This window comes from Hungatella sp. SL.1.14 (assembly GCF_024460495.1).
GTDB lineage: Bacteria > Bacillota > Clostridia > Lachnospirales > Lachnospiraceae > Hungatella > Hungatella hathewayi.
The window spans coordinates 1-57,671 of record NZ_JANFYJ010000005.1 but is presented as its reverse complement, the minus strand read 5'-3'; the positions used below and the strand labels follow the sequence as shown (position 1 = coordinate 57,671).

55 protein-coding genes, 2 tRNA genes and 1 rRNA gene (1 of these 58 running past the window's edge) are annotated in these 57,671 nt (G+C 49.3%); 49 read left to right on the top strand and 9 right to left on the bottom strand.

Annotated features, from left to right (window positions below):
• Positions 1-1,436, bottom strand: partial view of a S8 family peptidase gene (locus NE473_RS07105; RefSeq protein ID WP_055651170.1) — the 5' portion only. 322 nt of this gene lie to the left of the window's left edge; 1,436 of the gene's 1,758 nt are visible here — the first part of the coding sequence; it begins with the start codon at positions 1,434-1,436; its stop codon lies beyond the left edge, outside the window.
• Between the two features lie 116 nt (positions 1,437-1,552).
• Between NE473_RS07105 and NE473_RS07100 the strand changes: the two genes are divergently transcribed.
• The 3 genes from NE473_RS07100 (at position 1,553) to NE473_RS07090 (ending at position 3,744) form a co-directional block, all read left to right on the top strand.
• Positions 1,553-2,020 carry a signal peptidase II gene (locus NE473_RS07100; protein ID WP_022032350.1) on the top strand — a complete coding sequence of 156 codons (468 nt, stop codon included), beginning with the start codon at positions 1,553-1,555 and terminating at the stop codon, positions 2,018-2,020.
• A gap of 101 nt (positions 2,021-2,121) precedes the next feature.
• Entirely contained in the window at positions 2,122-3,390 is a 1,269-nt protein-coding gene (locus NE473_RS07095) for an HlyC/CorC family transporter (protein ID WP_039891649.1), read from the top strand.
• A 12-nt stretch (positions 3,391-3,402) separates the two neighbouring features.
• The gene (locus NE473_RS07090; protein WP_006773660.1) at positions 3,403-3,744 is read left to right on the top strand and encodes a DsrE family protein; all 342 of its coding nucleotides are present in this window, start codon (positions 3,403-3,405) and stop codon (positions 3,742-3,744) included.
• A gap of 143 nt (positions 3,745-3,887) precedes the next feature.
• On the opposite strand, the gene NE473_RS07085 is transcribed toward NE473_RS07090, so the two are convergent.
• From NE473_RS07085 to NE473_RS07075, 3 genes are all read right to left on the bottom strand, one after another.
• Positions 3,888-4,247 (bottom strand): TIGR04086 family membrane protein, encoded by a 360-nt coding sequence (locus NE473_RS07085; RefSeq protein ID WP_006773659.1) that lies wholly within the window; start codon positions 4,245-4,247, stop codon positions 3,888-3,890.
• Between the two features lie 68 nt (positions 4,248-4,315).
• Positions 4,316-5,899: a response regulator gene (locus tag NE473_RS07080; protein WP_055651169.1), complete on the bottom strand. Its 1,584-nt coding sequence runs from the start codon at positions 5,897-5,899 to the stop codon at positions 4,316-4,318.
• A gap of 4 nt (positions 5,900-5,903) precedes the next feature.
• Positions 5,904-7,673, bottom strand: a complete 1,770-nt coding sequence (locus tag NE473_RS07075) for a cache domain-containing sensor histidine kinase (RefSeq protein ID WP_242866194.1) — start codon at positions 7,671-7,673, stop codon at positions 5,904-5,906.
• Between the two features lie 313 nt (positions 7,674-7,986).
• Between NE473_RS07075 and NE473_RS07070 the strand changes: the two genes are divergently transcribed.
• The 26 genes from NE473_RS07070 to NE473_RS06945 all read left to right on the top strand — a co-directional run bounded on the left by NE473_RS07070 (position 7,987) and on the right by NE473_RS06945 (position 35,423).
• Positions 7,987-9,381, top strand: a complete 1,395-nt coding sequence (locus NE473_RS07070) for an ABC transporter substrate-binding protein (protein WP_022032354.1) — start codon at positions 7,987-7,989, stop codon at positions 9,379-9,381.
• 18 nt (positions 9,382-9,399) lie between these two features.
• On the top strand, positions 9,400-10,290 hold the full coding sequence (locus NE473_RS07065) for a carbohydrate ABC transporter permease (RefSeq protein WP_022032355.1): 891 nt from the start codon (positions 9,400-9,402) through the stop codon (positions 10,288-10,290).
• A gap of 10 nt (positions 10,291-10,300) precedes the next feature.
• Positions 10,301-11,134, top strand: a complete 834-nt coding sequence (locus NE473_RS07060; protein ID WP_022032356.1) for a carbohydrate ABC transporter permease — start codon at positions 10,301-10,303, stop codon at positions 11,132-11,134.
• 61 nt (positions 11,135-11,195) lie between these two features.
• The gene (locus NE473_RS07055; protein WP_055651168.1) at positions 11,196-12,191 is read left to right on the top strand and encodes a hypothetical protein; all 996 of its coding nucleotides are present in this window, start codon (positions 11,196-11,198) and stop codon (positions 12,189-12,191) included.
• A complete protein-coding gene (gene deoC, locus NE473_RS07050; RefSeq protein ID WP_055651167.1) occupies positions 12,188-12,829 on the top strand; it encodes a deoxyribose-phosphate aldolase in 642 nt (213 codons plus the stop codon). Before NE473_RS07055 ends, deoC begins: the two co-directional genes overlap by 4 nt.
• 13 nt (positions 12,830-12,842) lie before the next feature.
• Positions 12,843-13,787: a ribokinase gene (gene rbsK, locus NE473_RS07045; RefSeq protein ID WP_055651166.1), complete on the top strand. Its 945-nt coding sequence runs from the start codon at positions 12,843-12,845 to the stop codon at positions 13,785-13,787.
• Between the two features lie 262 nt (positions 13,788-14,049).
• Positions 14,050-16,212: a hypothetical protein gene (locus NE473_RS07040; protein ID WP_242866192.1), complete on the top strand. Its 2,163-nt coding sequence runs from the start codon at positions 14,050-14,052 to the stop codon at positions 16,210-16,212.
• Between the two features lie 144 nt (positions 16,213-16,356).
• The gene (gene scfA / locus NE473_RS07035) at positions 16,357-16,503 is read left to right on the top strand and encodes a six-cysteine ranthipeptide SCIFF (RefSeq protein ID WP_002601553.1); all 147 of its coding nucleotides are present in this window, start codon (positions 16,357-16,359) and stop codon (positions 16,501-16,503) included.
• Positions 16,504-16,633: 130 nt separating this feature from the next.
• Complete coding sequence (scfB, locus tag NE473_RS07030) at positions 16,634-18,028, top strand: thioether cross-link-forming SCIFF peptide maturase (protein WP_055651165.1); 1,395 nt, start codon at positions 16,634-16,636, stop codon at positions 18,026-18,028.
• An 18-nt stretch (positions 18,029-18,046) separates the two neighbouring features.
• On the top strand, positions 18,047-20,221 hold the full coding sequence (locus tag NE473_RS07025) for a protein translocase subunit SecDF (RefSeq protein ID WP_022030651.1): 2,175 nt from the start codon (positions 18,047-18,049) through the stop codon (positions 20,219-20,221).
• A gap of 43 nt (positions 20,222-20,264) precedes the next feature.
• On the top strand, positions 20,265-21,407 hold the full coding sequence (gene tgt / locus NE473_RS07020) for a tRNA guanosine(34) transglycosylase Tgt (protein ID WP_006773646.1): 1,143 nt from the start codon (positions 20,265-20,267) through the stop codon (positions 21,405-21,407).
• A 53-nt stretch (positions 21,408-21,460) separates the two neighbouring features.
• Positions 21,461-21,757 carry a preprotein translocase subunit YajC gene (yajC, locus tag NE473_RS07015; RefSeq protein ID WP_006773645.1) on the top strand — a complete coding sequence of 99 codons (297 nt, stop codon included), beginning with the start codon at positions 21,461-21,463 and terminating at the stop codon, positions 21,755-21,757.
• A 325-nt stretch (positions 21,758-22,082) separates the two neighbouring features.
• Positions 22,083-23,132, top strand: a complete 1,050-nt coding sequence (mtnA, locus tag NE473_RS07010) for an S-methyl-5-thioribose-1-phosphate isomerase (RefSeq protein WP_039891652.1) — start codon at positions 22,083-22,085, stop codon at positions 23,130-23,132.
• A 78-nt stretch (positions 23,133-23,210) separates the two neighbouring features.
• Entirely contained in the window at positions 23,211-23,984 is a 774-nt protein-coding gene (locus tag NE473_RS07005; RefSeq protein WP_006773643.1) for a DeoR/GlpR family DNA-binding transcription regulator, read from the top strand.
• Positions 23,985-24,018: 34 nt separating this feature from the next.
• Positions 24,019-25,140 carry a BMP family lipoprotein gene (locus tag NE473_RS07000; RefSeq protein WP_055651164.1) on the top strand — a complete coding sequence of 374 codons (1,122 nt, stop codon included), beginning with the start codon at positions 24,019-24,021 and terminating at the stop codon, positions 25,138-25,140.
• 19 nt (positions 25,141-25,159) lie between these two features.
• Complete coding sequence (locus NE473_RS06995) at positions 25,160-26,728, top strand: ABC transporter ATP-binding protein (protein WP_055651163.1); 1,569 nt, start codon at positions 25,160-25,162, stop codon at positions 26,726-26,728.
• Positions 26,718-27,779, top strand: coding sequence for an ABC transporter permease (locus NE473_RS06990; RefSeq protein ID WP_055651162.1), 1,062 nt, complete (start codon positions 26,718-26,720; stop codon positions 27,777-27,779). The genes NE473_RS06995 and NE473_RS06990 overlap by 11 nt, the downstream gene beginning before the upstream one ends.
• Positions 27,780-27,791: 12 nt before the next feature.
• Positions 27,792-28,724: an ABC transporter permease gene (locus NE473_RS06985; RefSeq protein ID WP_006777334.1), complete on the top strand. Its 933-nt coding sequence runs from the start codon at positions 27,792-27,794 to the stop codon at positions 28,722-28,724.
• 21 nt (positions 28,725-28,745) lie between these two features.
• Entirely contained in the window at positions 28,746-29,477 is a 732-nt protein-coding gene (locus NE473_RS06980; RefSeq protein ID WP_039893873.1) for a nucleoside phosphorylase, read from the top strand.
• A gap of 13 nt (positions 29,478-29,490) precedes the next feature.
• Complete coding sequence (locus NE473_RS06975) at positions 29,491-30,570, top strand: Gfo/Idh/MocA family protein (RefSeq protein WP_055651161.1); 1,080 nt, start codon at positions 29,491-29,493, stop codon at positions 30,568-30,570.
• Positions 30,567-31,049 carry a cupin domain-containing protein gene (locus tag NE473_RS06970; RefSeq protein ID WP_055651160.1) on the top strand — a complete coding sequence of 161 codons (483 nt, stop codon included), beginning with the start codon at positions 30,567-30,569 and terminating at the stop codon, positions 31,047-31,049. The genes NE473_RS06975 and NE473_RS06970 overlap by 4 nt, the downstream gene beginning before the upstream one ends.
• A 9-nt stretch (positions 31,050-31,058) precedes the next feature.
• Positions 31,059-31,682: a YczE/YyaS/YitT family protein gene (locus NE473_RS06965; RefSeq protein ID WP_055651159.1), complete on the top strand. Its 624-nt coding sequence runs from the start codon at positions 31,059-31,061 to the stop codon at positions 31,680-31,682.
• A gap of 2 nt (positions 31,683-31,684) precedes the next feature.
• Positions 31,685-32,368, top strand: coding sequence for a class II aldolase/adducin family protein (locus NE473_RS06960; protein ID WP_039891922.1), 684 nt, complete (start codon positions 31,685-31,687; stop codon positions 32,366-32,368).
• Positions 32,369-32,532: 164 nt separating this feature from the next.
• On the top strand, positions 32,533-32,979 hold the full coding sequence (locus NE473_RS06955; protein ID WP_006774435.1) for a MarR family winged helix-turn-helix transcriptional regulator: 447 nt from the start codon (positions 32,533-32,535) through the stop codon (positions 32,977-32,979).
• Positions 32,980-34,359, top strand: coding sequence for an MATE family efflux transporter (locus NE473_RS06950; RefSeq protein ID WP_006774434.1), 1,380 nt, complete (start codon positions 32,980-32,982; stop codon positions 34,357-34,359).
• Positions 34,359-35,423: a 1-aminocyclopropane-1-carboxylate deaminase/D-cysteine desulfhydrase gene (locus NE473_RS06945; protein WP_081034956.1), complete on the top strand. Its 1,065-nt coding sequence runs from the start codon at positions 34,359-34,361 to the stop codon at positions 35,421-35,423. Before NE473_RS06950 ends, NE473_RS06945 begins: the two co-directional genes overlap by 1 nt.
• A 54-nt stretch (positions 35,424-35,477) precedes the next feature.
• Here NE473_RS06945 and ymfI read toward each other — a convergent pair whose 3' ends face one another.
• Complete coding sequence (ymfI, locus tag NE473_RS06940; RefSeq protein WP_055651158.1) at positions 35,478-36,209, bottom strand: elongation factor P 5-aminopentanone reductase; 732 nt, start codon at positions 36,207-36,209, stop codon at positions 35,478-35,480.
• A gap of 268 nt (positions 36,210-36,477) precedes the next feature.
• Between ymfI and trxB the strand changes: the two genes are divergently transcribed.
• Complete coding sequence (trxB, locus tag NE473_RS06935; protein WP_055651157.1) at positions 36,478-37,398, top strand: thioredoxin-disulfide reductase; 921 nt, start codon at positions 36,478-36,480, stop codon at positions 37,396-37,398.
• Between the two features lie 85 nt (positions 37,399-37,483).
• Here trxB and hpf read toward each other — a convergent pair whose 3' ends face one another.
• Positions 37,484-38,011 carry a ribosome hibernation-promoting factor, HPF/YfiA family gene (gene hpf / locus NE473_RS06930; protein ID WP_002601527.1) on the bottom strand — a complete coding sequence of 176 codons (528 nt, stop codon included), beginning with the start codon at positions 38,009-38,011 and terminating at the stop codon, positions 37,484-37,486.
• A 653-nt stretch (positions 38,012-38,664) separates the two neighbouring features.
• Here hpf and secA point away from each other — a divergent pair.
• From secA to NE473_RS06900, 6 genes are all read left to right on the top strand, one after another.
• On the top strand, positions 38,665-41,235 hold the full coding sequence (secA, locus tag NE473_RS06925) for a preprotein translocase subunit SecA (RefSeq protein WP_006774428.1): 2,571 nt from the start codon (positions 38,665-38,667) through the stop codon (positions 41,233-41,235).
• Positions 41,236-41,338: 103 nt separating this feature from the next.
• A protein-coding gene (gene prfB / locus NE473_RS06920; protein ID WP_138314537.1) for a peptide chain release factor 2 occupies positions 41,339-42,476 on the top strand; the annotation gives its coding sequence in 2 pieces (ribosomal slippage) (positions 41,339-41,413 and positions 41,415-42,476; 1,137 coding nt in all).
• 128 nt (positions 42,477-42,604) lie between these two features.
• On the top strand, positions 42,605-43,048 hold the full coding sequence (locus tag NE473_RS06915; protein WP_002601524.1) for an ACT domain-containing protein: 444 nt from the start codon (positions 42,605-42,607) through the stop codon (positions 43,046-43,048).
• 5 nt (positions 43,049-43,053) lie between these two features.
• Entirely contained in the window at positions 43,054-44,268 is a 1,215-nt protein-coding gene (locus NE473_RS06910) for a homoserine dehydrogenase (protein WP_055651156.1), read from the top strand.
• Positions 44,269-44,336: 68 nt separating this feature from the next.
• The gene (locus NE473_RS06905; RefSeq protein ID WP_022030633.1) at positions 44,337-45,545 is read left to right on the top strand and encodes an aspartate kinase; all 1,209 of its coding nucleotides are present in this window, start codon (positions 44,337-44,339) and stop codon (positions 45,543-45,545) included.
• The gene (locus NE473_RS06900; protein WP_341465618.1) at positions 45,520-45,924 is read left to right on the top strand and encodes a DUF2752 domain-containing protein; all 405 of its coding nucleotides are present in this window, start codon (positions 45,520-45,522) and stop codon (positions 45,922-45,924) included. Before NE473_RS06905 ends, NE473_RS06900 begins: the two co-directional genes overlap by 26 nt.
• A gap of 100 nt (positions 45,925-46,024) precedes the next feature.
• Here the strand turns inward: NE473_RS06900 and NE473_RS06895 are convergent, their stop codons facing one another.
• Positions 46,025-46,411, bottom strand: coding sequence for a hypothetical protein (locus NE473_RS06895; protein ID WP_006774420.1), 387 nt, complete (start codon positions 46,409-46,411; stop codon positions 46,025-46,027).
• Between the two features lie 140 nt (positions 46,412-46,551).
• Positions 46,552-47,514: an Rpn family recombination-promoting nuclease/putative transposase gene (locus NE473_RS06890; RefSeq protein ID WP_055651155.1), complete on the bottom strand. Its 963-nt coding sequence runs from the start codon at positions 47,512-47,514 to the stop codon at positions 46,552-46,554.
• A 250-nt stretch (positions 47,515-47,764) separates the two neighbouring features.
• Here NE473_RS06890 and NE473_RS06885 point away from each other — a divergent pair, with 250 nt between their 5' ends.
• The 9 genes from NE473_RS06885 to ispD all read left to right on the top strand — a co-directional run bounded on the left by NE473_RS06885 (position 47,765) and on the right by ispD (position 55,679).
• Positions 47,765-49,906: a Tex family protein gene (locus tag NE473_RS06885; protein ID WP_055651154.1), complete on the top strand. Its 2,142-nt coding sequence runs from the start codon at positions 47,765-47,767 to the stop codon at positions 49,904-49,906.
• A 9-nt stretch (positions 49,907-49,915) separates the two neighbouring features.
• Positions 49,916-50,527: a YcxB family protein gene (locus NE473_RS06880; RefSeq protein WP_022030392.1), complete on the top strand. Its 612-nt coding sequence runs from the start codon at positions 49,916-49,918 to the stop codon at positions 50,525-50,527.
• 41 nt (positions 50,528-50,568) lie between these two features.
• On the top strand, positions 50,569-50,997 hold the full coding sequence (gene tsaE, locus NE473_RS06875; protein ID WP_006774415.1) for a tRNA (adenosine(37)-N6)-threonylcarbamoyltransferase complex ATPase subunit type 1 TsaE: 429 nt from the start codon (positions 50,569-50,571) through the stop codon (positions 50,995-50,997).
• Positions 50,994-51,692, top strand: coding sequence for a tRNA (adenosine(37)-N6)-threonylcarbamoyltransferase complex dimerization subunit type 1 TsaB (gene tsaB, locus NE473_RS06870; RefSeq protein WP_022030391.1), 699 nt, complete (start codon positions 50,994-50,996; stop codon positions 51,690-51,692). The genes tsaE and tsaB overlap by 4 nt, the downstream gene beginning before the upstream one ends.
• Positions 51,693-51,720: 28 nt before the next feature.
• Positions 51,721-52,173, top strand: a complete 453-nt coding sequence (rimI, locus tag NE473_RS06865; protein ID WP_022030390.1) for a ribosomal protein S18-alanine N-acetyltransferase — start codon at positions 51,721-51,723, stop codon at positions 52,171-52,173.
• Between the two features lie 127 nt (positions 52,174-52,300).
• Positions 52,301-52,543, top strand: a complete 243-nt coding sequence (locus NE473_RS06860) for a hypothetical protein (protein WP_022030389.1) — start codon at positions 52,301-52,303, stop codon at positions 52,541-52,543.
• Positions 52,544-52,956: 413 nt separating this feature from the next.
• Positions 52,957-53,868, top strand: a complete 912-nt coding sequence (locus NE473_RS06855) for a ribonuclease Z (protein WP_022030388.1) — start codon at positions 52,957-52,959, stop codon at positions 53,866-53,868.
• Positions 53,869-53,881: 13 nt separating this feature from the next.
• Entirely contained in the window at positions 53,882-54,919 is a 1,038-nt protein-coding gene (gene tsaD / locus NE473_RS06850) for a tRNA (adenosine(37)-N6)-threonylcarbamoyltransferase complex transferase subunit TsaD (RefSeq protein WP_022030387.1), read from the top strand.
• Positions 54,920-54,962: 43 nt separating this feature from the next.
• Positions 54,963-55,679: a 2-C-methyl-D-erythritol 4-phosphate cytidylyltransferase gene (gene ispD, locus NE473_RS06845; protein ID WP_055651152.1), complete on the top strand. Its 717-nt coding sequence runs from the start codon at positions 54,963-54,965 to the stop codon at positions 55,677-55,679.
• A 143-nt stretch (positions 55,680-55,822) separates the two neighbouring features.
• On the opposite strand, the gene NE473_RS06840 is transcribed toward ispD, so the two are convergent.
• Positions 55,823-56,146 carry a helix-turn-helix domain-containing protein gene (locus NE473_RS06840; protein ID WP_022030385.1) on the bottom strand — a complete coding sequence of 108 codons (324 nt, stop codon included), beginning with the start codon at positions 56,144-56,146 and terminating at the stop codon, positions 55,823-55,825.
• Between the two features lie 183 nt (positions 56,147-56,329).
• Between NE473_RS06840 and NE473_RS06835 the strand changes: the two genes are divergently transcribed.
• The 4 genes from NE473_RS06835 to NE473_RS06820 form a co-directional block, all read left to right on the top strand.
• Positions 56,330-56,584: a hypothetical protein gene (locus NE473_RS06835; protein WP_138314542.1), complete on the top strand. Its 255-nt coding sequence runs from the start codon at positions 56,330-56,332 to the stop codon at positions 56,582-56,584.
• 288 nt (positions 56,585-56,872) lie between these two features.
• Positions 56,873-56,958: transfer RNA gene (locus NE473_RS06830), tRNA-Ser, on the top strand.
• A 48-nt stretch (positions 56,959-57,006) separates the two neighbouring features.
• Positions 57,007-57,095: transfer RNA gene (locus tag NE473_RS06825), tRNA-Ser, on the top strand.
• A 236-nt stretch (positions 57,096-57,331) separates the two neighbouring features.
• Positions 57,332-57,671: ribosomal RNA gene (locus NE473_RS06820) — 16S ribosomal RNA — on the top strand; the annotation flags it as partial.

The window sequence follows — 57,671 nt, the reverse complement described above, 5'->3', positions numbered from 1 at the left end:
CGGGTGTAGCCCCTGCTGGAGTGGATATAGATACTGTTATTGATGTGGTTATAGGTGCTGACCGTTATGGGGACTGCCGCATTGGCAGGCTCCGTGATGGTGGTGTTCGGATCGGAACGCAAAAAAAAGGTATCTTCACTGATGAAGCCCTCCACAGGGAGCCACATGTGAAAGATTCCGGTGATGAACAGGGAGTTGTAGACACGGATGTGCCAGATTCCGGCGGTGGGCGCTTCAAAGCGCATCAGGACGAACTGGCTTCCGGAACCAATCTCCGTGGTTCGGTAATTGACGGTAATGACTGTTTGTTCCAGAGTAAAGGGAACGGTAATCTCTGCTCCGAGACCGATAGGAAGCCTTGGAATCACCTCTCCTGTCGGGGAGACGAAGCCCACGGTATAGAGCTCCGGCTCCGTGGCCCATAGCTCGATGAAGAAGCCCCGTTCCCCGTTTGCCACCCGTATTTCTACATCATCGTATTCCTGGTCGTTTAACAGCCGTCCCATGTAATGGTGGCGGAGCCCGGCTTCATTGCCGGCCGGAAGGACTGCAGAGACGCCTACAAAGCGGACCAGGTTGTTTAAAACCAGTCCAAGAGGAGAGGTACCGTCATGACTTCCGTAATTTGTGCCAAGACCGATGTAGATGACAAGAGGAAGGTTCTGCCGGAGCGCTAACAGCTTTAAATATTTTATTCCCATCATGATATCATTTTCCTGATAGGCGATGGCATTTTCAGGGATTAAGTAGAAGTCCCGGAGATACTGCTTCGCCGGTTTCAGCTTGACGACTCCGATGGAACAGTTAGGAGCGGCGCCTGTAAAATCTTCATTCGGTGTTGCGCCTCCGGCCGCAATGCCGGCCATAAAGGTGCCGTGCCCGGAGGTGTCCATGGAGGGGACCACGGAGAGCGGATCGGAAGAACGAAGCGCTTCATCGATCTGGGGCTTAAGAAATTCCTGTCCATAGGAGAAGCTCATGGCAGGCGTGGAGGCCGGTATCCCGAAGGAAGCATCCATGGTTCCTGTCGGCTCGGGCAGGGTCTGGTCCCAGATGCCTGTAATCCTGGAACTGCCGTCCGGAAGGCGGAACAATGGGTTGCGGTAGTCGATTCCCGTGTCTATGAATCCAATCATGGTGCCTTCTCCCCGCAAATTGAGGGAGGGCTGCTGAGCGGTCTGGATGATTCCGGAGGATTCCATGCTGGTGGTATCGAGCAGGGTATAGAGCGTGGGAATGGCAAAATACGTATATGTTTTTGTGGTAATAGGGAGAAGCGGCTCCAGCTGACTGTAAACGACGGCAAACTCCTGGTCCACATAATCGATGCAGCCCGCCTTCTGCTGCAGCAGGATATCTTCCGGGGAACTGTTGTTGTGGCGGATGATAAAGTCGGCGTACTCTTCCGAGGCGGGATTAAAATCACAGACTGGCATGAAAAAACTCCCACATTCTTTTTAGTAATGTATGCAGCTTTCAGGGCGGGAATTACTGGACTATGGATAAAAAACATAGTAAAATGGAGATAATAAAGACGGAAGGAGTGTGCGTCATGGTATTTATCGGTATCATCGTGCTGCTGGCGGCAGTGGATCTCTGTATAAAAAAGGCGATTGAAGAGCAGGAGGAATCCTCATTTCCCAAAGAACTGAACGGGACGGGAGGCAGGATCGTACTGCATAAGAACCACAATCCCGGATTTTCCTTTGGCTTTTTAAAAGAGAAGCCGGAATACGTGAAGATGGTTCCCCTGGCGGTGGCTTCGTTCATTGGCGGCGGACTCGTGTGGATGCTGCCCAAGAAGGGGAATATCGCTGATAAGCTTGCCTTATCGGTGACTCTCGGCGGAGCTGTCAGCAATTTATATGACCGTCTCGTGAGAGACTATGTGGTGGATTATTTCAGCATTCAGTTCGGCAGATTAAAACGGGTTGTATTTAATCTGGGGGATATGTTTATTTTCTTCGGAGCCGGAATGATGCTGGTTCTGGAACTGATCAGAGCCTGGAAAGAACGCTGAATTACTGCGTGAATTGAGGGATAAAGCGGCCGCCTTATTGACACGGCCGCTTTTCTATTGTAGAATCAATAGCAAAATATGAAAAATAGGAGTTGATTTTTTTGGATTCAAGTGACTATATACAGTTGCTTATTTTGATTCTATTGATTGGATTGTCTGCATTTTTCTCTTCCGCGGAGACTGCACTTACCACGGTGAATAAAATTCGGATCAGAAACCTGGCAGAGGCGGGCGACAAAAGTGCTGTTACGCTGACGAAGGTTCTGGAGGACCAGGGTAAGATGCTGAGCGCGATTCTTGTGGGAAACAACGTAGTGAACTTAACGGCTTCCTCCATGTCCACCACACTGGCCATGAATATCTGGAGCAATAAGGCGGTTGGCGTTGCTACCGGCGTTCTGACGCTGGTAATTCTGGTATTCGGTGAGATTTCCCCGAAGACGATTTCTACCCTGTATTCTGAGAAAATTTCATTAAAATATGCAAAATTCATCTACCTGTTCATGACGGTCATGACACCGGTGATTTATGCGGTCAATGTGCTGTCCTCCGGTTTTCTGCGCCTTGTCCATGTGGATCCCAACCGGAAGCAGGAGGCCATCACCGAGGATGAGCTGCGCACCATCGTGGAGGTAAGCCACGAAGAGGGCGTAATCGAATCGGAAGAGAAGAAGATTATTAATAATGTATTCGATTTCGGTGATTCTGTGGCAAAGGATATTATGGTTCCTAGAATCGATATGGCGATGGTTGAGGTAGACGCTACCTACGATGAGCTGATCGATATCTTCCGCGAGGAAAAATATACCCGTATGCCCGTATACGAAGAGACGACGGACAACGTAATCGGTATCATTAACATGAAGGATGTCCTCCTCATCGACCGGAATGAAGAGTTTCATATCCGTGATCTGCTCCGTGAGCCGCTCTATACATATGAGTATAAGAACACGGCGGAGCTGATGGTGGAGATGCGCCAGACCAGCAATAACATGATTATTGTGCTGGATGAGTACGGGGCTACGGCCGGAATGATTACTCTGGAGGACTTACTGGAGGAGATTGTCGGCGAGATTCGGGATGAGTATGATGAGGATGAGGAACAGGAGCTGGTTAAAGTTGGCCCCGGTGAATATGTGGTGGAAGGTTCCATGAAGCTGGATGATTTGAATGATCAGCTGGAACTGGAACTGGAATCAGAGGATTACGATTCGATTGGCGGCCTGATTATCGGACAGCTGGACCGCCTTCCGGAAGAAGGCGAGAGCGTCGTCTGTGACGGAATCCGCCTGGTAGTGGACAGGCTGGATAAGAACCGGATCGACCGGGTGCACATGTATCTTCCAAATGAACAGAACGTTGACGCGTAAGGAGGCGGCAGTATGAAGGTGATTTATCATATCGATGAAACGGACCGGTGGCCACTGGTTCTTGGGAATGTGAAGAATATGAACGCTTATTATAAAGAGGCGAAGGAGAGCTGCATGATCGAAGTGCTGGCGAATTCGGCAGCGGTGGAGGGATATGCGTTATCATCACCGGAACATGAAACAGCGATGAAAACCCTGTCCGAAGAAGGGATAAGATTCGCCGCCTGCGGGAATGCCCTGAAGGGAACCGGCTTGACGAAGGACGATATCTTTGACTTCGTAACGGTGGTTCCGGCCGGGGTGGTGGAACTGGCGGAGCGGCAGGCGGAAGGCTATGCCTATATAAGACCGTAATAATGTGCAAATGATAAGGAAAATGCCGGAGACACCGGACTGTGGATCAGAAGTAAGCTCCACAGAGCCGGTGTCTCCGGCACTTGTTTTTATATCATAAGTTGGTGCAGCTTGCCTTCAGGCGACCCGCCGCAGGCGGAGAATCAGCTGATCATCCCGCCGATGGTGCCGCTGGCGGCACAGATAGCCATGGTTGTAAGAATCTGGTTCATCGTTCCGTTCAGCCCTTTGTTCAGCAAAAAGGAGACCGCCAGAAGCACCAGGAAATAGACGAGTCCCAGGGTCAGTCCCCAGAAAAAACGCCGCTGTCTGATGCTTTTTCCCATGATGAGTCCGCCGATCAGACACGTGATGATGTAGACCGCGTTGACTCCGATGCGGATCTGTCCCTCTTTTAACCGGAATTTATAGAGGGCAAAGGCCAGAACAACCAGGAGAATTCCGGTCAGTATGTACGAGATGAGCAGGGTTTTTAGGGTCGCCTGCAGCTTTGATTTTTCCATTTGTTTCTCCCCCAATCTTGTCTTCTGGTTCAGTATATTCCGGGGAGGATGGGGTTATTCATAGAAATTTACCGGTCGACCTGCGATGGCGATATTCCAAAATACCGTTTAAAGCACTTGGAAAAGTAAAAAGCGTCCTGATAGCCAGTCTTTTCAGCTGCTGCCGCGATAGAAAGCCTGCTCCCGCTCAGTAAGTCCCAGGCGTGCTCCATGCGGCATTTTGTGATGTACTGCATGACGGAATACTGTTTGATCCGCTTAAAATTGCGGCTTAAATAGGCGGGGCTGATCAGCAGGACAGATGCAATATACTGAAGCCCCATGTCGGTGCGGCTGTATTCCTGCTCGATCAGTTCGGCGGCCTGGAGCACAATCCGCTGGATCATGGGAACCTCGTCCATCTCCCGGCTCCCGGGGAGCGAGAGAAAGAGATTCGTAAATTTTTCTTCGATTTCACCCAAGCTGCATCCGTGATAGATGATTCCGGCCGCGGTATAGGCGGAGCCGCCGCTGCCTGAGAAGAGTTCGATTCCGCTGTGGACTGCGTATTCGATGGCGGCAGAGAGCAGGGAGGAGAGCGCGGATTCCAGGGCAGGAAGCGAAAACTGTTCCTGCCCGATGATCTGAAAAACGGAATGAAGGCTGTTTAAGATAACCTGGTGGTCTTTTTTCAGCAGGCCGCCCGCGATTCCCCGTATGGAAGTATTTAGCTGTTCCAGCGCCTGCTTTTCCGGCAGACGGGTGTGGAAGGCGCCGCTCTCTGTTCCGTAGACGGTGCGGAAGGTGAAAAACTGCAGGGCAGTCTGGTAGGCGGAACTGATGGCTGCGGCAAGGCCGTCCTCCCCATTTCCATATCCGCAGACGATATCCTTTGAAAAATTTTCCAAGGCAGCGGCGGAGAGGCGTCCCAGAAAATGATCCGGTCCGAAAGGCAGCTGTGTTTGCGGAATGATCAGAACCTGGTGGTTATAGATATCCGTTACCTGGACACAGCCTGATTTTCCGGACAGCAGGCAGCCGGAGAGATTACCGAGGGCCTGCTGAAAGGAGGAGCGTTCCTGAAAGGAGAGGCTGTGCGTAATCTTTGGCTGGCCGTCGAAGATCACAACGGTACACGGTGTATCGGGAATTACGCCGAACTCCGCCAGACCGGTACTTTCAGAGCCCAGGGCGTGGCCGGAGAAAATATTCTGGAAGAAGGTATTTTTTTCCACATGCTCGGCGATGAGGCGGGCTTCCTGCCAGGCCAGGCGCTCCTGTTTTAAATGGTTGTTTTTATCGAGGGTTTCCCGGATTCCTGTTATGGCCTGGATCAGTTCCTCCGTGTTAATGGGTTTTAATAAGTAATTGGTCACGTTGTATGCGATGGCCTGCCTGGCGTATTCAAAGGTGGCAAATCCGGACAGGATAATGAATTTCGCCTGACTGTTCTTTTCCTTCATCATGCGGAGAAGCTCCAGTCCGTTGGGACCTGGCATGGAGATGTCCAGAAGGACGAGATCGATGGGGACCGTCTGCAGAAAATGAAGGGCCTGCTCCACATTAGCTGCCTCTCCCGCACACTCGAAGCCGTACTCTTTCCACGGAATACAGAGCCGGATTCTCTGCCTTACAAAATATTCGTCGTCAACAATTAAGAATTGATAGGTCATAGGGCTAATCCTTTCTGTCAGGGTTTTCCTGCTGTCTGGAAATTCGGATCGTAATGACGGTTCCTTCTGCAATTTTGGAGGTCACCACAATATCGGCTACAGCAAAATACAGCTTCAGCCGTTTTTTTATGCTGTGAATTCCGAACGAACTCCGTTCCTCTGAAAAAATCTGACTGTTTAAGCGGGCTACCGTCTCGTCATCCATTCCGCTTCCATTATCCGTGATTTTCAGACAGATTAAGGAATCCTCCGTGTATCCCGTGATAGTGATCAATCCGGCTCTGTCGGAGGTAAAAAGCTGCAGGCCGTGGATAATGGAGTTCTCTACCAGTGGCTGCAGGGTGAGCTTGGGAATACAGCAGGACAGTACTTCCGGTTCCATGGAGGTCTCGAAATAAAAGCAGCCCGGATACCGTTTCTGCATAATCTTCAAGTAGTCACGGGTGATCTTCAGTTCCTGTTCCAGCGTGATGATTTCCTTTCCTTTGCCCAATGCCCCTCGGTAAAAGCCGGAAATGAGGTTTACCAGGCCGATGGCTTCGCTCTTATTGTTCATCTCGATCATGCCGCAAAGTGTTTCCAACGTATTGTACAGGAAATGAGGCTGCATCTGAAGCTGAATACAGGAGAGCTCATAACGGCGTTTTAATTCATTTTCACGGTGAACGCGGGCTAGTAAGTCCTGAGTGTTTTTTGCCATCCGGTTGATCTGGCCGGCCAGCAGGCTGATTTCATCTGTCTGACCTTCCCGGACTGAGATTCTCACTCCGTAGTCGCCATCCGACATGGCGCGGACATTCGAAATGATCTGGTTGACGGGAAGCATGATCTTTCTGGTGGAATAGCGGAACAGAAAGAAGGTAAAGATGCTGGAGATGATCCCGATGGCAAGAATTACGGACACAAGGGAACGGGAATCGTGATAAACCTGCGATTCCGGAGTGAGGGCGAATAAATTCAGATCTTTTTCCGGCTGGAAGGTGCAGAGATACTTTGTGGAATCAAGGGTGATCGTATTCCCTGTCTGGAGGGAGGCACCGTCGGAGAAAACCTCTTTCACACTTTTTCCGGAAAGTGCCTCCTTCGTGCTGGCACAGATGAGACCGTTTTTATCCGTAATCATGAAAATCTCATTTTCTGAGAAAAAACCGCTGTAGATTTCACGAATCTGTGACGGCGATACGGTCAGTGCAAAAAATCCCAGGGGCTCGCCGGTAAAGGCAAAGGATTTTTTCAGGCAGGTAAAGGTTAAGTTTCCGCCGGCCTCAGAATTGGGGGCTTCGTGGATATACCAGGATGACTTCAGGGAAGAACTGAAAAACTCTTCCCGGACCTCCTGGGGGATCTCGATTTTGACAGGAGGAAGTACACCGTAGTTATCCTGATAAAAGAAGGAGCCATCCGGACTGTAATAGCTGATGGATTCCACCGCGCTCTGGGTGGAGAGAAACTCTACCAGATAGGAGGAAAATGAGGCCGCCTCCATGTGCTCCTCATAGGGAGAGGCGGCCTCTTTCTTTGCCGCCTCGTGGCGGGAAGCCTGATTTAAGGTCAGCAGCAGAGACTCATTTTCGATTCGGTCGAGGATCAGCCCGAAGCGTTCACCTGCGAAATCCAGTTTCTGAATACAGCTGTCCAGGGATTTCTTTTTCAGGATGGAATTGCTGTACTGCCCGATGGAACATGCAATACATGTGATAACGACTATCAGAATGATTGTATACATAAATGTAAATTTAGACTCCAGCCTTGAGAAATATCCTTTTCCGCTCACAAAAGCCTCCTTATCTGTCGTTTAACCCTCCGTTCTGCGGACAAACTGTCATACAGCTGGAGAGGGTGTTTTATTAAGAAAATGATACAGCACGGGTTTTGCAAAGTCAACATTGGGGAAGGAAAAGCAAAAAAGTACAGATATGACAAAATATTCCATCAGAAACCATTGCTTTTTCTGTCTGCCAGGCGTGTCTACCTCTGAGAAACAAAAATTTCCAGATAAAAACCCAAAAAGAACTATGGGAGTGAGAAGGCAGTTATGGTAAGCTTTAGGAAGAAAAAATAAGAAAACAAAAGAAGGGGGATTTATTATGATGAAAAGAATTGCAGCACTGGTACTGACTGCGGCTATGATTGCTGCGGTCAGCGGATGCAGCGCGAAGACCACGGAGACGAAGGATACCTCCGGTGCGGCTGTTTCTACGGAGACGAAGCAGGAGGAGACGGCCGCAAAGGCAGAGGCAGGCCAGGCGGACGGAGAGAAAGTCAAGATATCCTATTTGTCCCGTTACACCAATCCGGAACTGCCCCGGGCAAAGTATTACATGGAAAAGCTGGAGGAATTCCGAGCGGCAAATCCGAATATTGAGGTGGAGGATGTCTCCATCGCAGATGCGGAATCCTACAAAAGCAGCTTAAAGGCCTCCGTTGCGGCAGGCAGCCCGCCTACGCTCTTTATCTGTTCTGATGCGTTTCCGCATTATGACTGGGCGAAAAACGGGGTGATCAAGGATCTGACTCCCTTAATAGAATCACCGGAGTGGACAGGCCCCGTGGACGAGGGGGTATTCGGTTCCTTCTCCTTTGAGCGAAAAGGGCTGGAAGGGATCTACGGCGTTCCAAACTCTGTCATTGGTTCTCCGGTTTACGTCAACACAAAACTGCTCGAAGAAAACGGAATTGAGACGCCGAAGACATGGGAAGATGTGATGACCATGACAGAGAAGCTAAAAGAAGTGGATCCGTCTATCGTGCCGTTTTCCGTAGCTGCCAAGACAAAAGCCGATTTGGGCCGTTTCTTCAGTGAACTGGCGGTCCGAATGAACGGGCTGGAGTTCCGGGATAAGTTCATCAGCCATGAAGTTAAATGGAGTGATCCGGAGATGATGGATGTGCTGAATAAGATGAAGGAACTCATGGATGCCGGCGTGTTCGGCAGAGACGCCATCTCTTATGAAGTGGAGAACAATGTCACTTCCTTCGGTGAGGGAAAGATCGCCATGCTCTTTACGGCAAGCTATTACTTTGACCGTTTTAACGGGATGGAATTTGCAGATCAGATCGACTGTGTCAATTTCCCGTATTTTGAGAGCGCGCCGGAGAATAAGGATATCTGGTTTGCATCTACCAGCGAGGGCTTTTGTATTTCCGCGGAACCGGGTACACCGGAGTACGATGCAGCCTGTAAGCTGATGGCCTTCATGCTTTCCAAGGAGACCTTTGAAGGATATGCGGAAGTTGCCGGCGGTGGGGTCTATCCGGTGGATATCGACTATGACGCCTCCAAGTCTCCGAATCCGATGAAGACATTTATGGAGGGCTACGCCACAAGAAGCGATACAACCGACATTATGGCGGCTTACTTAGACGACGCCAGTGTAATCAACATCACGAATACGGAGCTTCAGACCATGTTTGTGGAGCGTCCGGTGGAAGATATCGCAAAGACTCTTGACACTGAGTATGCGAAGCTGTTTCCGCAGTAAGAAAGGCGGGGGATCGATTTGTTAATAAAAGTCCGGGGTAAAAAGTACCGGCCGGAAGCATTTTTCATGATTGCTCCGGTCATCCTGCTCTACACCTTCGTAATTATCTATCCGCTGGCCAATATGGTGTTCACCTCGTTTTTTGAGTGGAACGGAATTCCTACTGATCCGTACCGGTTCGTGGGAATGGGAAATTACGTGACATTTTTTAAGGATTATACGACGAAAACGGCGTTTATCAATTTGGGAATCTTATGCGTTACCGGTCTGTTTGTGACAATTCCCGTTTCGTTGTTTTTGGCTACAGTGGTGAGCAAAAAGTTTTTTGGAATCAGATTTGTAAAGACGTGTTACTTTTTACCGGTCGTTATCAACAGAATCGCCATCTGCCTGATGTTTACCTTTATCATGCTGCCGGGACAGGGGCCTGTCCCGGTGCTGCTGAAGGAACTGGGGATCGCAGAACATTTTAATCTGTTTAACGACGTGCACACTGCCATGTGGGGCGTGGCACTGGTGAATATGTGGAGTAATGTGGGATTTCAGATGATCATATTTTCTTCAGGCATGGCGGCTATCTCGGAGGATGTGTATGAGGCGGCGGCCATGGACGGAGTTACCCCGTGGCAGCGTCTTGTCTATATTACGCTTCCACAGCTAAAGCCAACGTTTAAGATTGTGGTCGTCTTTGTGCTGACCGGTGCCTTCAAGGTCTTTGATTTTATTATGGGACTGACAGGAGGCGGTCCGGGCTACGCCACGGATGTGCCCAACACGCTGCTGTATAAGAATGCGTTTACCTACAGCAAATTTGGATATGCCAATGCCATCGCCGTGCTCATGATCGTGCTCTGTCTGGTTATTACGGTCGTGACGAACCGGGTGTTCGCCGAGCGGGATGGGGAATAGGAGGAAAGACGTGAAGAAAAGAAAAATTACGCCGGGCGGGATACTCTACGCCTGTGCTGCGGGAATCTGGCTGATTACCACGATCTTTCCGCTTTATTTTGCAGTACTGTCTTCCTTTAAAGATGACCAGACTATTTTCGCGGACTTTTTTGCCCTGCCGCAGCGGTTTGGATTGGATAATTATATTTCCGCGGAGAAAATGGTGCATATTCTGCGTGCCACTGCCAATTCACTTTTTCTGTCAGCAGGTTCTATCTGCCTGATGCTGGGAGTATCCGTTATGGGCGCCTATGTGACGGCGAGGAAGCGGATACCGGGAAGCGAAGGGGTTACGCTGTTTCTGATTGCCGCAATGATGATACCTATTCAGAGCGCGATTGTGCCGATTGTCCAGATGGTCAGCGCCATCGGTCAGAGAAATAATCTTTTCGTACTGATGGTCATCTATGCCGGAGTAAATCTTTCCATGGTGTTTTTCATTCTGAAAGGGTATATCGAGGGAATTCCGAAGGAACTGGATGAGGCGGCCATGATAGACGGTGCTTCCCTGTTTCAAACGCTTCTGCGGGTCATTATTCCGGTTGCGAAGCCGGCACTTTCTACCTGTGCGATTACATCGTTCCTTTTTATCTATAATGAACTGCCAATCGCCAATGTGCTGATTACGAAGCCGCAGTTAAAGCCCATCTCAGTGGCGCTTTTGAACCTGAAAGGTGATTTTGGAACGCTGTACGCCGTAAGCTTTGCATCGATTGTAATCAGTATTATACCGACGGTTATCTTTTATCTGATTGCCCAGGAGAAGGTGGAGAGCAGTATCTGCAGCGGAGTTGTGAAGGGATAATGGAAATCAGCGCAAGTGGGGATGAGCGTTGGATCGTGATTGAACATGGAGGAGAAAACAAATGGACAGGGCTAACATAACGGACTACAGTACAAGGAGCGGAATGAAGGTGAGTGCCGCGTTTTTAAAGCTGCACCGCGATATTCTGGCCGGCAGTACGGACGAGGCGATTTCCACCGCCTACGATTTGTACAGAACCAGCGCGGTTATGCTGGAGGAGCTGTGGAAACAGCTGGAGCTGGAGGTGGTCTATACCATCGGCCTGGCGGAGCAGGGCGCTCTGGCCTGCATATATAATCTGAGATGCATCTGCTATCATACAGAGCCGTATATGCCGGACGCGGGCGGCATGCAGGCGCTGAGCTTTATCCAGGCGATTCGGTATCTGTGCGGCTGTGAGAAGGAACAGTCACTGGAACAGGAGATACGGAAGGTTCAGGATTGCTATGATGCGGGAGTATATCCTGTGATTCCTGCATTTGCCAGGGATCATCACAACCATGCGGGCAGGGAACTGGGCCATACGCCCCTGGATTTCCTTTACCCGGATGGAGGCAGTAAGGTGGTGCCGGAGGCGGAAGGTGCGGAACCATACAAAAAGAGGCTGATTGAGCTTTTAACGCCCATCTATGGCGGAGAAAACGGAAAAGCCTTCCGATCGGATGCCTATAACCATTTCTATGAGATGGAATCGCCTCACGGACTGAATCTGGAACTGCTGCAGTCTGCATTTCAAAAGAGCATCCGCAGGGCGCTGGAACCGGAAGTGCTGATGCTTACGTATGAGGCGTTTTTAAGCGGAGGAGAGATGGAAGCGTATCTCTGGGAGCGGATTGTTATCATGTCGGTGGAGGATATCGGTATGGGAGATGTAGAGTGCAATCGTATTATGTACGCTTACAGCCGGGTAAAGGACCAGTTTGCAGACCGGGATGAGGTGAGGCTTGGCTTTTTGATGCAGGCAGTGCGGATTCTCTGCCGCAGCCCGAAGGAACGTGGGACAGAGCTTATCAAAGGGATCCTGGTTCAGGAATGTAGAAATGGAGATAGAAAATGAAGATAACAGATAAGATAGATCATACGATTTTAAGGGCGGATGCCCGGGCTGTAGAAGTCAGAAGGTACTGCAGTGAGGCGGTGGAACACCATTTTGCCTCGGTCTGCGTGAATACGTGCCATGTGCCGCTGGCTGCAGAGCTGCTGAGGGACAGCGGTGTAAAGGTCTGCTGTGTGGTTGGATTTCCTCTGGGCGCCATGAGCACGCAGGCAAAGGCTTATGAGGCGTATACTGCGGTGAAGGATGGGGCCGAAGAGGTGGATATGGTCATGAATATAGGTGCATTAAAGGACGGAAATGACCATCTGGTGGAAGCGGATATCCGGGAGGTCGTAGCAGCCAGCGGCAGCGCGGCGGTGAAAGTGATTTTGGAGACATGTCTGCTTACAAGCGATGAAATCAGGCGTGCATGCGAATTATCAGTCAAAGCCGGTGCGGCTTTTGTGAAAACTTCCACCGGTTTTTCTACCGGAGGAGCGACGGAAGAGGACGTTCGATTAATGCGTGAAACTGTGGGAGACAGGGCGAAGGTAAAAGCCAGCGGCGGAATACGTACTCATGAACAGGCGTGCCGTCTGATCGGCGCCGGAGCTGACAGGATTGGAGCCGGCAATGGCCTGCTCCTTTTGGAAGAGTGACAGGAGAGGCTGTATGGGCAGGAAATCGTTGGTTTTTGGAAGCTTTGTAGCGGATATCATGGCGCGTGCACCCCATCTTCCGGCTCCGAAGGAAACTGTAATGGGGAACGGATTCAAGATTGGGCCGGGAGGAAAAGGCTTTAACCAGGCGGTGGCCGCGTTTAAGGCGGGAGCAGAGGTAAAGCTGGTCACAAAACTGGGAACAGATCATTTTGCAGAGATTGCACGGGATACCATGTGTCAGCTGGGAATGGATCAGTCCGGTGTTTTTATAACAAAGGAGTATGACACGGGGGGTGCGCTGATTCTGGTAGGAGAGGATAGCGGACAGAATGAGATTGTGGTGGTGCCTGGTGCCTGCCTTACTTTTACCAGCCTGGAAGTGGACTGTGTGAAAGACCAGATCTGCGGAAATGACTGCGAATATGTACTGATGCAGCTGGAGACGAATCTGGATGCTGTCACAGCCATTGCGGAATGTGCTGCGGCAGGAGGAAAACAGGTTATTTTAAACCCTGCTCCCGCAGCGGTTTTACCGGAGCAGATATGGAGATGGATCGACATTGTCACACCTAACGAGGTTGAAGCAGAATTCTATACGGGGATATCTGTCGAATCGGAGGAGAGTGCAGGATCGGCTGCGGCCTGGTTTCATGAGCGCGGTGTGAACGGTGTGATCATTACCATGGGGGAAAAGGGCGCTTATCTTTCTGTGGGCGGCAGCGGGTATATGGTACCGCCGTTCCGTGTAAAAGCGGTAGACACGACAGGCGCCGGAGATGCATTTAACGGAGGGCTTTTAGCCGGACTGTCGGAAGGAATGGACTGGAAGGAAGCAGTCATCTTTGCCAGCGCTGCGGCCGCCTTATCTGTCAGAAAGATCGGAACTGCTCCGGCCATGCCGAAACGGGAGGAGATCCTTGCGCTGATGGAAGGGAAGGAGATTCCGGCAGAATAGAAGAACAGTGTAAGCATTTTTTTGAGAGTACAGAAATCAGAAAGAACGGAATGAGAAACCGGTTTGAGAGCGGCGGACAGCAGGAAGAGGCGTCAGCTATTCTTAAACCGGTATTTTTATATTGCTGAAAAGTAATACTGTGTTGTCAAAAGGCCCTGCCTGGAAGATGTTTCTTCGTACTTTCCCAGGAGAGCAGGCGAAAGGTATGGAAATCCCCCAAAAATTTGTTTATAATAATGGTAATTTACCAGGGGGAAGACAAATGAAAGAGAAATTGACCTGTCAGCTGAGTGAAAAGGAGTACAGAGAGTTTGTTCATTGGTATCATGGGACATACATAAAAATGAGAAGAGCGAAGCCGGGAAAGGCGGAATTCTCCTGTCTGAAAGAGCCGGTGGAGCTGACTGTAAAGGAAGACATGGTTTATGGGAAAAGCGGGGCGTGTGAGGTATATCTTTTGTACGGGGCGGTTGAGAAGCTTTATGAGCTGGAAACGCTGTTTGTTTTTTATGATATGAAACGGTTTTGGGCAGTACCGAAGCGTATTCTGGGGAGTAAGGAGGAGGCAGCGGAATGGCGTACTGCTTTTGAAAGCCGTATCAGGGAACTTGGAAAAATGCGGATTTCATTCCAGGAGGCTGCCGAAGCCTGTGCTGACAGCAAATTTACACCTCGCCGTTATACAAGGCAGATCGACGAGGTAAAGGCGGAATATGGCCTTCTCCGGATCAGCAGGCGGGAGATGGAACGTCTAAGAAAGCTGGGAACCTTTCCGTACCGCATGATCGGGGAACAGATGCTGGCGGCGGGAAAGAGAGGGCTTATAGAGATCTCAGAGCGGGCCGCTGTCCTTCATCCGTATGAAACGATAACCGGTGCATTTTATACGGAACAGACTCTTTACCTTGCGGAGAAGGAGGGAGACGGTATCCTGGTCCCTCTCGCTGCACTGGGCGGACTGGAGGGGGCGGAAGCGCTGATGAATGTCTGTGATACGCGATGCAGATTTAATAATCCGGCGTTTCGCCTCAGAAAAAAATCGATTCCGCTGTCCGTCCGATGGGAGCTGCCGGGAATGGCTGCGGCCGCAGCCTTGTGTATTGCCGCGGCCGGCATCGCTTTCCTGGGTACCGTTTACTGGAAGGGAGAGAACAGAAGTACGGCGGCGCTGTCTTCCGAAGTACCAGGAAATGACAGGGCGGAGACCGGAGAGCCGGCTGACGGGAAGCACGGGGGTGGAGAAGCCGGAGGCTCCGCCTTTCAGGATTTAACTGCAGTTATTCCGGATGATACGGTATTCGATGTGGTTACGGAAGAGGGAACCTTTGCATCCTCCACGCTGTATTATCAGTTGATTCTCCCGAAGGGAGAGTGGAAGATATGGCAGGACAGGAATAACGCTTATGACTCCCTGGTCTCGGACTGGGGGAGTATAAGCGTTACCGGCGGGTCAACCGGTTCTTTTGAGGGATACGGCTTAACACAGATGCTGCCGAAGACAAAGGCGGAATACCAGGCCAGGGCTAATACAGACAGCGGTTCCTTTGGAGCAGAGACCGATGTGATTGACTATTATCTGGAAGAAATGGGAGACTGCCTTATCGTAAGGCGTGAGCTGCGTAATAAGGGAAAAGAGGGATCCCGAAGCGTGATCGGACTGGAGGTGTATGGGCCGGAACGATACTATTCCCTGTCGATCATGCCGGATACAGAGGACGCAGTGAGTATGCAGACGGCCAGGGCAGTGCGGGACTCTTTCCGGATTGCGGACATGACAACAGGGATCTGCAAAGAGATGGAGGCGGAGGTATTTCACGGTTACTATGGAGACAACACTTATATGACCAGCTGTCTCGTTTTGATGGACCGCGCCATGAGCGACGAGGAAATCGCAGAAGGGTTAAGAGAGATGAAGAAACTTCGGAGTGCAGAGTATCCTGCATCACCGTATTCCGCATCAGGGGATGCACTGGCCGCCAGGACGCCGGACAGTAAGTGGCTGGGTATTGACTGTGCGTCTGTTCAGCAGAACTGCACGAAAGAGACGGCGAAGGAGGTGGCCCGTATCTTTCAGGCTGAAGTGATTATTTATGACGAGTTCGACGGAGACTTGCTGATGGTAGCGTGCTCGGATGCAGACCGGAAGCACGCGTATGAAAGGGCGACTGCCAACGCAAAGTGGATACTTGAGTCAGAATTCCAGTGCTATGGGAAGGAACAGGACTTTCCGGAGATGCTGTTAAAATATATGGATATCTCAAAAGAAGAGGCAGAGGCTGTCTGGAAGAGCGGCGACTATATTTTTCAAATGGATAAGTGGGCAGAGCTTACGGGACATATGACAAAAATGCCGGTGCCGCAGGAGTTTATCGGGTTGTATGACATTGACGCGCTGGATGAGAGATTCCGGGTGATCAGGGAGTAGAGAGTGCGTGTGTAAGCCGGACAGCTTTTTGGATAAAGGGAAAAACTTAGAAAATCCCTGTATCCCCGGGGCCGTTTTACCTTGCACTCCGTAATAACATGTGGTATAATCTCAAAGAATTAGCTAATTACAGGAGGTGTAAGAATGAAACACGTTAAGACATTAAATTCCAGCACATTAAAGGAATCTATGAAAAAAGGCGGTTGTGGCGAGTGCCAGACTTCCTGCCAGTCAGCCTGCAAGACATCCTGTACAGTGGGCAACCAGAGCTGTGAGAACAGCAATAGATAGTATGCCGGAATATGAGGCAGATGAGTGAAAAAGACCCCTACGGTCGTAAGGACGGTAGGGGTTACTTCGCTTGTCTGCCCAAAACTCGTTTATGGCGTTAAAATATCGTTAAGACAAGGAGAACATTTCAGTGATTCATCAATATATCAACAATGGCTTCCATATCATTATGGATGTCAACAGCGGTTCTGTACACAGCGTTGACCCCGTGATGTACGATGCGGTCGAAATTGTGGCGGAGCGTGTGCCGGAACTGGCGGAGCCGCAGCCGCTTCCGGCGGAAGTCGCAGAGGAAGTGAAGGAACGGCTTTCCCCTACATATGGAGAAGCGGAGGTTTTAGAGGCGCTGGAGGAGATCCAGTACTTAATCGATGCGGAAGAGTTGCTGACCACCGACCAGTATCACGATTACGTGGTAGATTTTAAGAAGCGTAAGACTGTAGTCAAGGCGCTCTGCCTCCATATTGCCCATGACTGCAATCTTGCCTGTCAGTACTGTTTTGCGGAAGAGGGCGAGTACCACGGCCGCAGGGCCCTCATGAGCTTCGAGGTGGGAAAGAAGGCGCTGGATTTCCTGATTGCCAATTCCGGGAACCGCAGAAACTTAGAGGTGGACTTCTTCGGAGGCGAACCTCTGATGAACTGGGAGGTCGTGAAGCAGCTGGTTGAATACGGCCGTTCAAAAGAGAAAGAATATAATAAGAACTTCCGTTTTACCATGACCACCAACGGCGTTTTGTTAAACGACGAGATCATGGAATACTGTAACCGTGAGATGAGCAACGTCGTACTAAGTCTCGACGGCCGGAAGGAAGTCAACGATAAGATGCGCCCGTTCCGGGGCGGAAAGGGAAGCTACGATTTAATCGTTCCCAAGTTCCAGAAGTTTGCTGAAATGAGGGGCGACAGAGATTATTACGTCCGCGGTACCTTTACCCGTCATAATCTGGATTTCTCCAAAGATGTGATGGAATTTGCGGATTTGGGCTTCCGCAGCATGTCAATCGAACCGGTGGTGGCAGCGCCGGAGGAAGAGTATGCCATCAGGGAGGAAGATCTCCCGCAGATCATGGAAGAGTACGACCGTCTTGCCGAAGAGTATTTAAAACGGAAAAAAGAAGGACGGGGCTTTAACTTCTTCCATTTCAATATCGATTTAAATCAGGGACCATGTGTTGCCAAGAGACTTTCAGGCTGTGGTTCCGGAACGGAGTACTTAGCGGTGACTCCGTGGGGGGATCTCTATCCCTGCCACCAGTTTGTCGGCCAGGAAGAATTCCTTCTCGGCAATGTCGATACAGGTGTGACTAACGAACGTATCCGCGATGAATTCAAACTCTGCAACGTCTATGCAAAGGATAAGTGCAGGGACTGTTTCGCGAGATTCTACTGCAGCGGCGGCTGCGCGGCCAATTCTTATAATTTCCATGGGAGCATTACCGATGCATACGACATCGGCTGTGCAATGCAGAAGAAGAGAATCGAATGCGCCATCATGTTGAAAGCGGCTTTGGCTGAAGACTAAAATTAAAGGAGAAAAGTCATGAAAAGTAACAAAGGCAAAGGCCTGATCGGGCTGATCATAGCGCTGGCTCTGGTAGGACTGTTCGGATATTTCGGATATACTACCATGAATGATATTAAGCTGGGCCTCGATCTGGCGGGCGGTGTCAGCATTACGTACCAGGCAAAGGAAGAGAACCCGAGTGCCGAGGATATGTCGGATACCATTTACAAACTGCAGCAGAGGGTTCAGAACTACAGCACAGAAGCTGAGGTCTATCAGGAAGGCAGCAACCGGATCAATGTCGATATTCCCGGCGTATCGGATGCCAATGCAATCCTGGAAGAACTGGGTAAGCCCGGTTCTCTGATCTTTGTCGATGAGGCGGGACAGACTATTTTAAACGGCAATCAGGTTGCCACCGCGAAGCCGGTTATTACCGACGAGAACGGAATTAAGAAGTATATGGTTGATTTAACCTTTACCGACGATGGAAAAACCGTATTCGCAGATGCAACGACAAAGAATGTCGGCAAGAGAATCGCCATCATCTATGACGGAAAGATCTACTCCAATCCGGTTGTTAACGAGCCGATCACACAGGGACAGTGCCAGATCAGCGGCATGGTTTCCTATGAAGAGGCTGAAACACTGGCCTCTACCATTCGTATCGGTTCCCTTTCCCTGGAGCTGGAAGAACTTCGTTCCAACGTGGTAGGAGCAAAACTGGGACAGGAAGCCATTGCGACCAGCTTAAAGGCAGGCGCGATCGGATTCGGCATTGTTGCCGTATTTATGCTTGTCGTATACCTGGTACCTGGACTTGCTGCAGTGATTGCACTTTCCATTTACGTAGGTGTCATTCTGATTCTGCTTTCCGCATTCAGCGTGACGTTAACCCTTCCGGGCGTGGCAGGTATCATTCTTTCCATTGGTATGGCAGTTGATGCCAACGTTATTATCTTCACTCGTATCAAAGAAGAGATCGGCCTCGGAAAGACGGTTCAGTCCGCCATCAAGTCCGGTTTCAACAAAGCTTTATCAGCGATCATCGACGGCAATGTGACCACTTTGATTGCTGCCGGCGTGCTGTTCTGGAGAGGCTCCGGTACCGTTAAGGGATTTGCTTCCACACTGGCTATCGGTATCGTTTTATCCATGATTACCGCGCTGTTTATTACCAAGTTTGTCTTAAACACACTGTTCAACTTAGGATTCCAGGATCCGAAGTTTTACGGGACAAAGACAGATAAGAAGACCATTGATTTCCTTGGAAAGAGGAAAATCTGGTTTGCAGTATCCTTAGTGGTTATCGTGATTGGTCTCGGCGGTCTTGTAATCAATAAGACACAGACCGGTGATATCTTAAACTACAGCATGGAGTTTAAGGGCGGTACTTCTACCAATGTAACATTTAATGAAGATATGACCCTGGACGAGATCTCTTCCAAGGTAGTTCCGGTCGTGGAAAATGTAACCGGCGACGCCCAGGTTCAGACGCAGAAGGTTGCGGGAACCAATGAAGTAATTATCAAAACGAGAACCTTAACAGTTGAAGAAAGACAGGCCTTAGACCAGGCAATGGTTGATAATTTCGGCGTGGAGGCCGAGAAGATTACGGCGGAGAGTATCTCCGGTGCGATCAGCAAGGAGATGAAAGAGGATGCAATCATAGCTGTTATCATCGCCACCATCTGTATGCTGCTTTATATCTGGCTGCGGTTTAAGGATATTAAGTTCGCGGGAAGCGCTGTACTGGCACTGCTTCATGATGTTCTCGTCGTGCTTGCGTTCTATGCGCTGCTTAAGTGGTCCGTTGGCTCTACCTTTATCGCATGTATGCTGACGATTGTGGGCTACTCCATCAACGCGACAATCGTTATCTTCGACCGTATCCGCGAGAATCTGAAGGTTCACAGCAAACTGGAACTGGCAGAGATCGTAAATATGAGTATTACACAGACCTTTACGAGAAGTATTAATACCTCTTTAACTACGTTTGTCATGGTATTTGTACTGTTCCTTCTCGGTGTATCCTCGATCCGCGAGTTTGCGCTTCCGCTGATGGTTGGTATCGTATGCGGAACGTATTCTTCTGTCTGCATCACTGGTTCTTTATGGTATGTAATGACCGTTTACAAGAATAAACGTATGGAAGAGAAGAAGGCTGCTGAAAAGGCATCCAGGGCGGCTGCGAAGAGCTCCAAAAAATAAGTGTGAGTTGATACAAACTAAAAAATAAAAGTCAGGAATCAGAATGAATTATAAAATCATTGCAAAGGATGGCCGTGCAAAGCGGGCGGAAGTCAACACGGTGCACGGAACCATCCAGACTCCGGTATTCATGAATGTCGGTACGGTTGGTGCCATCAAGGGCGCTGTCTCCACGGATGATTTAAAGGAGATCAGGACTCAGGTAGAATTGTCCAATACGTATCACCTTCATGTGAGAACCGGGGATAAGTTAATTAAGGAATTCGGCGGACTCCACAGGTTCATGAACTGGGACCGCCCCATCCTCACGGACTCCGGTGGATTTCAGGTCTTTTCCTTAACCGGTTTGAGGAAAATCAAAGAGGAAGGCGTCTATTTCCAGTCCCATATCGACGGCCACCGTATCTTTATGGGGCCGGAGGAGAGTATGCAGATCCAGTCGAATCTGGGCTCTACCATCGCCATGGCGCTGGACGAGTGTCCTCCTCACCCGGCGACCAGGGAGTATATGATAAACAGTGTTGACCGGACCACCAGGTGGCTGGAGCGCTGCAAAGCGGAGATGGCGAGACTCAACAGTCTGCCGGATACCATCAATCGGGAACAGCTGTTATTCGGAATCAACCAGGGCGGTACGTATGAAGATATCCGTATCAGACATGCGAAGACCATCTCCGCCATGGATCTTGACGGATATGCGCTGGGAGGCCTGGCCGTGGGCGAGAGCCACGAGGAGATGTACCGGATTTTGGATGAGACGGTGCCGTATCTTCCGGAGAATAAGCCTACCTATTTGATGGGCGTCGGAACACCGGCCAATATCCTGGAGGCGGTGGACCGGGGCGTGGATTTCTTCGACTGTGTCTATCCGTCGAGAAACGGCCGCCACGGCCATGTCTATACGAACCAGGGCAAACGGAACTTATTTAATTCCAGGTATGAGCTGGATCACAGTCCAATCGAAGAGGGATGCGGCTGCCCGGCCTGCCGGTCCTACAGCAGAGCATATATCCGGCATTTGTTAAAAGCAAAAGAAATGCTCGGGATGAGATTATGTGTCTTGCATAATTTGTACTTTTATAATACAATGATGGAAGAGATTCGCGACGCAATCGAACAGCACCGTTATGCGGAGTACAAAGCAGAAAAGCTTGCCGGCATGATGGCGGTACAGGCTGAGAAGTAAGGACAATGATACCGCGGCGAGGCGGCGGATCGTTAATAAGGAGGAAATGATTTATGGCATTAGCAACCAGCGGCGGAATGGGTATGGGATTCTGGATTATCTATATCGCGGTAATCTTCGGCTTCATGTATTTTATCGCAATCAGACCGCAGAAGAAGGAAAAGAAGAAACAGCAGGAACTGCTTGCAAGCATTGCAATTGGTGACAGTGTTTTGACAACCAGCGGTTTTTACGGTGTGATTATCGACATGACTGATGATACCGTGATTGTTGAGTTCGGCAATAATAAGAACTGCAGAATTCCGATGCAGAAGGCTGCGATTGTTCAGGTGGAAAAACCGGAAGTATAAGAAGCAAACCTGATAAAGTAAAACAGGATAGAGAACTGGCTGTGGAGAATCAGAGAGTTGATTTTCTGCAGCCGGTTCTTTTTGTTTCTGTGTAATTCAAAAGGATGTTAAAAAATAACAATTAAAACTTTCCAATTTGAGGTAATTAAACAAATAAACTTGCTATTTCTACAAGAACAAGGTAAAATATCCCAATAGGCTATCTTGCTATTAGAAATAAATGTTTAAAAATAACAAAATAATATTGACTTCAAACAAGCAATGTGGTAATATCTCGGTATAGATGTTAGAAACAAACATAAGGGGAAAGGAATTGAGAAACAATATGAGAGAAATTATCACATTGAAATGGGAGAAAGGGAATCTGTTTTTGTTAGACCAAACACTCCTTCCGAATACGGTTACGTATGTGGCCTGTAAGTCACTGGAGGACGTCTATCAGGCGATCCAGACTATGATTGTCAGAGGGGCGCCGGCCATCGGTGTGTCAGCCGGATACGGTATGGTCCTTTCTGCCAATGCTTTTGATGGAACAGAAACAGCATCATTTCTGGATTACTTCAGAGAACAGGGTGAATACTTAAAATCCTCCCGTCCTACTGCGGTAAACTTGATGTGGGCCGCTGACAGAATGGTGAAAAGAGCAGAAACCCTGGTTGATGAGGGGTATCCCATGGAGGCTGTAAAGAAGGAGCTGGAAGCGGAAGCTGTGGCGATTCATGAGGAAGACAAGCAGACAAACAGAAATATCGGAGAAAATCTCTTAAGCCTCTTAAAGGATGGAGACACTGTGCTGACTCACTGCAATGCCGGAAGCCTGGCAACCTCGGAATACGGCACCGCACTGTCTGTCTTCTATATGGCTCAGGAAAAAGGCATGAACATTAAAGCCTTCGCAGATGAAACGAGACCGAGACTCCAGGGCGCCAACTTGACTGCATTTGAGCTGGTGGAACACGGTGTCGATGTGACACTGATCTGTGACAATATGGCTGCAGTAGTCTTATCACAGGGAAAGATCAATGCTCTTATCGTTGGCTGTGACCGTGTAGCGGCGAATGGTGATACGGCGAACAAAATAGGGACCTTTAGTGTAAGCGTCCTGGCAAATCAGTTTCATGTACCGGTCTATATTGCGGCACCGACGACCACGATTGATATGGAGTGTCCAACTGGAAAAGAGATCCCGATCGAGGAGAGAAGCAGGGAAGAAGTTCTTTGCATTAATGGGGAATATATCGCCCCGAAGGAGGTAAAGACATACAATCTGGCATTTGATGTGACACCGGCCGAATATATTACGGCCATTGTAACGGAGAAAGGGATTGTTTACCCTCCTTTCCGTGACAATTTAAAGATACTGATGAAAAAATAGGGAAGAGGTGAAAGGAAGCTGCCTTTCATTTCGACCGGAAACGCCGGAAATAAGGCGTTCACTTGAAAGGAGGCAGGTATGAAAACATTTAGCGCAGAAGAAAGAAAAAAATTTATTCTGGATTACGTAAAAGAGAATGAATTCGTAGACATCACTTATTTAAAGGATACGCTGATGGTGTCTGAGATGACCATTCGGAGAGATTTAAAGAAGCTGGAAGAGGATAACAGCCTGGTAAGAGTGCTGGGAGGTGCAAGAAGCATTCCCGGAGGTACGTATGAAGATCCGGTGGACAAACGGGTGAAATTTCACTCGGAGGAGAAGGACAGGATCGCCAGATATGCGGCATCCCTGGTAAATGAAGGTGATTCAATCTTTATGGATGCCAGCAGTACGGTGTATGCCATGGCAGATTATTTAGAGGTTCATGCTACTGTAATTACCAATAACATCAGTATCTGCATGAAACTGAAAGACAAAGAGAAAATTGACGTAATCCTGATCGGAGGAAGTTTAAGAAAGAGCGCCATGTCTCTGGTAGGGATCGAAGCAGTCCGTATGCTGGATAACTATTATGTGGATAAGGCATTTCTTTCTTCCAAATCGGTGGATGAGAAGCATGGTATTTCCGACGCTACGCGTGATGAGGCGGAGGTTAAGAAGGCGATGATTAAGGCCAGCGAGGAAGTCTATTTCCTGATGGATCATCACAAGCTGGCGAGCAGGGCCTTTTACAGGGTCTGTGGCCTGGAGGAAATTACGGAGCTGATTGTAGATGCTTCGGATGATGAATATGTAACAGAATTTGCGGAAGAATGCAGAAAGAACAATAAACGTATCTGCTGTGTCTGATAAGGTACAGCACAAGGAGAAGGAGAGGACGATCATGAAGAAAGTATGGGCAATCTGTTTAACGGCAGCTTTAACGGCAGGCATGCTTGCGGGATGTGGAAGCGCAAAGACATCAGATACGGCTGGGGAGAGCGTATCGACAAAGGCATCTGTTGGCGAGGAGAAGAAGGACGGGGATTTAAGTGTACTTCTTCTCGTTCCGGGAACTCTGGGGGACAAGTCTTTCTTTGATTCCGCCAATGCAGGACTGGCACTCATCGAGGATCATTATGGTGCCAGCACAAAGGTAGTGGAGATGGGAACGGATATCACTAAATATTCCGCTACACTGGAAGATGTGATCCATGAGGGCTGGGATATTATCATTACGGGAGGCGTCAATATTTCCCAGCCTCTTCAGGAAGCGGCTGAGGAGTATCCGGATCAGAAGTTTATCTTATACGATGAGAGCGTAGACTTTTCAGACGGAGCCAATTCCAATATTTATTGTATGACCTATAAGTGTTATGAAGGCGGTTATCTGGCCGGTGTGCTGGGAGCTTCCGCTTCGAAAACCGGGCAGTTGGGATTTGCAGGCGGATTCGATATTCCTCTGATTAATGACTGGCTGGTGGGATACATAGAGGGGGCCAGGACTGTTAACCCGGATATCAAGATTAACACAGGTTATATGAACAGCTTTACAGATGCGGCCAAAGGTAAAGAGATTGGAATCGCGTTATATCATGCAGGAGCTGACATCGTATTTCAAGCGGCAGGCGGTGCAGGTCTGGGAGTTTTAGATGCGGCTAAGGAGACCGGCAATCATGCGATCGGAACAGATTCAGACCAGTCAGAACTATTCTCCAGCGATGCAGAGAAGGCAGATGCCATATATGCGTCTATTTTAAAACGTGTTGATATTTCCATTGAGAAGGCCGTTGGTGATTACCTGGATGGGAAACTGGAATTCGGTACTGTAAAGACGTATGGTTTGTCAGACGGCTGCATAGAAATCACGGACAATAGCTGGTATCAGAAGAACGTGCCTGCAGCAGCAAGAGAAAAGGTAGCTGAGGCGAAGCAGAATATCATCGACGGGAAGGTCGAAATCAAAAGCGCATTTGATATGACAGATGAGGAAATCGCATCGCTGAAGGGCGAGGTTCAGCCATAAGCGCAGAGAGGTGATACGGATGGAGAAGGCCAGAGAAATTTTAAGCATGAAAAATATCACAAAAGTATACGGCAATGGAGTTTTGGCCAACTCTCATGTGGATTTTTCTATAAATAAAGGAGAAATTCATGCGCTGATGGGGGAAAACGGAGCCGGAAAATCAACACTTATGAAGATTCTGTTTGGAACCCAGCAACCGGATGAAGGCACGATACAACTGGACGGAAAAACGGTAAAGATCGCTTCCTCTAATGATGCCCTGCGGCTTGGAATCGGGATGGTACACCAGCATTTTAAGCTGGTGCCATCTCTTACCGTGGCAGAAAATATTGTATTGGGAAAAGAACCGAAAAAGAACGGTTTTCTGGACCGGAAAAAGGTGGTTGAAATCACCAGAGCACTTTCTGAGCGATTCCGGTTTGATGTGGATCCGACGGCAGCCGTCAGTGATTTGTCAGTCGGAAAGAAACAGAAGGTAGAGATTTTGAAGGCGCTGTACCGAGAGGTAAAACTGTTGATTTTAGATGAACCCACCGCAGTTTTGACTCCACAGGAGACAGAGGAACTGTTTGAGCAGTTAAACAAGCTGAGGGAAGCTGGTCTTACCATCATCTTTATTTCTCACAAGCTGAATGAAATTAAGGAGATATGCCAGAGAATTACCATCATGCGCCATGGCAAAAGCGTAGGTACTTATGATGTTGCGGGACTGACGGTCGAAGATATATCGAAATTGATGGTGGGCCGCGATATCATATTGAAGGTAGAAAAAAAACCGGCAAAACCGAAAGAAGTCAGACTGTCTGTGCGAAATTTGAGCTGTAAGAATGAAGTGGGCCGGCAGGTGCTGGATCGAGTTTCATTTTCTGTGCGTTCGGGAGAAATTCTGGGAATTGCCGGAGTGGAGGGCAGCGGTCAGGAGGAACTGGTAGAATTGATTACCGGAATGAGGCATCTGGACAGACGAAATGGAGAAGTGCTGATCGGTGCAGAACGAACGGCGGGCTGTTCTGTTAAGGAGATCAGGCGAAAGGGGATGTCCTATATTCCGGAGGACCGTATGGTCTATGGGGCAGCAGGCCACGTTACCATTCGGGAGAACATGATTTCCAGTATTTGTGATTCTGATCAGGTAAATTCCGGACTGTTTCTCAATAAAAAGAAGATCGACCGCTGGGTTGAGGCAGGCATTCGTGATTACGATATTCGCTGCGGAAGTCCTCTCGATGAGATTGGTATGCTGTCAGGAGGAAATATGCAGAAGGTAATTGTAGCACGGGAGTTTTCCACAGAACCGTCGATTTTAATTGCAGATCAGCCGACACGGGGCGTTGATGTGGGGGCGATCGAATTTATTCATAAAAAGATTGTGGAAATTCGTGACAGAGGCTGTGCGGTCCTTCTGGTTTCTGCGGATCTTAATGAGATTCTGGAACTCTCGGACAGTATTATTGTTATGTGCCAGGGAAGAATTTCCGGATATTTCCCTCAGGCAAAGGAAATGAGTGAAGAAGAGCTGGGGTATTACATGCTTGGTGTTAAGAACCAGCCGGAGGATGACTTAAGGAGGGCCTGCTGTGAAGAATAAGAATAAAATCATGTCCCGGTTTGAGCTGTTGAGAACTCTTCTGGCTGTCGGAATCGCCGTGATATTTGCGGTTGTCATTATCTTTCTGGTAAGCAGCCAGCCTCTGGAGGCTATCTACAAGTTCTTTGTGGCTCCACTTACCTCATTCCGTTATATTGCCAATATTATTGAGCTTATGACACCGCTGTTATTCACCGGTCTGGCAGTTACCTTCATTCTTCAGACGAAGGTTTACAATCTTGCTGTGGAAGGAATGTTCTATGCGGGAGGACTGGCAGCTGCCATGGTGGCTACCCTGCTTAAGATGGGGCCGGGAGTTCACGCTTTTACCGCTCTGTTTGCCGGCCTTGCTGCCGGAGCGCTGATTGCATTTCTGCCGGCTGTTTTAAAATTAAAGTTTGAGGCCAATGAAATCGTATCTTCTCTGATGCTAAATTACATTACCTTCTATATTGGGGATTTTCTTTTAAAGACTTATATGAAAGATCCCAAAAGCACGCATGTGGCTTCTCTGAAATTCGCGAAGACGGCAAGGCTGTTTGAATTTACGAGAGGAATCCATTTAGGGCTTGTGATTGCGGTAATTCTTGTAGTCGCAGCGTGGCTCTTCCTGTACCATACGAAATGGGGTTACGCCATCCGTATGTGCGGGGAGAATAAAAATTTTGCAAAGTATTCGGGAATTGGAGTGACAGGGACGATACTGCTGTCTCAGATTATCGGCGGGGCAGTGGCAGGTCTGGGCGGAGCGGCATATATGATGGGATCTCAGCAGCGTTTTAACTGGGAATGGCGGTCGGGATACGGCTGGGATGGCCTGATCATCGCTATCATTGCGAGAAATAATCCGAAGTTTGTTCCTGCGGGCGCATTCCTTTTGGCTTATCTGAGAATCGGGTCCGATATAATGAGCCGTGGAACTGATGTGCAGAACGAAGTGGTTTCCATCATTCAGGGTGTTATCATCGTCCTGATAGCAGCTACCGGTTTCCTTGCCGGTTATAAGAAGAAACTGACTGTAAAAATGACAAGAGAAGCGGCTGACGCGTAAAGGAGGAGCAAAATGAAGATATTGGAGATTGTTACATCGGTCAGCTTCCTGTTTTCGATTATCCGCATGACGACGCCGATTCTGTATGCTTCCATGTCATATCTGGTGGCGGATTTAGCAGGTGTTACGAACATCGGGATCGAGGGAATGATGCTGACCTGCGCCCTGATTGGTGTTGTGGCCAGTGCAGCGTTTGGAGGGAATGCGTTCCTTGGCTTTACGGCAGCCGTTCTTGTCGGTGCATTGCTGGGAATCTTGATGTGCTTTATTGTTACAAAGCTTAAGACGGATCCGACCATCACGGGTATTGCTTATAACCTGACGGCTGCCGGAGGTACGGTGTTTCTTCTGTACCTGGCAGTAGGGGAAAAAGGAATTTCTTCATCCTTAAAAAGCGGTGTGCTTCCTCAGGTGAATATTCCGTGGATCAAGGACATTCCAGTCCTGGGAACCGTGATATCCGGGCATAATGTACTGACGTATGCGGCCCTCCTGCTGATCGCCATACTTACCATATTCCTGTACAAGACATCACTGGGGCTTCACATCAGAAGCTGTGGAGAAAATCCGGAAGCGCTGGAGTCTGTAGGCGTACATGTGCTGCAGGTAAAATATATTGCGCTGGCAATCAGCGGAATGCTGGCCGCTATGGGAGGCGCCTATATGTCCATGGGCTACGTATCGTATTTCGTAAAAGACATGACGGCAGGAAGAGGATTTATTGCGATTGCCGCCGCCTCGCTGGGAGGTAATAAACCGGTGCCGACACTGCTTGTCTGTCTGCTGTTTGGAGTTGCAGATGCCTTTGCGGTAAATCCGGGAACGCAGAACATGGGGATTCCGACGGAATTAGTCAGTACCATTCCATATATTGTAACAGTAATTGTACTGGTCATTTATTCTTACAAGAAGATGGTGGATAAGAGAAGGGCGGCAGCGGCCTGATAAGAAAGGAAAATGAAAAAAATGGAAAAGATTGTACCAATAATAGACATTCCCTATAACAAGATTGCAGCAAGAGTAATCGCCTGCGGCGACCCTGCACGGGCAGAAAAAATATCAAAACGGCTGGATCATGTAGAAGTAGTGGCAAAGAGCCGGGAATACTGGACATTTAATGGAACCTACAAGGGCGTTCCCGTGACGGTATCTTCCCACGGCGTAGGCGGAAACGGGGCCTCTGTAAGCTTTGAAGGATTGATTCTGGGAGGAGCAAAAGTCATTATCCGTGTTGGAACCTGTGGGACCCTGCAAAAAGATATGCCTCAGGGTGCGCTGATTATCGCCACAGCTGCGTGCCGGGATGATGGAATTACGCCACAGTTCATTCCGATTTCCTATCCTGCAGTTGCGTCTATGGATGTAGTAGCGGCCATGCAGGAAGCGGCAAAAGAAATTAATCCTGATGCGAGAACAGGGATTATCACTACATCGGGTCTGTTTTATACGGGTCTGATGCCTACCAATAACCGTCTGTTTTCGGAAGCAGGAGTTCTGGCGATGGAAAATGAAGCGTCCGTTCTCTTCGTTATTGCTTCGGTGAGAGGGATAAAAGCCGGCTGTATTGTGGCGGCAGATGGTCCGTGTTTTGAATTTGTAGGATCTGAGGAGTTTGATCATTATCCGGAGAAGATGGCGAAGGCTGTGGAAGATGAGATTATGATCGCGCTGGAAAGCATTATTAAGGTGGAAGTGTAAGGAGGCGGAAAATATGAAGACAGGTATCTGGGGAGCCGGCAATATTGCGCATACTCATGCGGAGGCGCTGAAGGCCAGCGGGATTAAAATCGGAGCAATTGTAGATGTCAGTGAGGAAAAGGCAAAGGCATTTGCCGAAGAATTTTCTATTGAGAAATGGGGAACTGATTCTTCGATTCTTCTGGACGATGAGATTACAACCGTCCATGTATGTACACCGCCTAATCTCCATTATGATATGGTAATGAAGCTTTTGGATCATAAGAAAAATGTGCTGTGTGAAAAGCCTCTGTGCTTTGATGACAGCCAGGCGGAAGAACTGGCCAGACGCGCGAAAGAGTGTGGAGTAGTATGTGCCATTAATTTTAATGTCAGATTCCATATGGCGTGTCAGAAGGCGAGAAAACTGGTGGAATCGGAAGAATTTGGCCGCGTCAATATGATACACGGAAACTATTTACAGGAGTTTAACGCGTTTCCGGCGCCTGTTGACTGGCGCTACAATCCTGTTCTGGCAGGCCGGATGCGCGCGGTGACAGAGATTGGAACACACTGGTTTGACATAGCCCAGTATATTTCCGGCCGGAAGGTGAAAGCTCTTTCCGCCAACTTTGGACGTTTTTATCCAAAGAGGTATGTGGAAGACCGTACGATGTATCCTGATTCTGGCGATGGGAAACGGAAGGAAACGATAGAAGTCTGCTCTGAGGATGCGGCAGCTATTAATTTGAAATTTGACAATGGGGCAATCGGAACGGTGCTCTTATCAGAAGTGTCTCAGGGGAGAATTAACCGGATCACACTGGAAGTGACAGGGGAAAAGAAAAATCTGTGGTGGAATTCAGAGGATAACAATATTTTAAACACCGCATCCAAAGGAAGCGGTGTAAACTCGGAGATATTTGGGTTTGGCAATGGTTTTATGGATACATTCCGGAATCTTGTGGATAGTTTTTATGAAGATGTAAAGCGTGGTTGTGTGTCGGAAGCACCGGTTTATCCTACCTTTTTCGATGGCAGAGACATCGTGAAACTCTGTAATGCAATGCTTGAAAGTGCGGATTCGGAGGGAAAGTGGGTTGTGGTTGAATGATAGAATCCATAATTAATGAACTGAAGCTTGTACCGCTGGCTGGGGAAGGAGGCATGTACCGGTATCTCTATGCCGGCGAAAAGGATTCTGCGGGAAGAGAGTCTTACAGTTCCATCTATTATCTTTTGACGGAACGCTCTTTTTCCCATATGCACAGACTGAAAACGGATGAAATCTACCATTACTATATGGGAGATGGCCTGGAACTTCTTCTCCTGTATCCGGATGGAACTGCAGAAATAAAAGTTTTGGGAACACGTCTGTCTGAAGGGGAAGTCCCGCAGCTTCGTGTTCCGGCAGGTGTCTGGCAGGGATCGGTTGTGGCTCATGGAGGCAAATACTGTCTGGTGGGAACAACGATGGCTCCGGCATATTTGCCGGAAGACTACGAACACGGTGATGCAGAAACACTGTGTGCCGGATATCCGGATGCTGAAGCCGCTGTAAAAAGGCGCTGCGGCGAAGCGGTTGCGCGATGAGGAAATAATATGATTAAAAAATGGAAAGAAATTCTGATGGTCATCGCTGGTTCTATGATGATGGGAGCCAGCATTGATCTATTCGTCCAGGCAGACTTTGGGCTGGATCCACTGTCGCTGTTTCAGGCGGGACTGGGACGTGTGCTGCACCTTTCTTTGGGGACGACATCTCAGGTCCTGATGATCTCCATCATTATCCTTCTGTTCTTTATCGACAGAAAACGGATTGGAATAGGCTCAATCTTAAACAGCGTGCTTGTAGGAACATTTATCAAATGGTTTTCTCCGATGATCTGCACCGGAGGCGGAGCTGCTACAGAGCGTCTCCTGTGCCTTCTGGCAGGGCTGATTCTCATGGGGGTGGGAATCGGGACATACGTAGCTGCAGGTCTTGGCGAAGCGGGAATGGATGCCATGATGATGTATTTATCCGGAAAGCTGAAAAAGAATGTGAATGTGACAAGAATCTCCATCGATATTCTGCTTTCCATCACGGGCTTTCTTCTGGGAGGAAAACTGGGGGGCGCTACTGTCGTATCTATGGTGGTAAACGGTTATATGATTCAGTTTACCATTGAACTGATCGGGCGAATCAGGAAGAACAGGGCTGTAATAGAAGTGGGAGGGCAGTGATTATGCGATATATGACAGAAAAGGAAGCCAGGAGAGTGCTGACGGACCTGGGAAGGCGGTCTTATGAGCGTGCGTACGTTGCAGCCAATGACGGTAATATCAGCTGCAGAATTTCAGAGGATACTATTTTGATTACTCCATCAGGCGTGTCAAAAGGATACATGACGGACGATATGATGGTGAAGGCTGCGTTAGACGGCAGCGTGCTGTCTGAGGGAAAGCCTTCCTCAGAGATGAAGATGCACTTGAGAATCTATCGGGAGGATCCGGAGATTTGCGGTGTCACACATCTTCATCCTCCATTTGCCACCGCATTTTCTGCGGCTGGAATCCCTTTAAACAGAGCGATCCTGACGGAGGCCGTGATGGCAGTAGGGGTTGTGCCTGTCGCACCTTACGCTCTTCCGGGAACGGAAGAGGTTCCGGAATCCATCGCTCCGTTTATTCATGATTACAACAGCGTCCTGTTGGCGAATCACGGTGCGCTGAGCTGGGGAAAAGATGTATATCAGTCCTTTTATTTTATGGAATCAGTGGAACAGTGTGCCAGGATTCAGTTGTATCTGAATATGCTGGGAAGCAGCGCCACGCTCCATGAGGAGCAGGTGGAACGGCTTCTTGAAATGCGGAAGGTCTGGAACATTGACAGAGGCGGAATTCCGGTCACGGGGAAAATGTTAATTTAAAAGGAATAAAATAAAACAGCAGGAAGACTCCGTTTTCCCGACAAACGGCCGTATTATGGGCCCCGTCGGGAGGACGGGGTCTTTTTCCTTGACAGGAGAGTCTTTCTTGTATATAATTCAAAAGTGAACAGTTCAAAAATGAACAATTTTAGAAAGGTAAAATCATGGAACAGAAAGATGAGGGCTACTTTGCTTACTATGCAAAGATAGACAAGGTATATAGAAAATTGTGTGCCCTGGAAGTTGCGGAATACTGTTTTACTCCCAACGAGATCGTGGTGCTGATGTTTCTGGCCAACAATCCCGGTTATGACAGTGCGTCGGATATCGCCCATTTCCGCAACATTTCCAAGGGGCTGGTGGCAAAATCCGTAGAGACACTGTGCGAAAGGGGCTATTTAAGAGCGGGAAAGGACTTAAAGGACAGGAGACTCATCCATCTGTCCCTGACGGATAAGAGCGATGACATTGTGGCAAGACTCAGAAAATGCCGTCAGGAATTTGCAGGAAAGCTGTATGCCGGCGTGCCTCAGGAGGATATGGAGGCCATGGCGCGCACGACGAAGGTGATCAATGAAAATCTCGACAATATCTTGAAAGGAATGAAATAAATGGAACCAAATAAGGGAAAAGAGAATGAACTGGGTACCGAGAGTGTAGGGAAGCTGCTTTTCCGGCTGTCTATGCCCGCCATCGCGGCACAGGTGATCAATGTGATGTACAACATGGTTGACCGCATGTATATCGGTCATATTCCTGGAGTCGGGGCGGCCGCGCTGACAGGGGTCGGCGTTACGATGCCGGTCATCATGGCGATCACTGCATTTGCCTATTTTATCAGCATGGGAGGCGCGCCGCGTTCCTCCATCATGCTGGGCAGAAACGAGAAGGACAAGGCGGAAAAGATCCTTGGAAACTGTACGACGATGCTGGTGGTGCTTGCCCTGATTCTCACTGCGGTATTTCTGGTGTTCGGGCGTTCGATTCTGCTGTTGTTCGGAGCCAGTGAAAATACGATCGGATATGCCTGGGATTACATGAAGATCTATGCTCTGGGTACCATCTTTGTGCAGCTGGCACTGGGACTGAATGCGTTTATTACCGCTCAGGGCTACGCCAAAACCAGTATGTATACGGTGCTGATCGGCGCTGTCTGCAATATCATCCTGGATCCCATCTTTATATTCGGCCTGAATATGGGCGTGAAGGGAGCCGCGCTGGCAACCATTCTGTCTCAGGCAGTCTCCTCTGTCTGGGTGCTGCGTTTCCTCACCTCGGAGAAGAGCTCGCTGCGAATTAAAAGAAAGGGATTAAAACTGGAGGCAGGCGTTATTCTTCCCTGCATGGCATTGGGTACCTCCCCGTTTATCATGGCATTTACGGAAAGTATTCTGTCTGTCTGCTTCAATTCTTCCCTGCTTCGCTATGGCGGAGACGTGGCGGTAGGCGCCATGACGATATTGAGCAGCGTCATGCAGTTTTCCATGCTTCCGCTGCAGGGACTGACCCAGGGCTCCCAGCCCATCGTCAGCTTTAACTACGGGGCGGGGAATGCGGAACGAGTAAAAAAGACTTTTAAAATCCTGTTTCTCTGCTGTATCGGTTATTCCACGCTGCTGTGGGCGCTCTCCATGTTCTGCCCTCAGATTTTCATCATGATTTTTACCAGCGATGCTGCGCTGACGGAATATACACACTGGGCGATTCGGATTTACATGGCGGCTTCCCTGATGTTTGGCGCCCAGGTGGCGTGCCAGCAGACCTTTATCGCTCTGGGAAATGCCAAAGTATCCGTATTTCTGGCACTGCTGCGCAAGGTGTTTTTGCTGATTCCGCTGATTTTCATTCTTCCGCGCTTTGTCGAGAATCAGACCATGGGTGTGTTCTTAGCTGAACCTGTGGCAGATTTCTGCGCAGTTTGTGTTACAGTCACCATGTTCAGCGTATCTTTTAAAAAGATACTTGCCAGAATGGAAGGAGGAAAAAAATAATGAGTATGTCAGTTAAAGAGGCGGAGAAACTATTTGAAAAGCTTCCAAAGGCAGAGCTGGGATTCTTTCCGACACCGTTTTACCGGCTGGACCGCCTTTCGATGGAACTGGGAGTGAATCTTTATATAAAACGCGATGATTTCACCGGTATGAATCTGTTTGGCGGAAATAAGGTGCGTAAGCTTCAGTATCTGATGGGGGATGCCATGAGCTGCGGCTGTGAATACGTCTTTACCTTTGGGGCGACCCAGTCGAACCACGCCATGCAGACGGCAGCCGCATGCCGGCGCTGTGGCTTAAAGCCGGTGCTGTATCTGGTTGCCATTGTGAAGCCGGACGAGGACGATTTAAGGGCCAATCTGCTTCTGGACCGCATCCTGGATGCGGAGGTCCATATCGTGGAGATTCTGGAGGGAGAGACGGAGGAGGAAGCGGAAGAACGCGCAGTTATTCTTGCGAGGGAACACATGGCCCGTCTGAATAAAGAAGCAGGCCGGTGTATCTGCTATGAGGTCCCTATGGGCGGAGCCAGTCCGGTGGGGTCCGTGGGATTCATCGAGGGCTATGTGGAGCTGGAGAAACAGCTGTCCGCTATGGGCCTCCGGGCTGATTACGTCTTCCATGCCACCGGAACCGGCGGAACCATGGCGGGGCTGGCCGCGGGACGAAATCTGGTCGGTTCCGGGACTGAGATTATCTCCATCAATGTCAGCGCGAAAGATCCGGAGTATCCAAACCGGACGGCCGCACTGGCCAATGAGAGCTTAAAGCTGATTGGAGCCGGAATCACGGTGGAAGCGGAGCGGGATATCCATACTGATTTAAATTATTATCTGCCCGGCTATGAGATCCCCAACGAGGCGGCATCCGAAGCGATTAAGCTACTGGCGGTGAAGGAAGGGCTTCTTACTGATCCGGTCTATACGGGAAAGGCCTTTGCCGGCATGCTGGATTACATCAGGACCGGAAAGGTTCCGGCCGGAAGCAGTGTGGTGTTCTGGCATACGGGCGGGGCTACCGCGTTATTTGCGGAGAAGGAGATACTTGGAGACTTGTTTGAGTAAAAAAAGGAGTACTGCGCACATGATATGCCGCAGTACTCCTTTTGCCATTCACTTCTAAATCCATCCTCCATCCAGTCCAATGATCTGCCCGGTCAGATAGGAGTTCTTATATCCCAGGTGGTAGACCAGATCGGCGACCTCCTCTGCCTGCCCAAGGCGTCCGGCGGGAATCTCTTCGATCAGGGCGATGAGTTCGTCCTCCTCCAGGAAAAGGTTCATCTCCGTATCGATGGCGCCGCACGCAACCGCGTTTACCTGGACGTTGCTGGGAGCCAGTTCCTTGGCCAGCGCCTTGGTAAATGCATTGATTCCGCCCTTCGTCGCCGAGTATGCGACTTCACAGGAAGCGCCGGAGACGCCCCATACGGAGGAAATGTTGATGATCTTCCCCTGCTTCTTCTCCACCATACCGGGAACGGCCAGTTTGCAGCAGTTGAAGACCGAGGTTAAATTGGTCCGTATGATCCGGTCCCAGGATTCCGTGCTCATGTCCTGTAAGAGGCCGATATAGGAAATCCCCGCGTTGTTTACCAGGACGTCAAGCGTTCCAAACTGCTTCCGGATCTGGTCGAACAGAATCCGGCACTGTTCCATGTCGCCCATATCGCCCATGTAGGCGAGGCAGGAAATCTGATACGTTTCCAGCTCTTTTTTTGTCTGCAGGAGCCTCTCCTCGCTGTGAAGGCAGTTGATTACCACATTATATCCTTTTTTTGCAAATTTTACCGCAATGGCTTTTCCGATTCCTCTGGAAGCGCCCGTAACCAGCACTGTTTTTTTTGCCATGAATCTCACCCTTTCTTTTCATCCTGGTAAGCCGGATCGATCCCGTCTTCCGTCACTTCTATTTTACCAAAGGTAATTTTTTAATTCAATAGGATTCGGTTATCAACTCCGGTGACTTTGTCACAAAAGAAAGCATTGCATACTTGGAAGAGAGTGCGATATAATGAGACTATGAATTATTTCATGACAAATAAAATATTCCAGGCGGCCGGAATCGGGTGATTGCGTGCCGCGGAGGAAGAAATGATACAGGAAGGATGGAAATCAGATGGAAAAGATTTACGATGTGGTAATTATCGGTTCAGGTCCGGCAGGACTTACGGCGGCAATCTATGCCAAACGTGCGGAACTGGAGACCGTTGTCATTGAAAAGGAGATCGCCAGCGGCGGTCAGGTGCTCAACACGTATGAGGTAGATAACTATCCGGGACTTCCGGGAATCAACGGATACGATCTGGGAATGAAGTTCCGGGAACACGCGGATAAGCTGGGAGCAGAGTTCGTGACCGACGATGTGGTGCGCGTGGAGAAGGCAGACGGCCTCTTTACCGTAACCTGCGAAGAGGAGAGCTATACGGCGAAGACTGTCATTATATCGACCGGCGCCAGCCACAGGAAGCTGGCAGTGCCGGGTGAGGAGGAACTGACCGGTATGGGCGTGTCCTACTGCGCTACCTGCGACGGGGTATTTTTCCGCAACCGCGTGACTGCTGTGACAGGAGGTGGGGATGTGGCCATCGAGGATGCGATCTTCCTTTCCAGAATGTGCAAAAAGGTGTATCTGATTCACCGCAGAGACGAACTGCGCGGTGCCAGGACTCTGCAGACCCAGCTGTTTTCCCTGGATAACGTGGAAGTTCTGTGGGATACGGTTGTGGAGAAGATTAACGGCAAAGACCAGGTGGAGTCTGTCACGCTTAAGAATGTCAAGACCGAGGAATCTAAGGAACTTCCGGTAGACGGTGTGTTCATTGCGGTGGGAATCAATCCCCAGAGCAGTGCGTTCGACGGCCTTGTGGAGATGGATCACGGATACATTCAGGCGGGAGAGGACTGTGAGACATCTGTTCCCGGTATTTTCGCGGCAGGAGATGTGAGAACGAAACAGTTAAGGCAGGTATCCACAGCTGTGGCGGATGGAGCGAACGCCATCACCAGCGTGGAGCGTTACCTTACCGCTAATTTTTAAATAACAGAAAAGGCCGCCGCACCGGTGATGGTTCGATCACTGGTGCGGCGGCCTTTTCTGTTTCCTGCTTTTATCTTATCTTCGATCAGAACTCCGGCTCAATCAGTCCGTATGTTCCGCCTTTTCTCTTATAAACCACGTTTACCTCTTCTGTATCTGCATTTAAGAATACGTAGAAGTTGTGTCCGAGAAGCTCCATCTGTACGCAGGCTTCCTCTGGATCCATGGGTTTCACTGCAAATTTTTTGGATTTAACAATCTGGATTTCTTCTTCTGCGGAAGCGTCTTCCTGTAAGAAGGCTTCTGAGAAGGAAGGTGCGGATTGTTTCTTATCAATCAGCTTGTTCTTATATTTTTTTAACTGACGTTCCAGGATCTCTTCTACGAGATCGATGGAAACGTACATATCACTGCTTGATTCTTCTGCTCTGATTATATGTCCTTTCACCGGAATTGTTACTTCAATTTTCTGAATATCTTTCTGTACGCTGAGTCTTACTACAGCTTCTGTCGCGGGTGCGAAGAAACGGTCCAGTTTACCTAGCTTGTCCTCAACTGCTTCGCGCAGCCCCTGTGTTACCTCAATATTTCTTCCTGTAATTGTAAAACGCATAAGTCTTCAGCTCCTTTTTCTTGAGATGTTATCAGTATACCATATTTATTTGAAAAATTCAATTATGTTACGAAAATATCAAGACAATTAATCTAAATTTTTTGTAAAATGTTTCTACTTATATATGCCCCAAATATTGAAAAACTATATATTGGGGTCTGAAAAAGTCAAGGGAAAAATTGTATTTTTTGTCGAAATAAGTAAGTTTATGACAAGTACACAAAAAGAAAAGGGGAAAATCATGTCTGGTGGAAAAAGGAGATTTCTGGCGAAAAGATGTGGATAATGTGGATAACTCGGTGTATAAGTAGTTTTTGCCTTAAATATTGGGTTTGTTGATGGGGATAAAAATGGGGGAAATGTGCACAGGAAAATGTGGATAATGTGGATAAGTGGAAAATCGAACAGATTTTTTGTGCAACTTGCCAGGTTTACCATAATGTACAAGGATTTTGTCGAATTGTGGTGTCCTCATGACGGGGGAAGGGCAGGAGCCAGGGAGGTCTCTGGGGCACCGGACAGGGAGCAGACTGTAACAGAACTATTAGCAGAATGTTAATTTTTTATGAATTCATTGAATTAAAAATGAGTTAGTGCTACAATATACAGGATTATACTGTGTTTATTTAGTAAGAAGAGTAGGAGAATGAATCATGAACCTCGTTCAAAAGGTATTTGGAACTCATAGTGAAAGAGAATTAAAGTTAATCAATCCGATTGTAGATAAGATAGAGGCACTCCGTCCGAAGATGATCGCACTGACGGATGAGGAACTGAGGGATAACACCAGACTTTTCAAAGAAAGGCTGGCGGCAGGTGAGACCCTTGATGATATTTTGCCGGAGGCATATGCAACGGTTCGAGAGGCGGCAAGACGAGTCCTGGATATGGAACACTTCCGAGTACAGTTAATCGGCGGCATCGTACTCCATCAGGGACGTATTGCCGAGATGAGAACAGGTGAAGGTAAGACTCTGGTATCGACCTGCCCGGCTTATTTAAACGCACTGGCCGGAAAAGGCGTGCAGATCGTTACGGTCAACGACTACCTGGCAAAGCGTGATGCGGAGTGGATGGGAAGAGTTCATGAATTCCTCGGACTGAAGGTCGGCGTAGTATTAAACTCCATGACCTCTGATGAGAGGCGTGAAGCATATAACTGTGATATTACCTATGTGACAAACAACGAGCTTGGATTTGACTACTTGAGAGATAACATGGCCATCTATAAAGAACAGATGGTATTAAGAGAACTTGATTACGCGATCATCGATGAGGTTGACTCCGTATTGATCGATGAGGCGAGAACACCGCTTATTATTTCCGGACAGAGCGGAAAGTCGACGAAGCTTTATGAGGTCTGCGATATTCTGGCCCGCCAGTTGGAGCGCGGCGAGGCATCCGGAGAATTCTCCAAGATGGCGGCCATCATGGGCGAGGAGATTGAAGAGACGGGAGATTTTATCGTCGATGAGAAGGACAAGGTTGTCAACTTAACCGAACAGGGTGTGGACAAGGTTGAACAATTCTTCCACATTGAGAACTTATCCGATCCGGAAAATCTGGAGATTCAGCATAACATCATTCTGGCTCTCCGTGCCAACTATCTGATGTTCCGTGATAAGGATTACGTGGTAAAGGATGATGAGGTTCTGATCGTTGATGAGTTTACAGGTCGTATTATGCCCGGCAGACGGTATTCCGACGGTCTGCATCAGGCCATCGAGGCGAAGGAGCATGTAAACGTCAGAAGAGAGAGCAAGACGCTTGCAACGATCACGTTCCAGAACTTCTTTAATAAGTATAAAAAGAAATCCGGTATGACCGGTACGGCTCTGACCGAGGAAAAGGAATTCCGTAATACCTACGGTATGGATGCCATCGAGATTCCGACCAATAAACCGATTGCCCGTATTGATATGGAGGATGCGGTTTATAAGACGAAAAAAGAAAAATTCAAAGCAGTCTGTGATGAGGTAGAAGAGGCACATAAGAAGGGACAGCCGGTTCTGGTCGGTACGATCACGATCGAGACCTCCGAGATGTTAAGCGGCATGTTAAAGCGCCGCGGTATTCCGCACAAAGTCCTGAATGCAAAGTATCATGAGCTGGAGGCCGAGATCGTAGCTGATGCGGGCGTTCACAAAGCAGTTACCATTGCGACCAACATGGCCGGCCGTGGTACGGATATCAAGCTGGATGACGAGGCTAAGGCTGCGGGCGGTTTAAAGATCATCGGTACCGAGCGCCATGAGTCGCGCCGTATTGACAATCAGCTGCGCGGACGTTCCGGACGTCAGGGAGACCCGGGTGTTTCCAGATTCTATATCTCCCTGGAAGACGATTTAATGAGACTCTTCGGTTCTGAGCGTCTGATGAACATGTTCACGGCGCTGGGCGTTCCGGAGGGCGAGCAGATTGAGCATAAGATGCTTTCCAACGCCATCGAAAAGGCTCAGATGAAGATAGAGACCAATAACTACGGCATTCGTGAGAACCTGCTTAAGTATGATGAGGTGATGAACGAACAGCGTGAGGTGATCTACGCAGAGCGCCGGAAAGTATTGGACGGCGATAACATGCGCGACGTAATCTTAAAGATGGTAACTGACATTGTAGAGAATGCGGTCGATTTATCCATTACTGACGAGCAGATGCCGGAGGAGTGGGATTTAGGTGAACTGAATACCCTTCTTCTTCCGATCGTTCCGATTAAGCCGGTGGTTCTTCCGGAAGACAAGAAGATTAAGAAGAACGAACTGAAGCACATGCTGAAAGAGGAAGCCATCAAGCTTTATGAGACGAAGGAAGCGGAATTCCCGGATGCGGAGCAGATCCGTGAGATCGAGCGTGTCATCTTATTAAAGGTCATCGACAACAAGTGGATGTCCCATATCGATGATATGGACCAGCTGCGCCAGGGCATCGGCCTGCAGGCCTACGGCCAGAGAGATCCTCTGGTAGAGTATAAGATGAGCGGTTATCAGATGTTCGATGAGATGACGGCAGCCATCCGCGAAGATACCGTCAGAATCTTAATGCATATCCGCGTGGAGCAGAAGGTGGAGAGAGAGCCTGCAGCCAAGGTTACAGGAACCAACAAGGACGACAGCGCTGCCAAGGCGCCGGTTAAGAGAAACGAAACCAAGATTTATCCAAACGATCCGTGTCCATGCGGTTCCGGCAAGAAGTATAAACAGTGCTGCGGCCGTAAGGTGGTATAGGCGTCTGTAGTAATTCTTTTGAATGAAGAGGGTTCAACCGACGAAAGGACACAGGTTGGACCCTTTTTATAAATAAATTTAATATAAGAAAGTGGGTGACACAGTGGTAGAGTTAGACCAGTACAAATATGAATTATCTACGTTTGAAAAACCATTAGTGGAAGTGAGGGATTCACTTTGACTTAGATAATAAGTTAAAGAGGATCGATGAGCTTGACAAATCCATGGAGGAACCGGGCTTCTGGGAAGATCCGGAAAAGTCCACGAAGATCGTTCAGCTGGCGAAGAACTTAAAAGACACCGTAAATGGCTATAAGGATCTGGAACAGCAGTATGAGGACATCGGCGTGATGATCGAGATGGGGAATGAAGAGAACGACCCGTCTGTGGTTCCTGAAGTGGAAGAGATGTTGAAGGAATTTAAAGATAAGCTGGAAGAGATGAGGATCAATACCCTTCTGTCCGGCGAATACGACAGCGATAACGCCATTTTGAGGCTGAATGCAGGCGCCGGCGGCACCGAGTCCTGTGACTGGTGCAGCATGCTTTACCGCATGTACTGCCGCTGGGCTGAGAAGAAGGGATATTCCGTGGAGGTACTGGATTATCTGGATGGTGAGGAGGCCGGAATCAAGTCGGTCACGATTCAGATCAACGGAGAGAATGCCTTTGGATATTTAAAGTCAGAGAAGGGCGTTCACAGGCTTGTCCGGATATCCCCGTTTAATGCGGCCGGCAAGCGCCAGACTTCTTTTGTGTCCTGCGATGTGATGCCGGATATTGAAGAGGATTTGGATGTGGACATCAATGAAGAGGATTTGAGGATCGATACGTACCGTTCCAGCGGCGCGGGCGGCCAGCATATCAACAAGACTTCATCCGCTATCCGTATCACTCATCTTCCGACCGGAATCGTGGTGCAGTGCCAGAATGAGCGGTCCCAGTTCCAGAATAAGGATAAGGCCATGCAGATGCTGAAGGCGAAGCTGTATATGTTAAAGCAGCAGGAGAATGCGGAGAAGCTGTCCGACATCCGCGGAGACGTGACGGAGATCGGCTGGGGCAACCAGATTCGTTCCTACGTCCTGCAGCCTTATACCATGGTAAAGGATCACCGGACCAATGCCGAGACCGGCAACGTGAATAGTGTGCTGGACGGTGCTCTGGATCTCTTTATCTACGCCTACTTACGCTGGATCAGCACAGGGGCGAAAGCGAATGACAGTACAGGACCAGAGTAAATCCGGAAAACAGGCATTTCTAAAATTTTTATAAAAAATAGTTGCATACCCTGCATAAATATGATAATATCTTCCCTATGAGCACAGATGTATTTCTATTGCGGACACAGAAGGGAAGATATTTTTTTATGGAAGAAAAGAGCAAATATTTCGTGGTGAAGCAGAAGGCCGTGCCGGAAGTATTACTGAAGGTGGTCGAGGCAAAGAAGCTTTTGGAATCAGAGCGGGTCATTACCGTTCAGGAGGCGACTGACCGTGTGGGAATCAGCCGCAGTTCTTTTTATAAGTATAAGGACGATATCTTTCCGTTCTATGATAACGCGAAGGGAAAGACCATCACACTCGTGATGCAGATGGACGATGAGCCAGGATTATTATCCGATTTACTGCATATTGTGGCAGTGTACCATGCCAATATCCTGACGATCCATCAGAGTATTCCGGTAAACGGGGTGGCTACGCTGACCTTAAGCGTGGAAGTCCTGGAAAGCACGGGCAATGTATCCAGGATGGTAGAGGACATGGAAGAGAAACACGGGGTTCACTACGTAAAAATATTAGCCAGGGAGTGATAATTATGATTCATGTTGCAGTTATGGGTTACGGCACAATCGGTTCCGGTGTGGTAGAGATCTTGGAAAAAAACCGCGAAACCATCGCTAAGAGAACGGGCGAACCCGTCGATGTAAAATATGTACTTGATTTAAGGGAGTTTCCGGGAACACCGGTAGAGCATAAGATTGTTCATGATTTTGCAGTCATTGAGAATGATCCTGAGGTAACCATGGTAATCGAGACCATGGGCGGTTTAAATCCGGCATACCCCTTCGTAAAGGCCTGTCTGGAGGCAGGGAAGCATGTGGCTACCTCCAATAAAGCGCTGGTTGCAGCGTATGGCACGGAACTCTTAAGAATTGCCGGGGAAAAAAATGTCAACTTCTTCTTCGAAGCCAGTGTGGGCGGCGGCATTCCGATTATCCGTCCGCTGTATACTTCTCTTGCGGGAGAGGAGATTGAAGAGATTACCGGTATTTTAAACGGTACGACAAACTATATTTTAACAAAGATGGATAAAGAGGGAGAGACTTTTGAATCCGCTTTAAAGGAGGCCCAGGACTTAGGCTATGCGGAGAGGAATCCGGAAGCCGATGTGGAAGGCCACGACACCTGCAGAAAGATCGCGATTCTCACCGCCATGGCGACCGGCCATGAGGTTCATTATGAAGATATTCACACAGAGGGCATTACCTCCATTACAGATGTGGATTTCAAGTATGCGGAGAAGCTGGGAACTTCTGTGAAGCTGTTTGGCTCCAGCCGCATGAAGGCTGGTGAGATACACGCCTGGGTAGCTCCGGTGATGATCGGCAAAGAGCACCCGCTCTATTCTGTGAGTGATGTCTTCAACGGAATTTTAGTAAAGGGCAATATGCTTGGGACGTCCATGTTCTATGGCAGCGGCGCGGGAATGCTTCCGACGGCCAGTGCGGTGATTGCCGATATTATAGAGGCTGTTCAGAACAGAGACCGCCATGTGGAAATGGGCTGGGATGACAGCCGGCTTGGTATTGCCCCCATAGAGACCTCCTCCTGCCGTTTCTTTATCCGGATCAAGGGAATTGCCGAGACGAGACTGGCGGAAGTTCAGAAGGTATTCGGCGATGTTTCAGTCATTGAACTGGATCATATGGACGAATTCGCTGTGCTGACAGACGTCATGACGGAAGCGGAGTATGAGAAGAAGGCGAAGGAGCTGTCCGGAATCAGACAGCGGATCAGAGCGGAAGTGTAAAGTTTGTTGCTGCTCACTCCGTGAACGGTCGTGAATCGTAATTACAGTTTTCAGAAAGGACCGCATCCATGTTAATCGTAAAGAAATTCGGCGGAAGTTCCGTCGCGGATAAAGACAGGATCTATCATGTAGCCAGACGCTGCATCGAAGATTATGAAAAAGGAAATGAAGTTGTGGTCGTCTTATCGGCCATGGGAAAGACCACGGACGGTTTACTTGCAAAGGCCCATGAGATCAATCCCAATCCTCCCAAACGGGAGCTGGATATGCTTCTGGCAACAGGAGAACAGACCAGTGTTGCACTGATGTCCATGGCCATGAGCGCCCTGGGGGTACCGGCAGTGTCTCTCAATGCGGCCCAGGTTGCCATGCATACCACGTCAACCTACGGCATGGCCAAATTAAAACGAATCGATACCGAACGTATCCGCCACGAGCTGGATGCCAGAAAGATTGTAATCATCACCGGCTTTCAGGGCATTAACAAGTACGACGACATAACGACTCTGGGGCGCGGCGGTTCGGATACCACGGCGGTGGCTCTTGCGGCGGCTCTCCATGCAGATGCCTGCGAGATTTACACCGATGTGGACGGAGTATACACGGCAGATCCGAGAATTGTACCCAATGCAAGAAAGCTTACCGAGGTTTCCTACGACGAGATGCTGGAATTTGCTTCTCTGGGGGCCAAGGTATTACATAACCGTTCCGTCGAGATGGCGAAGCGGTACGGAGTTCAGTTAGTGGTCTTATCGAGCCTTACAAGGGCGGAAGGTACTATCATCAAGGAGGAAACAAAAGTGGAAAGAATGCTGGTTAGCGGTGTGGCCGCAGATAAGAATGTGGCCCGTATCTCCGTGATCGGAGTGAAGAATGAACCGGGTATCGCTTTTAAAATATTCAACCTGCTGGCGAGACACCATATCAACGTGGACATCATCATCCAGTCCATCGGCCGGGAAGAGAGAAAGGATATCTCCTTCACGGTGGCGAAAACGGATTTGCAGGAAGCCATGACGCTGCTGAATGAAAACCGGGAAGTGCTTACGGCTCAGACGATCACCTGTGAGGAAGGCGTGGCGAAGATCTCCATCATCGGCGCAGGAATGACCAGCAACCCGGGCGTTGCCGCCAAGATGTTTGAATCCCTCTACAGCGCCAATGTGAATATCAAGATGATTGCAACGTCAGAGATCCGAATCACCGTGCTCATCGGGGAAGAGGATGTAAACCGTGCCATGAGAACTGTTCATGACGCGTTCGATCTGGCTGACTGATCAGGGCAGTGACGGAATGATCAATGAGATCTTTGGCTTTATAAAAAAACTGCTGGGCATTGGTATGCCCTGCGCCTTTCACTCTCTGACCGGGCTGTACTGTCCGGGCTGCGGGGGAACGAGGGCTGTGAGGGAACTTCTTTACGGCGATCTGCGCATGAGCTTTCAGTACCATCCGCTTGTACTCTACGGGGCCGCAGTCGTTGTGCTGGAGTTGGTATCCTGGGGGGCGTCCCGCATGTTTCGCCGGCCGTGGCTGCATATCAGGCAGTATAATCTTTTTATACTGATCGGAGCGGGAATCGTGGTGGCAAACTGGTTTTACAAGAATTATATGCTGGTGTTCCGCGGCGTGGATTTGCTGCCGCTGCTGAAGTAAGGTGTGAACCGGAAAATCAAAAGAGCTCCCGGGGAATCGGAAAAGATGTTCCGCTCCCCCAGGAGCTCTTTCTGTTAATCTGTTATGAATCTGCTAAAAGCTATTGAGTTGGAAACAGTGCGGAAGGATTCTGCAGCGCTTCCATCATATCACGGAAATATTTGCCCGCCATAGTGTCCGTTCCCATGACATCGTAAACGATAATAATGAAGAATGTCATGAGCAGTCCGCAGACCGCTGCCAGAATAGAGAGGATCAGACCAAGCTGTGCCTGCTGGGTAAACGGTTTACCTTTTTTGGACAACACGGCGCAGGCAATTCCCAGAAGCCCAAGAATCAGGCCTGCCGGAAGGCCCCAGATGGGACCGCACATGCAGTTGCCTATAAGGCCCAGGCCTCCCAAAAACACCGACCAGGATGCCCAAAGGGTTCCTGGTGACGGCATATTCGGAAGCAGGCCGTTGTTTTTATTGTTATTATCTTCCATTGTATAAGTACCTCTTCTGAATGCTATTGTATGATTGTAGCACGAAAATGGCCATGTGTCCAGTAGGGGGACGGCAGACTTAGAAAGGACTGTGGCACGAAAGAAAAAATGTGTCACAGCCCTTTCTAAACAGGTAATACTTATCTGGTCTGTATAAAACTTATAAAATCATCCAGAGATTCCGCTTTAGCAGCATACTTAAGCCATATCCTCAAAATATCCGTGTCGTGCTGCCCTAAAACAACAGTCCGCAGCTGTTCCGGTATCTCTCCGAATTCTTCCAGAAGTTCCAATATGGATTCCGCTTTACCCAGAGCAACGCCCTGATCACGTTCGTAGTCCCGTATGGTCGCTTCGTCGTGTTCCCATTTCTCACGCATTAGATAGTGGTAACGTTTTTCCTTCTCCGCGTTGATCTTCTCTAATTCTTCCACAGCCGCTTTCATGTACTCATTTCTCTCTGCCATGTTCTTAAGCACCTCCCAATCATCAGCAGAAATCATCTGTGCCCATGCATAGATTTCCGACTTCCGTTCTTCCGGTGTTGCCTTCGATAACTGGCTTAATTGTAACACGCGCAGGCTCATTTTGTCACTATATAACCGATGTGTATTTCTGTCACGAAATTCGATGATCGAGTACCAGGTCCCATTCTCATAGAGTGGAAAGGCCAGAATACCGATGTGAACGGTAGCCTCCAGCATTTTATAAGAAGTTCCTTTCTCAAATCCTTCAACGAAATCCTTCGATAAGTAGAACAGACTTCTTTCCTCCCAGTTGGCAAACGGCAGAACCTGAATCTCAATGTTAATTTTCCGGTCTCCATTTAACAAAAGTTTAACATCCAGTATTCCTTCTTTATCGTCAGCATATTCGCCCGGAAGAAATGAATCCATGAACTCTAATTTCCGGATATCGGCTGGATCGATATCCAATAATGCACTGAGCAAACCGGTCAGTGCTGCTTTATTGTGGAACGTCGTTTTAAACGCAAAATCATTGAGTAAACGGATGTTCAGCCGTTCATCACTGTCTGCCAGTTTGCGGATTGCGTTCTCATTCATACTTATTCCGCCATAGTGCTGTTTTATTTTAACAGTCATAAGTAAAGCCTCCTTCATATGTAATTGGTTAAAACAGGATTATCCGGAAGAACTTCCAGAAAGACAGCCATAAGAACAGCTGCATGATTCTGCCAAAGCAGAAAAGAAATAGAATAAAATCAGTATACCAGATTTTACAATAAAATAAAACCGTTTTTTCCGGCAGCAGAGATAACCGTCTTGCATAACCTCCCTGTATGAATTATAATAATTAAATTGAGTCAAGTATTAAGACATAAGGGGATAGAACATGGACATTATCAGGGCACTACAGGAAGAACTGGGAATCGGCCGCGGCCAGGTGGAGGCGGCAGTTAAACTGATCGATGAAGGAAACACGATTCCGTTTATTGCCAGATACAGAAAAGAAGCGACCGGATCCTTAAATGACGAGGTTTTAAGAAATCTGGATGAGAGGCTGCGCTATCTGCGCAATCTGGAAGAGAAGAAGGAACAGGTAATTTCTTCTATCCGTGAACAGGAGAAGCTGACACCGGAACTGGAACAGCAGATTCTGGCGGCTGCCACGCTGGTAGCGGTGGAGGACTTATACCGCCCGTACCGTCCGAAACGCCGGACGAGGGCGACCATAGCAAAGGAAAAAGGGCTGGAACCGCTGGCAGACTTAATCATGCTTCAGCAGATGAAGGGACCTGTCCTGGAAGCGGCCAGGGATTATATCTCTGAGGAGAAAGGCGTCGCTACGGCGGAGGAGGCTGTGGAAGGTGCCAGTGATATTCTCGCCGAGCGGATCTCTGACAATGCGGAATACCGGACGTATATCCGAAATGCCACGATGAGCCAGGGAAGTATCCAGTCGGCGGCAAAGGATGAGAAGGCGGAGTCAGTCTATGAGATGTACTATCAGTACGAGGAGAGCATCAAAAAGACTGCGGGCCACCGGATTCTTGCCCTGAACCGGGGAGAAAAAGAGAAGTTTCTGACCGTAAAGGTGCTGGCTCCTGTGGAACAGATTATCCGTTATCTGGAAAAGCATGTGATTGTAAAGGACAACCCCAACACCACACCCGTGCTGCGGGAAGTGATAACGGACAGCTATGACCGTTTGATTGCTCCCGCCATTGAGCGGGAAATCCGAAACGACTTGACGGAGAAGGCGGAGGACGGCGCCATCCGGGTGTTCGGGAAAAATCTGGAGCAGCTTCTGATGCAGCCTCCCATCGTGGGCCGTGTCGTGCTGGGCTGGGATCCGGCATTCCGTACCGGATGTAAGATTGCTGTGGTGGATGAGACCGGGAAAGTACTGGATACCGTAGTCATCTATCCGACTGCACCTCAAAATAAGGTGGAGGAAGCAAAGGTTATTTTAAAGAAACTGATAAAGAAATATAACGTTTCCCTGATTTCCGTGGGGAACGGAACGGCCTCCAGGGAGTCAGAACAGATTATCGTGGAACTGTTAAAAGAACTGCAGCAGCCGGTTCAGTATATTATCGTCAATGAGGCGGGCGCATCCGTATACTCTGCCAGTAAGCTGGCCACTGAGGAGTTCCCGCAGTTTGACGTGGGGCAGAGGAGCGCTGTCTCCATCGCGAGACGTCTTCAGGACCCGCTGTCGGAGCTGGTAAAGATTGATCCCAAATCTATCGGTGTGGGACAGTACCAGCATGATATGAATCAGAAGCATTTAAGCGAAGCGCTGACGGGAGTCGTTGAAACAGCTGTCAACCGGGTTGGCGTGGATTTAAACACCGCTTCGGCCTCGCTGCTTGAGTATATCTCGGGAATCACGAAGACGATCGCAAAGAATATTGTGACATACCGGGAGGAAAACGGTGCATTTACGTCCAGAAACCAGCTGTTAAAGGTGGCGAAGCTGGGACCCAAGGCGTATGAGCAGTGCGCAGGCTTCATGAGAATTCAGGGCGGTAAAAATCCTCTCGACGGCACCAGTGTGCACCCGGAAAGCTACGAGGCAGCCGAAAAGCTGCTGGACAGGCTGGGCTATGATGTGGCGGAACTGGCCCACGGCGGAATAAAGGGAATCGGCAGGAAGGTCACAGGCTATAAAAAACTGGCCGAAGAACTGGGAATTGGAGAGATTACCCTTCAGGATATCGTAAAGGAGCTGGAAAAGCCGGCCCGCGACCCGAGAGATGAGATGCCGAAGCCTATCCTGCGCACGGATGTGCTGGATATGAAGGATTTACAGCCGGGTATGGTGTTAAAGGGCACAGTGAGAAATGTCATCGATTTTGGTGCGTTTGTGGACATCGGAGTTCATCAGGATGGGCTGGTTCACATATCACAGATGTCGGAGAAATTTATCAAGCATCCGCTGGAGGCGGTCAGTGTGGGAGATATCGTGGAAGTCAAGGTAATCAGCGTGGATGTGGCGAAGAAACGGATTGCTCTGACGATGAAATTATAGGAGGTGCTTATGGAACAGGAGCGTTGGGAGAAGGAACAGGCGAAAACGGAAGATGGGAAGGAAGCGCCGGTGGAGCAGAACGAGACAGGGCAGGCAGAGCCGGAAGCGGAATTGATGGTACAGACTAACCCGCTGGTATTTACGGTGAAGCTGACAGCAAAGGACTTATGGAAATTTTCCCTGTACCATTCCAATAAAGGAATGCTGGGCATATTCAATGTGATCTTCAGTCTGGCGGCCATCTTTCTGCTGGTTACCACCTGGGGATCCAACACGGTGATGTACCGGGCACTGCTGATTGTCTGTGCGCTGATGTTTACCGTGTGGCAGCCGTTTCTCCTGTATCTGAAGGCGGCGAAGCAGTCGAAGCGTCCGGTTATCCAGAATCCAATGGATCTCTCCTTCAGCAGGGAAGGCATCGTGGTGACTCAGGGAACGGAGCGGCTGGAGCTTATCTGGGAAAATATCGGACGGGTAGAGCGGATCCGGGGTATGATTATTGTATACATGGGGAAAGTCCGCGCGTATCTGCTTCCTGATTCCATCACTGGTGAGAAGAAGGAAGAACTGCTGGATCTGTTCCGGGAGAGTCTGCCAGCGGAGCGGAGAAAAAAGATATAAGAGGCAGCAGAGCCGGTAAAACGGCATGGAGGAAAGAATCAATGGTAACAGAGACATGGACACCGGAAGAAACGTATGCGTTCGGCAGAAGGCTGGGGGAGGCGGCAGAGCCGTCTTCTGTATACTGTTTAAACGGAGATCTGGGAGTTGGAAAGACGGTATTTACACAGGGATTTGCCGACGGGCTCGGCGTGGAAGGTCCTGTGGACAGTCCGACCTTTACTATCGTCAAGCAGTATGACGACGGCAGAATGCCGTTTTACCATTTTGATGTGTACCGGATCGGCGATATCAGCGAAATGGATGAGATCGGCTATGAGGACTGTTTTTACGGAGACGGAGTCAGCCTGGTGGAATGGGGCGGCCTGATTGAGGAGATCTTGCCGGAGAATGTGATCACGGTGAAGATCGAAAAGGATTTGGAAAAAGGATTTGATTACAGAAGGATAACTGTGGAGGGACTGGAATGAGGATTTTAGGAATTGAGAGCTCATCGCTGGTGGCGTCGGTGGCTGTGGTGACGGACGACGTGGTGACGGCGGAATATACGGTGAATTTTAAAAAGACCCACTCCCAGACACTGCTGCCCATGCTGGATGAGATCGTCCGTATGGTGGAACTGGATTTGGAAACCGCAGATGCCATTGCCGTGTCCGGCGGACCGGGATCATTTACCGGTCTCCGCATCGGTTCTGCAACAGGGAAAGGGCTGGGGCTGGCGCTTAAGAAGCCGCTTATCCACATTCCGACGGTAGACGCTATGGCTTACGGCATGTACGGCTATGCCGGCCTGGTCTGCCCGATCATGGATGCCAGGAGAAATCAGGTCTATACCGGGATCTATGACAACCGGGAGGGATTTTCGGCTGTCAGGGAGCAGTGCGCCATGGATATCGATGAACTGGTGGATGAGTTAAACAAAATGGAGAGCAGAGCAGTGTTTCTGGGAGATGGAGTTCCTGTATACAGAGAACGGATTGCGGAGCGCATTACGGTTCCCTGCGAATTTGCTCCGGCGCATGTAAACCGGCAGAGGGCGGCGGCAGTCGCGGCTCTGGGCTGTATTTACTATCGGGAAGGGCGGACCGAGACGGCGGAGGAGCACGCGCCGGATTACTTAAGAAAGCCGCAGGCGGAGCGGGAACGGGAAGCCGGACTGATTTAACAGAGAGTGGACAAAGGAGAGCGTTTGTATGCTTAGAGAAATGATTCCGGAGTCGGACATGGACTGTATGGCAGAGATGGAGACAGAGTGCTTCAGCGATCCGTGGACGCCGGAGATGATTCTGGATTCCTTCCGAACGGGTCTGGACACCTGGCTGATCCTGGAAGAGGAGGGAGAGGCCTGCGGATACTGTGTCTTCCGTACGATTGCAGGAGAGGCGGAACTGCTCCGGATCGGCGTGCGTCCGCCTTTAAGGGGTCTCGGGTACGGTAAGAAACTGATGGATGGCGTGGTCGAAAATTCCAGAAAAAATGGGGTCACGGCCATCGCTCTGGAGGTAAGAGAAGGCAATGCACCGGCCAGAAGCCTATATAAATCCTATGGTTTTAAAGAGGAGTGCATCCGCAGCGGCTACTACAGGGACCCGAAGGAAGATGCCGTGATCATGTGGAACCGTGAGATTTCAAACATTTACCACTAAAATTTCGCCATGGCACCGTTTATAATGTAGGGGTATCCGGTCAGGATGCTCCTTTTCGCATCTGCAAAATCAGAGAGCGGCGAACTGGAGAAATCCGGAAAGTGCGAAGAAGAAAGGTGAGAGTAGGATGAGAAAGTACACAAGCGGCGGCCAGCTGGAGGCGGTTGTATGCAACTGCTGCGGGAAGAAATTGATTGTAGTGGATGGAATCGTGAGGGAAGGTGTTTTAAGCTTGAATCACGCATGGGATTTCTTTTCGGAGAAGGATGGAGAGATTCACCATTTTGATCTATGCGAACCCTGTTACGACGCAATCGTCAGTGAGTTTAAGATTCCGGTGGATGTGGAGGAACAGAAGGAATTTCTGTGAATATGCGGACGGACAGGCCGAATGAGGGGGAGAGGTAGCGCCCCGGGCCTTTCGTATGGTCCAGAGAGGGGGAGGAACAGGAAGGCAAAGGATTTCCTGTTTCCCAGGCAGCAGGAATTAAGACAGAAAGACGGGAAAATGGACGGCTTGCGCAGGCTTTGCAGAATTTCGGAAGAATGGCTGCACGCTAAGCGCTGGAATGTCAGCTTAAAGGCTTACATTCACAACTTCATTTTCCCGTCTTTCTGCGAATCACGGAATCGGAAATCATCACTGTCCCGTTCCTCCCCTTTTCCGGACTGCGCGGAAGGGCTGCAGCTGCAGAATTGAGTGAAGCAAAGTCCTCTTGATTATTTGTACCAACCTGTGTTATGATCTCAGATAGGCATTTTTAAAGAAATGAGGAATTGTTTATGTTAGATATCTGTTTGCTGGGTACGGGGGGCATGATGCCTTTGCCGTACCGGTGGCTGACTTCCATGATGGCGCGCTGTGATGGAAGTAACCTTTTGATAGATTGCGGTGAGGGAACCCAGATTGCACTGAAGGAAAAGGGCTGGAGCCCGAAGCCTGTTGACGTCATCTGTTTCACTCATTACCACGCGGACCATATCAGTGGTCTGCCGGGACTTCTTTTGACGATGGGGAACGCGGAGCGGACGGAACCCCTGACCATGATTGGCCCCAGAGGGCTGGAACGGGTGGTGTCGGCGCTGCGCGTGATTGCTCCGGAGCTGCCCTTTGAATTGAAATTCATCGAGCTCAACGAGCCGAGGGAGCAGCTTAAGATGGGACCGTACGTAATCGATGCATACCGTGTGAATCATAATGTGGTATGCTACGGGTATTCGATTTCGATTCCGAGAACGGGCCGGTTCGATGTGGAGCGTGCGAAGGCGTATGAGATTCCTCAGAAGTTCTGGAGCCGCCTGCAGCGGGGAGAGACCATGGAAGAGGCTGGAAAGGTATTTACGCCGGATATGGTTCTGGGACCGCCCCGGAGAGGGTTAAAGGTTACGTACTGCACCGATACGAGGCCGGTGCCTGTGATCGCCGAATATGCGAAGGACGCGGATCTTTTTATCTGTGAAGGCATGTACGGTGAGGACGGCAAGGAGGCCAAAGCCAGGGAATACAAGCACATGACATTCTATGAGGCGGCCAGACTGGCAAAGGAAGCAAATCCAAAACAGATGTGGCTGACCCATTACAGCCCCTCCCTGACGAGGCCTGAGGAGTTTATGGACAAGGTAAGAGAGATCTTTCCGCGGGCAAAGGCGGCAAAGGACGCATGGACCGCGGAACTGGAATTCGATGAAGACTGATGAGGCAGAGGAAATGAAAAAGAATCACACTGAGGAAGATATCTATATACTGGCGATTGAGAGCTCCTGTGATGAGACTGCGGCGGCAGTGGTGAAGAACGGCCGGGAAGTGCTGTCCAACATTATCTCCTCCCAGATCGCCCTTCACACGATCTATGGAGGGGTAGTGCCGGAGATCGCGTCAAGAAAGCATATTGAAAAGATCAACCAGGTAGTGGAAGCGGCGCTCTCGGAAGCGGGGATGACGCTGGAGGAGATGGACGCCGTGGGCGTGACTTACGGACCGGGCCTGGTAGGTGCGCTTCTGGTGGGGGTAGCCGAGGCAAAGGCTATCGCTTATGCAGCTAAGAAGCCGCTGGTTGGAGTCCATCATATTGAAGGCCACGTTTCCGCCAATTTTATCGAGCATCCGGAGCTGGAACCGCCCTTTATGTGCCTGATTGTCTCCGGCGGCCATACGCATCTCGTTGTGGTAAAAGATTACGGTGAGTTCGAGATCCTGGGAAGAACGAGAGACGACGCGGCGGGAGAGGCCTTTGATAAAGTGGCCAGGGCTGTGGGACTGGGATATCCGGGAGGTCCGAAGATCGATAAGGCGGCGAAGGAGGGCAATCCGCAGGCCATCCGTTTTCCGCGGGCGAAGGTGGAGGCCAACGCCTATGATTTCAGCTTCAGCGGTCTGAAATCCGCTGTGTTAAATCATATCAACCATGCGAAGATGATGGGCGAGGAGATCCATGTTCCTGATTTGGCGGCCTCATTCCAGAATGCGGTTGTGGATGTGCTGGTGAGCCATACGATAGCAGCCGCGAAGGAATACGGGTTTCACAAGGTGGCGATTGCCGGAGGCGTGGCTTCCAACTCTGCTCTGCGTGAGGGGATGAAGAACGCGTGCAGCAGGGCGGGGATCGATTTTTATTATCCGTCCCCTGTTTATTGTACTGACAATGCCGCGATGATCGGTGTCGCTGCGTATTATGAATATATTAACGGCGCCCGGGCAGGCTGGGATTTAAACGCGGTTCCGAATCTGAAGCTGGGAGAGCGTTAGAAATTCCGTACCACGGGCAGAAATGAGAAGGGGAGGTGTGGAGATGGGGGAGTGCAGCAATACGGCCGCCATCGTCCTGGCTGCTGGAAAAGGAACGCGTATGGGAAGCGATATTCAGAAGCAGTATCTGGAACTGGGGGGGAAGCCTCTCATCTATTATGCGTTAAAAGCCTTTGAAGACAGTCCGGTTGATCAGATTATCCTCGTAACCGGACGGGGAGAGACCGGGTACTGCAGAAAAGAGATTGTGGAAAGGTTCGGCTTTCAAAAGGTCCGAAAGATTACGGAGGGCGGCAGAGAGCGGTACCACTCTGTATTTGAAGGGCTGAAAGCGGTGAATGGCTGCAGCCTCGTTTTAATTCACGACGGTGCAAGGCCCTGTCTTACCGGCGAGATCATCTCGGCAGCGATAGAGGGGGCCAGTCGGTACGGTGCCTGTGTGGTGGGAATGCCGGTGAAGGACACGGTTAAAATGTCCGATCATGATGAATTTGCCGTCATGACTCCGGACAGAAGCCGCTTATGGCAGATTCAGACGCCTCAGGCCTTCGAGTACGACCTGATCTTTGATGCATACTCAAAGCTGCTCTCGTCCGAAGAATACCAGACCGGTGTGACAGATGATGCCATGGTCGTGGAAAGCATGACGGACCGAAAGGTAAAACTGATACGAGGTGATTATTCCAATATCAAAGTGACTACACCGGAGGATATGGATCTGGCGGAGGTTCTGCTGAGAAGGAAGCACATGATTTCATAAAACAGGTACGGAGTAAAACAATAAAATATGGCAGAAAAAAAGAGCTTGATCGGGTGATATCGGTCAAACTCTTTTTTTGAGATCATAGGAACGTGATCTTATGATCTCAAAAAGCCCTCCGGGCAGGATGCACATTTTCAGGCTTATTTTTGTCCTGCCTTCAGCAGATCCTTTATCAGGAGATGAAGATGTTCCAGCTGCTCACGGTTTAAGTGTCCGGCATCTTCCATGATATCTTTTAGTTTTGCAGGACAGGGCCGGTCCACAGCAAAAAAGTCAGAGGGTTCGATATTCAGATACTCACATATATAAAAGAACCCCATCATGGATGGGAGCGCGGTCCCATTTTCTATTTTGTGGATATATGTGGGGTTCTGACCCAGTGAGAGACTCATGTCCCGCGCGGATACACCTTTTTGCGTCCGCAGTTCAGAAAGACGTTTTGCAAAATTGAAGTCGATATACATAAAATACCCCCTTCCAGTTTCATAGTATTGCATTCAATGAAATATCTGTGGCAAATAATGCAATCACTCACTTGACATATTGCATTGATTACAATATTATTAACAATATGGAGTATTAAATGTATGATGCGAACACATTTTTTAAAATATACCGGAATAACAGCAGAACAGGAGCGTGAAACAATGGAAAAAATACGTGAAGGAAGCGGCAGAACAGATTTACTGGAACAATTAAGTGCCAGGATGGGCTGTCAGTATTTATCCGATTTACGCGGAACGAAGCGCAAGGTTCAATGCCGTGCCGTTCTGGTGGAGATTCCGGCTGAAGAATACACTACGGAGACCTGGAACGATGCAATTTACTATATTACCGGCGAAGAGACGAAATACTCCACACCGGCAGAGGCAAAAAAAGAATTGATTATGCGGCTTGAATAGGAAGGGGGAGAGGGAAAAGGTCAAAATGTGCGGTCGGTCAGCCAGGCCCGGATCAATGAAAACAGGTTGAATTACAGGTTGAAAACTGGGATAAAACAGAGGGAAAAAGGGTAAAATAAAAAAACTGGAAAAAATTGTAGAAATCTGTTGACAGATTACAAAATCAATGGTAAACTAGCCGAGTTGCATCTGATGCAGCCCGCTTTTGAAACCTTCCAGAGGTTGAAAAAAAGAGAAAAAAGTGCTTGACAAAAGCGCGAATATCTTTTAAAATAGAAAAGCACGTTTGGAGAGGTATCGAAGTGGTCATAACGAGGCGGTCTTGAAAACCGTTTGTCCGCAAGGGCGCATGGGTTCGAATCCCATCCTCTCCGTTGGCAGGTTTGCCGCTGAATTTAATGAGGAAATGAAATCAGCTAATTGCAGAAGTACCCAAGCGGCTGAAGGGGCTCCCCTGGAAAGGGAGTAGGCCGTTAGTAGCGGCGCGAGGGTTCAAATCCCTCCTTCTGCGTTCGCATTTGTGCCGGACATGCAATACCGGAATCAGATGCACCATCGCACTTTGAAAACAGAAGATTGAACAGTATGTAAAACCCTGAAAATTCTAATAAAACAAGCCATTGTTTGATGGCTTTGAATGAGAAAATTCAGAACGAATACAAGTATTGTATACGAACCAAACAACAAGTAAAACGGGAAATAAATTAGCTAGTTAGTTGATTTTGACCCCGGATCAAACGAATCATTTAACATGAGAGTTCGATCCTGGCTCAGGATGAACGCTGGCGGCGTGCTTAACACATGCAAGTCGAGCGAAGCGGTTTCGATGAAGTTTTCGGATGGATTTGAGATTGACTTAGCGGCGGACGGGTGAGTAACGCGTGGGTAACCTGCCTTACACTGGGGGATAACAGTTAGAAATGACTGCTAATACCGCATAAGCGCACAGGGCCGCATGGTCTGGTGTGAAAAACTCCGGTGGTGTAAGATGGACCCGCGTCTGATTAGGTAGTTGGTGGGGTAACGGCCCACCAAGCCGACGATCAGTAGCCGACCTGAGAGGGTGACCGGCCACATTGGGACTGAG

Excerpts from the sequence above, each read along its gene's own strand:
- NE473_RS07100 (WP_022032350.1), top strand. The coding sequence starts at position 1,553 with ATGGTATTTATCGGTATCATCGTGCTGCTGGCGGCAGTGGATCTCTGT.
- NE473_RS07090 (WP_006773660.1), top strand. The coding sequence starts at position 3,403 with ATGAAGGTGATTTATCATATCGATGAAACGGACCGGTGGCCACTGGTT.
- NE473_RS07085 (WP_006773659.1), bottom strand. The coding sequence starts at position 4,247 with ATGGAAAAATCAAAGCTGCAGGCGACCCTAAAAACCCTGCTCATCTCG.
- NE473_RS07080 (WP_055651169.1), bottom strand. The coding sequence starts at position 5,899 with ATGACCTATCAATTCTTAATTGTTGACGACGAATATTTTGTAAGGCAG.
- NE473_RS07070 (WP_022032354.1), top strand. The coding sequence starts at position 7,987 with ATGATGAAAAGAATTGCAGCACTGGTACTGACTGCGGCTATGATTGCT.
- NE473_RS07055 (WP_055651168.1), top strand. The coding sequence starts at position 11,196 with ATGGACAGGGCTAACATAACGGACTACAGTACAAGGAGCGGAATGAAG.
- deoC (WP_055651167.1), top strand. The coding sequence starts at position 12,188 with ATGAAGATAACAGATAAGATAGATCATACGATTTTAAGGGCGGATGCC.
- rbsK (WP_055651166.1), top strand. The coding sequence starts at position 12,843 with ATGGGCAGGAAATCGTTGGTTTTTGGAAGCTTTGTAGCGGATATCATG.
- NE473_RS07040 (WP_242866192.1), top strand. The coding sequence starts at position 14,050 with ATGAAAGAGAAATTGACCTGTCAGCTGAGTGAAAAGGAGTACAGAGAG.
- scfA (WP_002601553.1), top strand. The coding sequence starts at position 16,357 with ATGAAACACGTTAAGACATTAAATTCCAGCACATTAAAGGAATCTATG.
- NE473_RS07025 (WP_022030651.1), top strand. The coding sequence starts at position 18,047 with ATGAAAAGTAACAAAGGCAAAGGCCTGATCGGGCTGATCATAGCGCTG.
- tgt (WP_006773646.1), top strand. The coding sequence starts at position 20,265 with ATGAATTATAAAATCATTGCAAAGGATGGCCGTGCAAAGCGGGCGGAA.
- yajC (WP_006773645.1), top strand. The coding sequence starts at position 21,461 with ATGGCATTAGCAACCAGCGGCGGAATGGGTATGGGATTCTGGATTATC.
- mtnA (WP_039891652.1), top strand. The coding sequence starts at position 22,083 with ATGAGAGAAATTATCACATTGAAATGGGAGAAAGGGAATCTGTTTTTG.
- NE473_RS07005 (WP_006773643.1), top strand. The coding sequence starts at position 23,211 with ATGAAAACATTTAGCGCAGAAGAAAGAAAAAAATTTATTCTGGATTAC.
- NE473_RS07000 (WP_055651164.1), top strand. The coding sequence starts at position 24,019 with ATGAAGAAAGTATGGGCAATCTGTTTAACGGCAGCTTTAACGGCAGGC.
- NE473_RS06995 (WP_055651163.1), top strand. The coding sequence starts at position 25,160 with ATGGAGAAGGCCAGAGAAATTTTAAGCATGAAAAATATCACAAAAGTA.
- NE473_RS06985 (WP_006777334.1), top strand. The coding sequence starts at position 27,792 with ATGAAGATATTGGAGATTGTTACATCGGTCAGCTTCCTGTTTTCGATT.
- NE473_RS06980 (WP_039893873.1), top strand. The coding sequence starts at position 28,746 with ATGGAAAAGATTGTACCAATAATAGACATTCCCTATAACAAGATTGCA.
- NE473_RS06975 (WP_055651161.1), top strand. The coding sequence starts at position 29,491 with ATGAAGACAGGTATCTGGGGAGCCGGCAATATTGCGCATACTCATGCG.
- NE473_RS06970 (WP_055651160.1), top strand. The coding sequence starts at position 30,567 with ATGATAGAATCCATAATTAATGAACTGAAGCTTGTACCGCTGGCTGGG.
- NE473_RS06965 (WP_055651159.1), top strand. The coding sequence starts at position 31,059 with ATGATTAAAAAATGGAAAGAAATTCTGATGGTCATCGCTGGTTCTATG.
- NE473_RS06960 (WP_039891922.1), top strand. The coding sequence starts at position 31,685 with ATGCGATATATGACAGAAAAGGAAGCCAGGAGAGTGCTGACGGACCTG.
- NE473_RS06955 (WP_006774435.1), top strand. The coding sequence starts at position 32,533 with ATGGAACAGAAAGATGAGGGCTACTTTGCTTACTATGCAAAGATAGAC.
- NE473_RS06950 (WP_006774434.1), top strand. The coding sequence starts at position 32,980 with ATGGAACCAAATAAGGGAAAAGAGAATGAACTGGGTACCGAGAGTGTA.
- NE473_RS06945 (WP_081034956.1), top strand. The coding sequence starts at position 34,359 with ATGAGTATGTCAGTTAAAGAGGCGGAGAAACTATTTGAAAAGCTTCCA.
- ymfI (WP_055651158.1), bottom strand. The coding sequence starts at position 36,209 with ATGGCAAAAAAAACAGTGCTGGTTACGGGCGCTTCCAGAGGAATCGGA.
- trxB (WP_055651157.1), top strand. The coding sequence starts at position 36,478 with ATGGAAAAGATTTACGATGTGGTAATTATCGGTTCAGGTCCGGCAGGA.
- hpf (WP_002601527.1), bottom strand. The coding sequence starts at position 38,011 with ATGCGTTTTACAATTACAGGAAGAAATATTGAGGTAACACAGGGGCTG.
- secA (WP_006774428.1), top strand. The coding sequence starts at position 38,665 with ATGAACCTCGTTCAAAAGGTATTTGGAACTCATAGTGAAAGAGAATTA.
- NE473_RS06915 (WP_002601524.1), top strand. The coding sequence starts at position 42,605 with ATGGAAGAAAAGAGCAAATATTTCGTGGTGAAGCAGAAGGCCGTGCCG.
- NE473_RS06910 (WP_055651156.1), top strand. The coding sequence starts at position 43,054 with ATGATTCATGTTGCAGTTATGGGTTACGGCACAATCGGTTCCGGTGTG.
- NE473_RS06905 (WP_022030633.1), top strand. The coding sequence starts at position 44,337 with ATGTTAATCGTAAAGAAATTCGGCGGAAGTTCCGTCGCGGATAAAGAC.
- NE473_RS06900 (WP_341465618.1), top strand. The coding sequence starts at position 45,520 with ATGACGCGTTCGATCTGGCTGACTGATCAGGGCAGTGACGGAATGATC.
- NE473_RS06895 (WP_006774420.1), bottom strand. The coding sequence starts at position 46,411 with ATGGAAGATAATAACAATAAAAACAACGGCCTGCTTCCGAATATGCCG.
- NE473_RS06890 (WP_055651155.1), bottom strand. The coding sequence starts at position 47,514 with ATGACTGTTAAAATAAAACAGCACTATGGCGGAATAAGTATGAATGAG.
- NE473_RS06885 (WP_055651154.1), top strand. The coding sequence starts at position 47,765 with ATGGACATTATCAGGGCACTACAGGAAGAACTGGGAATCGGCCGCGGC.
- NE473_RS06880 (WP_022030392.1), top strand. The coding sequence starts at position 49,916 with ATGGAACAGGAGCGTTGGGAGAAGGAACAGGCGAAAACGGAAGATGGG.
- tsaE (WP_006774415.1), top strand. The coding sequence starts at position 50,569 with ATGGTAACAGAGACATGGACACCGGAAGAAACGTATGCGTTCGGCAGA.
- tsaB (WP_022030391.1), top strand. The coding sequence starts at position 50,994 with ATGAGGATTTTAGGAATTGAGAGCTCATCGCTGGTGGCGTCGGTGGCT.
- rimI (WP_022030390.1), top strand. The coding sequence starts at position 51,721 with ATGCTTAGAGAAATGATTCCGGAGTCGGACATGGACTGTATGGCAGAG.
- NE473_RS06860 (WP_022030389.1), top strand. The coding sequence starts at position 52,301 with ATGAGAAAGTACACAAGCGGCGGCCAGCTGGAGGCGGTTGTATGCAAC.
- NE473_RS06855 (WP_022030388.1), top strand. The coding sequence starts at position 52,957 with ATGTTAGATATCTGTTTGCTGGGTACGGGGGGCATGATGCCTTTGCCG.
- tsaD (WP_022030387.1), top strand. The coding sequence starts at position 53,882 with ATGAAAAAGAATCACACTGAGGAAGATATCTATATACTGGCGATTGAG.
- ispD (WP_055651152.1), top strand. The coding sequence starts at position 54,963 with ATGGGGGAGTGCAGCAATACGGCCGCCATCGTCCTGGCTGCTGGAAAA.
- NE473_RS06840 (WP_022030385.1), bottom strand. The coding sequence starts at position 56,146 with ATGTATATCGACTTCAATTTTGCAAAACGTCTTTCTGAACTGCGGACG.
- NE473_RS06835 (WP_138314542.1), top strand. The coding sequence starts at position 56,330 with ATGGAAAAAATACGTGAAGGAAGCGGCAGAACAGATTTACTGGAACAA.